Here is a 42,123-nt window from a genome sequence, read left to right as displayed (position 1 = left end):
TGGTCACCGTGGTCATCTACAACGGACTGGGCATCTGGAACGGCTTCCTGCTGCCCCTGGTGCTGACCCAGAGCCCCGAGCAGCGCACCATCCCGCTCGCCCTGGCCGCCTTCCAAGGCCAGTTCGGCGTCAACATCCCGGCCATCGCGGCCTCGGTCGTGCTGACCACCGTCCCGATCGTCCTGCTCTACGCCATCGGCCGCCGGCAGCTACTCAGTGGACTGACGGCCGGTTTCGGCAAGTAGTTTCCGGGAGGACTCGCGGACGACCAGCTCGGTCGCCAGCTCCACCCGGGGAGTCTCGATGGGCTCGCCGCGCGACAGTCGCAAGACCGTCCGTGCGGCGAGCCCGCCCATGTCGGCCAGAGGCTGCCGTACGGTGGTCAGCGGCGGCGAGGACCAGCGGGCCTCCGGCAGGTCGTCGAAGCCGACCACGCTCAGGTCATCGGGCACCCGGATGCCCTTGAGCCGGGCCGCCTCATAAACGCCCAGCGCCATCTGGTCGCTCGACGCGAAGATGGCGGTCGGCGGGTCCTCCCGGTCGAGCAGCCGCTCGGCCGCCGCGAAGCCGCCCTCATGACTGAAGTCGCCCGGCTCGATCAGCCGCCGGTCGACCCGCAGACCGGCCGACTCGAGCGCCGCGCGGTAGCCGTCGAGACGGGCCCGGCTGCACAGCAGATTTCGCGGGCCCTCGATGAGCCCGATGCGCCGGTGGCCCAGCGAGATCAGGTGCTCGGTGGCGCTGCGGCCGCCCGACCAGTTGGTGGCCCCTATGGTCGGCACATCCGAGGCGGCACCGCCGGCCGGATCGATGATCACCATCGGCACGTTGAGCCGGTGCAGCTCGGTGTAGACCGGGCCCGCCCCGTCCGAGATCACCAGGATGACGCCGTCGGACTGACGCGACCGCAAATTCTGCAGCCACTGGCGGGTCGACGCGGTGCGCCGGTGAACGGCGGAGATCACCGTGCCGACGCCGGCCGAGTGGCAGACCTCCTCGACGCCGCGGATCAGCTCGACCGCCCACGGACTGTCAAGATCGTGGAAAACCAGGTCGATGAGCCCCGCGCGGAGCGGCTGGCGAGAGTTTCGAGGGCGGTAGTCGTGCTCTCGGAGCAGGTGCTCGATGCGGTCCCGGGTCTCCGGGGAGACATCCGTACGGCCATTGAGCACCCGCGACACCGTGGGCACGGAGACCCCGGCCGCCTCGGCAATGGTCGCGATAGTGACTCGCCTACCCGTCACGGCCATCGTCTCTCCTCCGCTGCCCCACGATCACACCGAAACTTTCGTCTCGGAGTTCCGGAAGTATTACACATCTCGCGGTCGATAAGGCCACGTGCACACGTCTGATCTCGGCGGCAGCCGGGTAAGGGCCCTCACATGCCTCTCATCGCCGGTCGTTACCGCTTGGGCGAGCTCCTGGGCGCAGGCGGGATGGGCAAGGTCTGGCTCGCCCGCGACGAAGTCCTGCAGCGCGACGTCGCGGTCAAGGAAGTGCTGATCCCCCACGACGTGCAAGCCCACGATCGCAATGTGGTCCACCGCCGTACGCTCCGCGAGGCGCGCGCCGCGGCCCGGCTCGGCCACCCCAACGTGGTGCAGGTCTTCGACGTGCTCGACGTGGACGGCCGGGCCTGGATCGTCATGGCCTACGTGCCGTCCCGGTCCCTGCACGAGGTGCTCAAGTCGTCCGGCCCGCTGGAACCGCGCCGGGTCGCCCGCATCGGCCTGGACCTGCTGGCCGCCCTGCGCGCCGCCCACGCGGCCGGCGTCGACCACCGCGACGTGAAACCGGCCAACGTCCTGCTGGCCGACGACGGCCGGGTGCTGCTCACCGACTTCGGCATCGCCACCATCGAGGGCGACAGCCAGATCAGCACGTCCGACGTCCTGATCGGTTCCCCCGAATACATGTCGCCCGAGCGGGCCCGGCACGGCACGGCCGGTATGAAGTCGGACCTGTGGTCACTGGGCGCCACGCTCTACGCGGCCGTCGAGGGCCACTCACCCTTCCACCGGACGTCGGCGCTGGCCACCCTGACCGCGCTCGCCGCCGACGAACCCGACCCGCCGACCCAGGCCGGCCCGCTGGAGCCGGTACTCCGCGGCTTGCTCCGCAAGGATCCCCAGGACCGGATCAACGCAACCGAGACCGAACACCTACTCCGCGAAGCAGCCTCCGGCGCCTACGGCCACGCCCTGGTCCCCGAGGCCGCCACCACCGAATCCCTACCCGCCACCCCCAAACCCACAGACCAACTTCCCGTACGCGACACCCCCGCCCCCGCCGCTCCGGCCGCCGCTGCCCCCGCACCTGCAGTCGCCGCACCTGCAGTCGCCGCACCTGCAGCTGCTGCGCCCGCATCCGCTGCTCCCGCGCCCGCCGCACAAGCAGCCGAGGCACCCGCGTCCGCTGCTCCCGTGCTCGCCGCACAAGCAGCCGAGGCACCCGGGTCCGCTGCACCAGCAGTAGCCGAAGCACCCGCATCCGCCGCGCCCGCCGCCGAGGCACCCGCTACCGCCGCTGCGGCGTCCACATCCGCTGAACCAGCCGCCGCGGTGTCCACGTCCGCCGCGCCCGCCGCTACGGCGCCGACGTCTGCTGCGCCAGCCCCCGTTGCGCCTTCCGCCCCCACACCTGCCGCTGCGCGTGCCGCCGCCACACCTGCCGCTGCTGCGCCTGCCGCCGCGCCTGCCCCGGCCGCGCCTGCCCCGGCCGCGCCTGCCGCCGCCCCGCCCGGCGGCGTTGCGGCTGCTGCCTCTGCCGGCAGACGAACGCCCGTCGCCGATCGAGCCGCGCCGATCGAGCCGCCGCCCCCGTTCGTGCCCCCGCAGCGTTCGCCGTCCCCCGGCGAAGCCCCGCCGCGTCCCCGAGGCCGGGCGATTCCCGCCGCGCCCGACACGGAACAGCGGCCGGCCGCATCCCCGGCCCGGCGGTGGCTCCTTATCGCCGCCGCTGTGGTCGCCCTGATCGGAGGCGCGGTCTTCTGGGGCGTGACCAGATCCGGGTCGGACGGCGAGCCGGACACCAACGCCGGCGCCCCGGCCGCCTCGGCGCCCGGTGAGCCGTCGTCCGACCCGGGGCAGGCGTCGTCCGGATCGTCCACGTCTCCCGAAACCTCAGCTGCCGCCACCGCCACGTCGCCGGCGGCGCCTCCTCCCACCGGCGACGACGACGGCGGCGGCACGGGATCCGGCGCCGGTCTCCCCGGGCTGCCCGACGGGTGGCGCGACTACCGGGACAGGACCGGCTTCGCCGTCTACGTCCCCGAAGGGTGGACCCGCTCCCGCGAGGGTTCCATCGTGTACTTCCGCGACAGCAGCACCAATCGCGTCCTCGGCATCGACCAGACCAAGAAACCGGTCGCCAACCCTGTGGCCGACTGGCAGGGCAAGTCCGAGTACCGCGTCTCCCGCGGCGACTTCCCGTCCTACCGCGAGATCCACATCCGCGAGACCGACTACTTCCGCAAGGCCGCCGACTGGGAGTTCACGTTCACCCGCAACGGCGTCCGCCAGCACGTCAACAACCGCGGTGTCATCACCTCCGACAAACAGGCCTACGGCTTCTATTGGCAGACCCGCGATGCGGACTGGTCCCGTTACCGCGACGACCTGCAACTGGTCTTCGACAGCTTCCGCCCCGCCTCCTGACCACCGCTGCCGAGAGGTGGCCCCCGCCCGCTCCGCGCATCATCCTTTTCCTCCTTGCCGGACCTTCGCCAACCGTGGACAGAGGCGACGCTACCGCTCTTTCGAGGCGGCGGAATCCGTTGTCCACAGCCGAGAAAGGTGGCGGCCGGGGTTATCCACAGGCGCCTCCGCGGCGGCCGATGAGTGGCAGACTTCGGCCCCTCATCGGATGTTCTGCGAGGTGATTGCCGTGCGGTTACCCCGGTTCGTGGTGGCCGGTATCTTGCTGGCCGGCTCGGTCCTGCTGCTGACGAAACTGTTCGCCGCCGAGGCGCCCGGCGCGGTCGCGTTCGGCGTCTTCACGCCGCTGTGGCTGGCGTTGTCCGTCGTCAACGCGGGCATCGGCGTTTTCTCGGCCGGCTACCGGCCGGGTGAGGAGGCCATGGTTTTGCTGCCGGTGTTCGGTGTGCCGGCCCTGGCCGCCGGGGTCGCGTGGTGGATCTGGCCGGATGGGCCGCCACTCGGTGACGTCCGGCTTCTCTGGTTCATCGTGGCCGGCGTGGCCCTCTGGGCCGTGATCGCCCTGCTGGCCGGATTGCTGATCCCGCATGCCACCAAAGAGACAGCGCTGCGCACAGCCGTGGCGGTCTTCCTCCCGGTCTGGCTGGCCCTGCAAGTCGTCAACCTGCTGATCGGAGTCTTCGTCGAGGACTATTCGGTGGGCGAGGAGCTCGTCGTCCTCCTGTTCACTTTCGCCGTCCCCGCAGCAGCGCCCATCGTGGCGTCCCGGATCGTGCAGAGGGGCTGAGAGTGCCGCCGGGGTCGTGCGGAGCGGCGGGTGGAGGCAGCCTGCGGTCCGTCGACAGCGATCCGACGTTGAGGGCCGTGCGAGCACGGCGAGCTGGGTGCGGCAGGTCGACGTGCCTCTGTGAACCGACCGGAGTGGAGGCTTGAAAGGCAGTGCGAGGTGCATGGCTGCCAAGGGCTGTCAGAAGACGACCAGATCGGCGGTGCGGATGCGGAAGGGGAACGGCTCTTTGGTGGTCAGGATCTGGCCGCTACCGGCTGAGGTGCGCTCGAGGTAGCGGTTGCCCTGCAGGCGGAAGAGTCGCACGCTGATTTCCCTGTGTTCGGCCGACTCGGGCTGGGTGAGGAGGAACCAGGGGATGCCCGCGGCGGCGTAGTGCTCGATCCGGCTCGGGGTTCCGGCGTAGTCGGTGCCAGGACGGCTGATCTCGCCGACCAGCACCGTGTCGGCTGCTTCGGCGCAGGCGGCCAGCCGATCAACTCGAGCGACCACCAGATCCGGCACGAGCAGCCGATCGGGGCCGAGTCGCAGCAGCACCGCCCCGTGCGCGCCCAGGCCCGCCTTGCGAGCCGACGTGCGAAGCGCCCGCACCAGCAGGTGGGCGACGCTCTGGTGCGGCACCGTCGGCACCGGGCTCGGCATCACTTGCCCGTCAGTGGTCCCGAGCCGATAACCCACCTCGCCGGGAGCCAACAGGGCCGTCTCCGCCCACGGCTCACCGCGGCGCTGCTGATCGTTGTCCGTCACACGCCAAGTGTCAAGCGACTAGGTGACGTATGTCAACGGCTGTGCATCGGAGGGTGGTCGCAGACGCCGATGTTCAGTGCGGTCGGTGGGCGTCGAGGCGCGGCAAGCGGCGAGCGGCGAGCATTGGGCGGCGAGCGGCGGCGAGCGGAACGGGAGAAAGTCCGTGGGCCGCCGGACGAAACGTTCGTCCGACGGCCCACGGATTTCAAAGACACCGATCAGCACAAAGGTCGCGCGATAGAACTCACTTCCTTACAGTGTTCCCATCAGTCCGAAGGCTGCGTGCCCAACCTCTGGCTCGTTGGGGCCGCGATGGCCTTCAGGCAGACCGATGTGTCAGCCCCGGCCGCGGCCCGGGCCGTCGTTGCCGCCACGGCCGCCACGGCCGTCGTTGCCACGGCCACGGCCGTCGTTGTCACGACCGTCGCGACGGTCGTGGTCCCAGTCGCGGCCGTGGTGGTGGCGACGGTCCCGGTCCCGCATCCAGTCGTTGCGGTGCGAGCCCGGCCGGTAGAACCGGAACTGACCCGGCCGACCCGGACGGAACTGGCCCGCCCACACGGGGCGGAACTGGGTCGGGAAGCCACGGACGACCTGGAACGGCCGGTTGAAGCCGAGCGAGCCCCAGTTGTCGTAGTCGACGACCTCGAGGGCCCACGCGCCCCGACGCGCGCCGACGCGCGTGATGGTGCAGTCGTGGTCGTCCCAGGCGCCGGCCCGCTCACCGTACTGGCCGGCCAGCTCGCAGGCGCCCAGCGTCCGGTAGAAGCCGACGATCTGGCTCTCGCCCCGCCACACGTTCTGGCTGGCCGTGGTCTTGCTCTCCGGGGCGGCGGGCGCGGCCGGGGCGGCCTGGGCCGGGCCCATGCCGACGGTCAGGGCGGTGAGTACGCCGAACCCTCCCAGGGTTACGGCGCGGGTGAGCTTATTCATTGCAATTCCTCCCGTACTGGGTTGTATGGCGTCTTACGGGATGGAAAACCCAATAAACCCCACATCGGAAGTCGTCCTGACGGCTACCCTCTTCGCCGGTTCGACCGTCGGCGGGGCCACCGTTCGGCCGAGGTCCTCCGTGGTCCGCCCCCGTCGAGAGCCGCGATGAAGGCGGATCGCCGCAGGTCAGGCGTTTGCGGGAGCTCAGGACGCGAGACAGGGTTCGGAAAACCGATGCTCCGCCGGAGCGGAATGACAGCGCCGTGGTGCTGGGGGCTCATCCGCCGGTGCACGTCCGCGGGCTCGGGACGGTGCGGTGTAGGAGAGCGCCGCCGGGCCGCTGAACCCCCAGAAGAACAACTCCTGGCCCGGACATCCGAGGGCGCCCGGCCAGGACGCGATCCGGTCTCGGATGGCGACCGCTGTGCCGTCGGCCAGAGACCGCATGTACGCGGCCCGCGCGGAGCGGCGTCAAATGACGACGGGATCGCGAGGGAGGCGAGGCCGAGCAGCGGGTGAGCGGGGCGCGGCGCGGTCGAGCAGCGGGCTGGGCGGCGGGGGAGCGGGGCACGGCGAGATCAAGCGGTGGGCTGGGGTGGCCTTCGCGGGTGCGGTCGGCGGGGAAGTGCCGGCTGGGGAGACCTCTCGGTTCCTGGCCAAGGTGGAGGTCGGGCTGCCGGGATTCGGGCGGGCCTGCACGGGGTCTTGGTCGCGCCGCGCTGGGTGATCAGTGCGAAGGCCTGCTTCGAGCGATCGGCTCCGCCTGCTACGGCGACGACCGTGACCGTCGGGCGGCTGGATCTGAGCGATCCAGCCGGGTTCCGGGTCCCAGCCGTACGCGTCGTGGCGCATCCCAGCGGGGACCTCGCCCTCGTCGAGCCGGCCGCCGACGTCACCGGGGTCACTCCGGTTCCGGTCGCCGGTGCGCCGGTGGACGAGCAGGCCATCTCGGTGCTCGGCTTCGGCCGCACCGGTGACGAATGGGTGCCGCGCCGGCTGCATCTCGGCTCGTTCACGGTGGCCGGCCCGGGCGACGGCGTCTTCGCCATCGCCGGCGCCGGACCTGACCAGGTCGGTCCCTTCCCGGGTGACGCGGGCGGCCCCGGGTGTCCAGTGAGGTTGCAGCGGCGCCGCCGACCAGGACTGGCAGATCAACCCGCGCGCCAACGCCCATGTCCGAGATCCGCAACGACCGCAGCGGGCACCGCCTGGCGCTTCCGGGCGGCCGGACCGCGGACGGCACGTTCGTGCTGCAGTGGAACTGCAGCGCCAACGCCGACCAGGACTGGCGGACCGGCGCCAAGAGTTGAGCAGGTGGGCGGGGGTGACGCAACCGCCCACCCGAACGTCAGAGGAGCGCCGCGGTGGGGATCGCCAGCGGGAACGGTTCGTCGGACTTGAGTGTCTCGCCCGGCTCGGCCACCGCGGCCTCCTCGTAGTCGTTGTCCTGGCGTCGGAGCAGCCGCAGAGTGACTGACTCGTAGGTCTTCATGTCGGGCTCGACCAGGAGATACCAGTCGACCTTGGCGGCGGCGTAGAGCTGCCTCTTGAGGACTCGGTCGACGGGTGCGGTACTCGGCGAAAGAATTTCGCCGACCAGCACCACCTCGGACGCGTCGCACACGCTGCCTTGGCGGCTCATGCGCCCGACGATCAGGTCGGGAATGAGAATCTGATTCGAGGCCAGCCGGATGTTCGACTCGTGGAAGGCGCGCAGGCCGGCCGACATCGCGGGGTCATACAGGAGTCGCATGAGCTGGAAATTGATGTCCTGATGCGCTCTGTCCGGTGCTGGGCTCACCAGCAGCCCCCCGTTTACCAGCTCGATCCGGCTCTTGGTCTCGCCGAGCGCCAGGTACTCCGTCTCCGTCCACGGATCGGGACGATCGAGCTTCGCCTCCGTCATGGGCAAAGTGTCGCATGGGCTCATGCGATAGATCGTCACATGCCTAGATGTCACCCGTCAAGTCGTCACCGAGCCACGGCGAGGGAGGGTGTGCGCGCGGCCTCAGCCAGATGGGTGGCGATGGCGTCGTGGTCGGTGGCGATCAGCCCGGCCGTCAGGCGCAGGTGGGGCGCGGTCGGGGTGACGGTGAAGGCCGTGCCGGCCGCGGCGGCTATGCCGTTGCTGGCCAGCGAAATGAGAGCGGCCTGCTCGTCGATGACCGGGAGCCACACGTTGAGGCCGTCGCCGGGCGGCAGAGCCAGGCCGAGCCGGCGCAGGGCCGACACCACCAGATGGCGGCGGCGGGCGTACTCGACCTTGGCGGTGCGAACCGCGGCGATCGACGCCGGGTCGGTCAGGAGCGTCAGCAGCAGGTGCTGGAGCAGGCGGCTGGTCCAGCCCTGACCCAGCAGGCGGCGTTCGAGGATGGGGTCGAGGACCGCGGCGGGGGCGGAGACGGCGGCCAGGCGCAGGTCGGGGCCGTGCGACTTGGAGAAGCTCCGGACGTGGATCGTCTGCCGCGGCAGGTGGGCCCCCAGGGAGTGCAACGGGGCCGAGGAGACGTCGCCCGCCGAGTCGTCCTCCACGGCGTACACCTGGGGGGTCTGGGCCAGCACGGCCGCCAGCGACGTGGCTCGGCCGGGTGACCACGACGCGCCGGTGGGGTTGAGGGCTCGGGGCTGGAGGAAGACGGCGGTGGGGCGCTGGGCCAGGGCCGACTGCAGCGCGGCGGGGAGCATGCCCTCGGCGTCGGTGCCGGCCGGGACGGGCTGGACGCCCAGGGACTCGAGCAGGTCGAGCAGCGGCGGGAAGCACGGGTTCTCGACCACCGCCCGGTCGCCGATCCGGAGCAGGTGGGACGCCACGTGGTCGATCGCGTCCATCGCGCCGTCGAAGACGGCCAGGCGGTCGGCGGCGTAGGGCCAGTTGTCCCGCAGAAGTGCCGCCAGCTCGGGAAGCACCGGCTCGTCGAGATAGCTGGTGGGCGCGGGGGAGAGGCCGGCCAGCGCGGGCAGAGCCGGGAGCAACAGCGGATCGGGTACGCCGGTGGACAGATCCAACGCGAAACCGGAGCGGCCGCGCAGGGCCGCGCGGTAGCGGCCCGGCCCGTCGGCTCGCGACGACGCGACGACCGTGCCGCGACGTCCGTCGGTCCGGATGGTGCCGGAGCGGCGCAGGAGCTGCCAGGCTGCGCTGACCGTGGTGGGTGACATGTGCAGCTCGGCGGCCACCCGGCGGACGGGCGGAAGCTTGCTGCCCGCGGGCAGCGCGCCGTCGCCGACCGCGCGGCCCACGGCCTCGGCCAGGCCGCGGGCGGACACATCGACGAGTCGTGAGCTGACCTCCGAGAGCACTTTGTGACAGTACGTTTCAAGCATTGTTCGGTCCAGAGGTGGTACGTAATCTCTGGCCATGAATCGAATCGCGCACTGGATCGGCGGCGCGGAGCGCCCCGGCTCCTCGGGCCGGGTCGGCCCCGTCTTCAACCCCGCCACCGGCGAGCAGACCGCCGAGGTCGACCTCGCCTCGGCCGACGAGGTCGCCCAGGCCGTCGCCGTCGCCCAGGAGGCCGCCCGGGCCTGGCGGTCGGCGTCGCTGGCCAAGCGGTCCACGGTGCTGTTCAAGTTCCGCGAGCTGCTCGCCGCGCAGTCCGGCGACCTCGCCGCGGTCATCACCAGCGAGCACGGCAAGGTCCTGTCCGACGCGGCCGGCGAGGTGGCCCGCGGCCTGGAGAACGCCGAGTTCGCCACCGGCATCCCGCACCTGATGAAGGGCTCGTTCTCGGAGCAGGCGGCGACCGGGGTCGACGTCTATTCGATCAAGCAGCCGCTCGGTGTCGTCGCCGGCATCACCCCGTTCAACTTCCCGGCGATGGTGCCGCTGTGGATGTGCACCACGGCGATCGCGGCCGGCAACGCCTTCGTCCTCAAGCCGAGCGAGAAGGACCCGTCGGCGGCGCTGTTCCTGGCCCGGCTGTGGAAGGACGCCGGTCTGCCCGAGGGCGTCTTCACGGTCGTCAACGGCGACAAGGAGGCGGTCGACGCGATCCTCACCCACCCCGGCATCGCCGCGGTCAGCTTCGTCGGCTCGACCCCGATCGCCAAGTACATCTACGAGACCGGCACCGCGCACGGCAAGCGTGTGCAGGCCCTCGGTGGCGCCAAGAACCACATGCTGGTGCTGCCCGACGCCGAACTCGACGCGGCCGCCGACGCCGCGGTCAACGCCGCCTACGGCTCGGCCGGCGAGCGCTGCATGGCCGTCTCGGTGGTCGTGGCCGTCGGCGACATCGCCGGCCCGCTGGTCGACGCGATCGCCGCCCGCCTGCCCAAGCTGCGGATCGGTGACGGCACCGACCCCGAGTCGCAGATGGGACCGCTGATCACCGCTCAGCATCGGGAGAAGGTGGCCGGCTACATCGCCCGGGGTGCCGAGGAGGGCGCGACCGTGGTGGCCGACGGCCGGGAGGCCGAGGTTCCGGGCGACGGCTACTTCCTCGGCGTCACGCTGCTCGACAACGTCAAGCCCGACATGGACGTCTACGCGGACGAGATCTTCGGCCCGGTGCTCGCGGTGGTGCGGGCCGAGACGTACGCGGAAGGGCTGGCCCTGATCAACGACAACGAGTACGGCAACGGGACCGCCATCTTCACCCGCGACGGCGGCGCCGCCCGGCAGTTCCAGTTCGACGTCGACGCGGGCATGGTCGGCGTCAACGTGCCGATCCCGGTGCCGGTGGCCTATTACTCCTTCGGCGGCTGGAAGGCGTCGCTGTTCGGCGACACCCACATGTACGGCCCGGACGGCATCCACTTCTTCACCCGCTCCAAGGTCGTCACCTCCCGCTGGCCCGACCCGGGCACGTCATCGGTGGACCTCGGCTTCCCGACGAACCGATGAGCGGCCAAGAACCGATGAGCGGCCAAAAACCGATGAGCGGCCAAGAGCCGATGAGCGGCCAGGAGCCGATGACGGCGGCCGAGGTGAGGGCGGACGACCGCGCCCACGTCTTCCACTCCTGGTCGGCCCAGGGGGCCCTCAACCCCGTGCCGATCGCCGGGGCGAGCGGCAGCTACTTCTGGGATTACGAAAATACGAAATATCTGGACTTCTCGTCGCAGCTGGTCAACGTCAACATCGGACACCAGCACCCGAGACTCGTCGCGGCCATCCAGGAGCAGGCGGCCAGGCTCTGCACGATCCAACCCGCATTCGCCAACGACAAGCGCGGCGAGGCGGCCCGCCTGATCGCCGAGCTCGCCCCGCCCGACCTCAACAAGGTCTTCTTCACCAACGGCGGGGCCGAGGCCAACGAGAACGCCATCCGCCTGGCCCGCGGTCACACCGGCCGGCAGAAGGTGCTGTCGGCCTACCGCAGCTATCACGGCGGCACGACGACCGCGATCGCGGCGACCGGCGACCCGCGCCGCTGGGCCAACGAGAACACCGCCGTCGGCCTGGTGCATTTCTGGGGCCCGTACCCCTACCGGTCGCCGTTCTATTCCGAGACCCCCGAGCAGGAGACCGAGCGGGCCCTGCGGCACCTGCGAGACACGATCGTCTTCGAGGGGGCCACCACGATCGCCGCCGTGCTGATCGAGACCGTGGTCGGCACCAACGGCATCCTGGTGCCGCCGCCGGGCTATCTGCAGGGCGTGCGGGAGATCTGCGACGCGTACGGGATCGTCTTCATCGCCGACGAGGTGATGGCCGGCTTCGGGCGGTGCGGTGAGTGGTTCGCGGTCGACCGGTGGGGTGTCGCGCCCGATCTGATCACCTTTGCCAAGGGCGTCAACTCGGGTTACCTGCCGCTCGGCGGCGTGATCATCTCCGACGAGATCGCCGAGACGTTCCGGGAGCGGCCGTTCCCGGGCGGCCTGACCTATTCGGGTCACCCGCTGGCCTGCGCCTCGGCCGTCGCCTCGATCGAGATCTTCAAGGACGAGGGGATCGTCGAGCACGCCCGGGCGATCGGCGACGACGTGATCGCGCCCGGCCTGGCCGAGCTGGCCGAGAAGCATCCCAGCGTCGGCGAGGTCCGGGGGCTCGGCGTCTTCTGGGCGATCGAGCTCGTCCGGGACCGGCGGACCCGCGAGCCGTTGGTGCCGTTCAACGCCGCGGGTGCCGCCGCCGGGCCGATGACCGAGCTGGCCGCGGCGTGCAAGGAGCGTGGCCTGTGGCCGTTCACCCATTTCAACCGGGTACATGTCGCGCCGCCCTGCACGGTCACGGCCGACGAGGTGCGGGAAGGGTTGTCGATCCTCGACGCGGCGCTCTCGGTGGCCGACCGGTATTACGCGGGTTGACACAGGATTACGTGGCCCGAACGCCGGTCGGGCCCCGATTCCGTTTCGGCTTTGGAAATTAGTTTCGGATTCCCTTGTCTTCAGTCCTTCGCGTGTGTCAAGGTCTCGCAGTCGTTCGTGTGGGAGCTGTCACCAGCCCGCTACGGGAGGTCGTATTTCGTGAGTGCCGCGTTGCCTGTTCTGCGCAATTTCGTCGGTGGTGACTACGCCGGCACCGTGGACGGGGCCACCTCCGAGGTGATCGACCCCAGCACCGGTGAGGCCTATGCGCTCGCGCCGGTCTCCGCCGAGCAGGATGTGAACGCGGCGATGACCGCGGCCGACGCCGGCTTCGAGGCCTGGCGCGACGCCACCCCGGCCGAGCGCCAGCGGGCGATGCTGCGGATCGCCGACGCGATCGAGGCGCGCGCCGACGAGATCATCGAGGCCGAGTGCCGCAACACCGGCAAGCCGGTCGAGGCGACCCGGGCCGAGGAGATGGGACCGCTCCTGGACGAGCTGCGCTTCTTCGCGGGCGCGGCGCGCATCCTGGAGGGCAAGTCGGCCGGGGAGTATCTGCGCGACCACACGTCCTATGTGCGGCGCGAGCCGATCGGCGTGTGCGCGCAGATCACCCCGTGGAACTATCCGATGGTCATGGCGGTGTGGAAGTTCGCGCCGGCCATCGCGGCCGGCAACTCGGTCGTACTCAAGCCGTCCGACACCACCCCGGTGTCGACCCTGCTGCTGGCCGAGATCGCCGCCGAGTTCCTGCCCCCGGGCGTGCTCAACGTGGTCTGCGGCAACCGGGACACCGGCCGGGCGCTGGTCGCCCACCCGGCGCCGCAGCTCGTCTCGATCACCGGGTCGACCCGGGCCGGCATGGAGGTGGCGGTCTCGGCCGCCGCCGACCTCAAGCGGGCGCATCTCGAGCTGGGCGGCAAGGCGCCGGTCATCGTGTTCGACGACGCCGACATCGCCGCCACCGCGCAGGCGATCGCCGGGGCCGGCTATTTCAACGCCGGGCAGGACTGCACCGCGGCCACCCGGGTGCTCGTGCACGGCCGCGTCGCCGCCGACTTCACCGACGCCCTGGCCGAGGCGGCCCGGGGCACCAAGGTCGGCTCGCCGCAGGACACGGACGCGTTCTTCGGCCCGGTCAACAACGCCGGTCAGCTCGCCCGCGTGCAGGGCTTCCTCGACCGTACGCCCGAGCACGCGAGCATCGTGGCCGGCGGCAAGCGGATCGGCGAGCGCGGCTACTTCCTCGAGCCGACCGTCGTGTCCGGTCTGCGGCAGCGCGACGAGATGGTCCAGGACGAGGTGTTCGGCCCGGTCATCACCGTGCAGCGGTTCGACGACGAGGGCGAGGCGGTCCGCTGGGCCAACGACGTCCGGTTCGGATTGAGCGCGAGCGTCTGGACCCAGAACCACGGCCGCGCGATGCGGGTCTCCCGGCGGCTCGACTTCGGCGCCGTCTGGATCAATACTCATCTGCCGTTCGTGTCGGAGATGCCGCACGGCGGCTTCGGCCACTCCGGCTACGGCAAGGACCTGTCCATGTACGGGTTCGAGGAGTACACCCGCATCAAGCACGTCATGAGCTACCTCGGCAGTTGATAGACACCCCACCGCGAAGAGGACAGCCCCGATGACCACCCCCCAGCACAGCGCGGTACGCGCCCGGACGTCACCGGCGGCCGGCGCGCCGGCGATCGAGTTCGTCGGCGTGAACAAGAACTACCTGTCGCACGGCGAGACGGTGCCCGCCGTCAAGCGCACCGACCTCGCGATCGCCCAGGGGGAGTTCTTCTCGCTGCTGGGCCCGTCCGGCTGCGGCAAGACCACCACCATGCGGATGATCGCCGGCTTCGAGGAGCCCACCGCCGGCAAGGTCTATCTGGACGGTGAGGACGTCACCGGGGTCTCGGCCAACAAGCGCGACGTCAACATGGTCTTCCAGTCGTACGCGCTCTTCCCCCACCTCAACACGCACCAGAACGTCGCCTTCGGCCTGGAGCGCAAGAAGGTCGCCAAGAGCGAGATCAACCGCCGGGTCGGCGAGATCCTCGAGATCGTGTCGCTGACCGGCATGGAGAAGCGCTCGCCCAAGGAGATGTCGGGCGGCCAGCAGCAGCGGGTCGCCCTGGCCCGGGCCCTGGTCAACCGCCCGCGGGCCCTGCTGCTGGACGAGCCGCTGGGCGCGCTCGACCTCAAGCTGCGCCAGCAGATGCAGATCGAGCTCAAGCGCATCCAGCGCGAGGTCGGCATCACCTTCGTCTACGTCACCCACGACCAGGGCGAGGCGCTGACGATGTCGGACCGGATCGCGGTGATGAACGCCGGCGTCATCGAGCAGCTCGGCTCGCCTCGCCAGATCTACGAGCGCCCGGCGTCGCGGTTCGTGGCCGGCTTCATCGGCACGTCGAACATCGTGGAGGGTCACGTCGACCGGGTCGAGGGCGGGCTGGCCCTGCTCAGCTACACCACTCAGGACCGGGTCGTCGTCCCGGCCGGGTCGCCGGTGCGGCAGGGCGACAAGCTCGAGGTGTCGATCCGTCCGGAAAAGATCGACTTGCACCGCGGCGTCCCGCCCGTGCAGTCGACCGGTGGCAGCGTCCTGTCCGGGACAGTGACCGAGGTCGTTTATCACGGAACCTCAACGAATTACACCGTGGCGACAGCGGCAGGCGCGGATTTCACAGTCTTCGATCAAAATGCTTCGAACGCCGACGATCTTGCGGATCGCGGTGACCGGGTGTATCTCACCTGGGCCCCCCAGCACTCATACCTGATCGGAGACTGAGATGTCTGCGTCGAATATGTCCGACCCCACCCTGCTTCGCGGCCTCACCCAGCGCCGCTTCGGCCGTCGCGACGCGCTCCGGCTCTCCGGCCTGGCCGGCATGGGCGCCGCCCTCGCCGCCTGCGGCGTGCAGGGCCAGGGCACGCAGGCTCCGGCCAGCGCCGAGCCCGACGCCGTGGCCAAGTTCTGGGCCGGCAAGACCAAGACCGGCACGCTCAACTTCGCCGGCTGGCCGCTCTACATGGACCCGAAGAAGCCCGAGCTCAAGAAGTTCACCGCCAAGACCGGCATCAAGGTGAACTACCAGGAAGTCATCCAGGAGATGGGCCCCTGGTTCGCCAAGGTGCAGCCGCAGCTGTCGGCCGGCCAGTCCATCGGGTTCGACCTGATGGTCATCACCAACAGCTTCCAGTTCACGCAGTTCCGTGACTCGGGCTTCCTGGCCCCGCTCGACCACTCGAAGCTGCCGAACTTCGCCAAGAACGCCGGCGCCGCGTACAAGAAGGAAGCCTTCGACCCGGGCAACGCGTACAGCATCCCGTGGGCCTCGGGCATGACCGGCATCGCCTACGACGAGAGCAAGACCGGCCCGATCACCGGGCTGGCCGACCTGTGGAACAACCCGAAGCTCAAGGGCAAGGTCGGCATGTTCTCCGACATCCAGGAGCTTGGCAACTTCGGGCTCCTCAAGGCTGGTGTCAACCCGGCCGAGTCCACCGAGGACGACTGGGAGAAGGCGGCCACCGAGCTCAAGAAGCAGAAGGCCGACGGCTACGTCCGCAACTACTACGACCAGGGCTACATCGACGCCCTGGGCACGGGTGAGGTCTGGGCGACCCAGGCCTGGTCGGGCGACGTCTTCCAGAAGAACCTGTCGGACAACCGGAACTTCAAGTTCATCATTCCGGAAGAGGGCGGCACGATCTGGACCGACAACTTCACGATCCCGATCACCGCCAAGAGCCCGGTCGACGCCATCATGGCGATGGACTTCTTCTACGAGGTCGCGAACGCCTCGACGCTGGCCGAGTACATCAACTACGTGTGCCCGGTGCCGGCCGCCCAGGCCGACATGCGGTCGCGGGCCGCCAAGCTCACCGGTGACGACAAGGAGGCGCTGCTCGCGGTGGCGGACAGCAAGCTCGTCTTCCCCACCGCCGCCGAGTACGCCAAGCTGCACTACTACGTCGCGTTCGAGGCCACGAGCGAGCAGCAGAAGTTCCAGAAGACCTTCGAGCCGATCGTGCTGGGATGATATGAACCGCGTCAAACGACAGATCGCTCCCTACCTGCTGGTTCTCCCCGGCGGGATCTGGTTGCTGATCTTCTTCGCGGTGCCGATGGTCGCGATGTTGTCGCTCTCCCTCCAGGAGGGCGACATCGTCCACGGCTATCAGTTCACCGGGCACTGGCAGACGTACACGGAAGCGATTTCGGCCTATCAGACCCAGATCTACCGGTCGCTGATCTACGGCGCCATCACGACCATCGTGCTGATCGCCATGGCGTTCCCGATCGCGTTCTGGATCGCCTTCTACGGCGGGCGCCGGAAGTCGACGTACCTCTTCCTGGTCCTGCTGCCGTTCTTCGTCTCGTTCGTACTGCGCACGATCTCGTGGCGGCAGATCCTGACCGACGAGGGTCCGCTGCTGTCCCCGTTACGCGACGCCGGTCTGATCGGCCAGTCGTTCCACATCCTCGGCACACCGTTCGCGGTGATCGGCGGGCTGGTCTACAACTTCCTGCCCTTCATGGTGCTGCCGATCTATGTGGCGCTGGAGCGCATCGACCCGCGCGTGGTCGAGGCGGCCCGTGACCTCTACGCCAACCCGATCACCACGTTCCGGCGGGTGATCTTCCCGCTGGCCCTGCCCGGCGTGTTCGCCGGCGTGCTGATGACGTTCGTGCCGGCCAGCTCCGACTTCGTCAACTCCGAGGTGCTGGGCAGTTCCGACACGACGATGATCGGGCAGGTCATCCAGGCCCAGTTCCTCGACAACTCCGACTATCCGACGGCCTCGGCACTCTCCTTCGTGCTGATGCTGGTGCTGTTGATCGGCGTCTTCACGTACGCCCGGATCCTCGGCACCGAGGACGTCATGAAGGTGGCCGCGCGATGACGGCGTCGACCCTGCAGCGGCCGCAATCCTCCGGCACGGACGATGCGGCGCAGCTCAAGCCCAAGCGCCGCATCACCGGCGGCGGCCTGCTCCACGCGTACACCTGGCTGATCATCGGCTGGCTGATCGTGCCGATCGCGGTCATGATCGCGTTCGGCTTCAACGACACACCGGGCCGCTACAACCAGACCTGGGACGGCTTCACCTTCAAGTGGTACGGGCGGCTGTTCGAGTACTCGGACCTGACCAGTGCCCTGATCACGTCGCTCGTCATCGCGGTCGTGTCGGCCCTGCTGGCCGGCGCCCTCGGTACGGGTATCGGTTACGCGCTGGGCCGCTACCGTTTCACCGGGTCCGGCTCGCTCAACCTGATCATGTTCGCCACGATGTCCTCGCCCGAGCTGATCATGGGTGCGTCGCTGCTCAGCCTGTTCGTCTCGGCCGGAGCCGGCCTGGGGCCGGTCACGATCACGATCGCGCACGTGATGTTCTCGATCTCGTTCGTGGCCGTCGTCGTCCGGGCCCGGGTGATGACCCTGGACCGCTCGATCGAGGAGGCCGCGTCCGACCTGGGCGCGACCGGCTGGGTCACGTTCTGGAAGGTCACCTTCCCGATCATCCTGCCGGCCGTGTTCTCCGGCGTGCTGCTGGCGTTCGCGCTCTCGATCGACGACTTCATCGTCACCGCGTTCACGGCGGGCACCACCAAGACGTTCCCGCTGTGGATCTGGGGAGCCACCCGCGTCGGCATCCCGCCGCAGGTCAACGTCATGGGCACGCTCATCTTCGCGATCGGCGTCCTGGGCGCCGTGATCGCCAACATCCGTTCATCGCGACAGGGTAAGCGGGCTTGATATCTGGTGGCATCTCCGACGGATGCTCTGCAGGACGCACTCACTGAGCCCTACTGGCTCTCCCAGGCCGGGGCTCCGGCCCCCGCCGACCCGCTGGACGGCGCCGGCACCGCGGATCTCGCGGTCGTCGGCGCCGGCTACAGCGGGTTGTGGACCGCCCTGATGGCCAAGGAACGTGACCCGGCCCGCGACGTGGTGGTGATCGAGGCGGGCACCGCCGGCTGGGCGGCCTCGGGTCGCAACGGCGGGTTCTGCGCCGCCTCGCTCACCCACGGCCACGACAACGGCATGAGCCGCTTCCCGGGCGAGATGCCCGTGCTGGAGCGCCTCGGCCAGGCCAATCTCGACGAGATCGGCGCGACGGTCGCGCGCTACGGCATCGACTGCGATTTCTCCCGTACGGGTGAGCTGCACGTCGCCACGGCCGATTGGCAGCTGGGTGAGCTGCGCCGGGGCGAGGGCTTCCTCGATCGCGAGCAGATCCGGGCCGAGGTCGACTCACCCACGTACGTCGGTGGGGTCTGGGACCGGGACGGGTGCGCGATGGTCGACCCGGCGCGTCTGGTCTGGGGCCTGCGCGAGGCCTGCCTGTCACTCGGGGTGCGCGTCTACGAGCAGTCGCCGGTCGAGCGCATCACGTCCCAGGGCGCCGGGCTGCGGCTGCACACCGGGCGCGGGCGGATCGACGCGGGACGGGTCGCGCTGGCCACCGGGGCGCACGGCCGGCTGCTGCGCCGGCTCGGACACTTCGTGGTTCCCGTGTACGACTACGTGCTCATGACCGAGCCGTTGTCACCGTCGCAACTGGCCTCGATCGGCTGGCGGCACCGGCAGGGCATCGGCGACGCCGGCAACCAGTTCCACTACTACCGGTTGAGCGCGGACAACCGGATCCTGTGGGGTGGCTACGACGCCGTCTACTACAACGGCGGGCGGATCGTCCCCGAGTACGACCAGCGCCAGGCCACCTTCCAGGTGCTGGCCGAGCACTTCTTCGAGACCTTCCCGCAGCTCGAGGGCCTTCGCTTCACCCACCAGTGGGGCGGCGTGATCGACACCTGCAGCCGGTTCAGCAGCTTCTTCGGCACCGCCCACGGTGGCAAGCTGGCCTACGCGGTCGGCTACACCGGACTCGGCGTGGGCGCGACCCGGTTCGGCGCGAACGTGATGCTCGACCTTCTCTCCGGTGAGCGCACCGAACGCACCTCGCTCAAGATGGTGCGCAGCAAGCCGATCCCGTTCCCGCCCGAGCCGGTGCGCTCCGGCGTCATCCAGCTCACCCGCTGGTCGATCGCCAACGCGGACCGTGACCAGGGCCGGCGCAACCTGTGGCTGCGCACGCTCGACAAGGTCGGTCTGGGCTTCGATTCGTGAAGCTCACGCAACACGGAAATAGTTGTCTGGGCTCTTGTGTCCCACGGAATCAGTGGAATGATCGGGTCCTGAAGCCTGAAGGAGTTGAGTTATGCCCTCGTCGGCCGAGTTGCACAAGCGCCGGTCCGCCGTCGTCGCGCGCGGGGTCAGCAGCACCATCCCGTCCTACGTGAGCACGGCCGCCGGCGGCACGATGACCGATGTGGACGGCCGCGAGTGGATCGACTTCGCCGCCGGCATCGCCGTGGCCAACGTCGGCAACGCCGCGCCCCGGGTCGTCGAGGCGGTGAAGGCCCAGGTCGAGCGGTTCACCCACACCTGCTTCATGGTCGCGCCGTACGAGCAGTACGTGGCGGTCTGCGAGGAGCTGGCGGTGCTCACGCCCGGCAGCTTCGAGAAGCGGTCGGCGCTGTTCAACTCGGGCGCCGAGGCGGTCGAGAACGCGGTGAAGATCGCCCGGCACGCCACCGGGCGCCCGGCGATCGTCGTGTTCGACCACGCCTACCACGGCCGCACCAACCTGACGATGGCGCTGACCGCCAAGGTGATGCCCTACAAGCAGGGCTTCGGCCCGTTCGCCGGCGAGATCTACCGCTTCCCGATGTCCTATCCGCTGCGCGACGGCCGCGGCGGGGCCGAGGCGGCGGCGTACGCGCTGGGTCAGATCGAGAAGACGGTCGGCGCGAGCAACGTCGCGGCCGTGCTGATCGAGCCGATCCAGGGTGAGGGCGGGTTCATCGTGCCCGCCGAGGGCTTCCTGCCGGCGATCGCGGCGTGGAGCAAGGCGGCCGGCGCGGTGTTCATCGCCGACGAGATCCAGACCGGCTTCTGCCGCACCGGATCGTGGTTCGCCTGCGAGCACGAGGGCATCGAGCCGGATCTGATCACGACGGCCAAGGGCATCGCCGGCGGCCTGCCGCTGGCCGCGGTGACCGGCCGGGCCGAGATCATGGACGCCGTCCACCCCGGTGGACTCGGCGGGACGTACGGCGGGAATCCGATCGCCTGCGCCGCCGCGCTCGCCTCGATCGAGACGATGCGCGAGCTCGACCTGGCCGCGGCCGCCCGCCGCATCGAGTCGGTCGCCCGGCCCCGGCTCGAGGCGCTGGCCGCCAAGCACCCGTCGATCGGCGAGGTGCGCGGCCGCGGCGCGATGCTGGCCGTCGAGGTCGTGATACCCGGCGAGGACGGTGCGGCCGGCCCGGCCCCCGACCCCGTCCTGACCGCCGCGGTGGCCAAGGCGGCGCACGAGCTGGGCCTGCTGCTGCTCACCTGCGGCACCTACGGCAACGTGATCCGCCTGCTGCCGCCGCTGGTCATCTCCGACGAGGAGCTCGACCGCGGCCTCAGCCTCCTCGAACAAGCCTTCGCCACAACCCTCTGATCGTTGGAGCCCCCCTTGAGCGACCTCCAGTCACCCGACTACCAGAAGCTGGCCGGCGACGCCCGCGACCACCTGTGGATGCACTTCACCCGGCTGTCGTCCTACCAGAAGGCCGACATCCCGATGATCGTGCGCGGCGACGGCTGCTACGTCTGGGACTCCGCCGGCCGCCGCTACCTCGACGGGCTGTCGGCGCTGTTCGTCGTGCAGACCGGCCACGGCCGGCAGGAACTGGCCGAGGCCGCCGCCAAGCAGGCCGGCGAGCTGGCCTACTTCCCGCTCTGGTCCTACGCCCACCCCAAGGCGGTCGAGCTGGCCGACCGGCTGGCCGACCTGACCCCCGGCGACCTCAACCGGGTCTTCTTCACCACCGGCGGCTCCGAGGCCGTCGAGTCGGCCTGGAAGCTCGCCCGCTCCTACTTCAAGCGGACCGGCAAGCCCACCAAGACCAAGGTGATCTCCCGCTCGATCGCCTACCACGGCACCTCGATGGGCGCCCTGTCGATCACCGGCATCCCGGCCATCAAGGCCGACTTCGAGCCGCTGGTGCCCTCGACCCTGCGCGTGCCCAACACCAACTACTACCGCCGCCCCGACGAGTCGCAGTCGCTCGAGGAGTTCGGCCTGTGGGCGGCCGACCGCATCGCCGAGGCCATCGAGTTCGAGGGCCCCGAGACGGTCGCCGCGGTCTTCCTGGAGCCGGTGCAGAACTCCGGCGGCTGCTTCCCGCCGCCGCCCGGCTACTTCCAGCGGGTCCGCGAGATCTGCGACAAGTACGACGTCCTGATGGTCTCCGACGACGTCATCTGCGGCTTCGGCCGGCTGGGTGAGTATTTCGGCGGCAACAAGTACGGCTACACCCCCGACATCATCACCGTCGCCAAGGGCTTGACCAGCGGATACGTCCCGCTGGGGGCGATGATCGCGTCGGACCGCCTGGCCGAGCCGTTCCTCGAGGGCACCAACTGGTTCGCCCACGGCATCACCTACGGCGGCCACCCGGTCGGCTCGGCGGTGGCGCTGGCCAACCTGGACATCATGGAGCGGGAGAACCTCAACCAGCACGTCCGTGACAACAGCGACCTGTTCCGCTCCTACTTGGAGCGCCTGTCCGACCTGCCGATCGTCGGCGACGTGCGCGGCGACGGCTACTTCTTCGGCCTGGAACTGGTCAAGGACAAGGCCACCAAGGAGACGTTCAACGAGGACGAGTCCGAGCGCCTGCTGCGCGGCTTCCTCTCCGGCGCTCTGTTCGAAGCGGGCCTCTACTGCCGCGCCGACGACCGGGGCGACCCGGTCATCCAGCTGGCGCCGCCGCTGATCGCGGGCGAGGCCGAGTTCGCCGAGATCGAGCAGATCCTGCGCTCGGTGCTGACCGAGGCCTCGAAACAGCTCTGAGAAGCCACGGACGCCCGGCCCTCCGCCCAGGGAGTGCCGGGCGTCCGTCTGCCCTCAGAACAACGTCAGCGGCCCGACCGGCTCGGGTTCCGGCAGCGCCGGCAGACCGGGCACCAGGGCGGCCACCTCGGCGTGGAAGCGGCGGGCCAGGGCGGGAGCGTCGGTGTTGTCGGGGGTGTGGATGAAGACCGTGGGGGAGCGGCCCTCACCGAGCCAGCCGGCCACCACCGGGAGCCAGCGCTGCCAGCCCTCGACGGTGCGGGCCGGGTCGTCGCGGCCCAGGTAGCGGATGATCGGGTGATCGGTGAGCGCCTGGGGGCGTACCGGAAGCCTGGGTTTCCTGGTCCACGCGTCGCGCTCGGCGTCGCTGGTCGGTGGGGACGCGAACATGACGCTCGTGTCGAAGGGGACCAGCTCGGCCCCGGCCGACGTGAGCAGCCGATCGAGCTCGCGCGGATCCTCGCCGAAGGCCGGGTGGCGCACCTCGACGGCATAGCGGTGACCCGCCGGCCGGTGGCGCAGGAAATCGCCGAGCGCGGGGAGATCGGGCGGGCCGAACGAGGGCGGCAGCTGGATCCACAGCGTGTGCACGCGGGGGCCGAGCGGCTGGATCGTGTCGAGGAAGGCTCTCAGCTCGGCTTCGCCGCCGCGCAGCCGCCGGTCGTGGGTGACGACGCGCGGGAGCTTCAGGATGAATCGGAAGTCCTCCGGCGTCTGGCGGGCCCAGCCGGCCACGGTGTCCCGCGACGGCGTCGCGTAGAACGTCGTGTTGCCCTCGACGGCGTTGCACCAGCCCGCGTACGCCTCGAGATTGTCCTGCCCGGGGCCGACCACCCGGCCCTGCCACGCCTTGTGCGTCCACATGGCACAACCGACATGCAGCCTCGTCACAGGAGCGAATTTACCCTCCGGCCAGGTTTAGCGACACGATCGGATTACCCGACGGCGAATGCCCCATTTGTTATCTGATCGGGATGATCAACTCATTCCGCAAGACGTCATGACGAAAGGGGTTTCTAAGATGAACCGCGTTGCTCGGCTTCTCGCCGTTGCCGGCCTCGGGCTCGGTACCGCTCTCGCGATCGGTGCCGGTCCGGCTCAGGCCGCCCCCGCCACCGCGCAGGGCTCCCAGACCGTGACCGGCGGCCACTACGGCTACGACGACGACGAGGTCGTGGGCTACTTCCGCTCGTGGAGTGCCTGTGAGCGCGTCGGTCGCATGGGCGAGTGGCGTGACCGCTGGGACGACTACGACTGCGACCGGGTCGGCTTCGGCCACAGCCGTCGTGGTTACGTCCTGACGGTCGAGGACTGGAACGACGGCTACGACAACGACAACTGGTACGGCGGCTGGTACAACAGCTACCGCGGTGGCGACTTCGGCTGGTACCGCGGCGGCAACACGATCATCTTCCGCCGCTAGTCAGTTCCGGGCCCGGGCCACACTCCCTTCGGGGGGTGTGGTCCGTGGCCTGTCGGGGAACTGCGGGGCTCGTGACCACCGACGATCGCCCCGCCCCCCTCATCCGGCCACCCCGTCTGCGGACGGAGAAGGCCGAGCGCGGCGCGTCGCGGCTCGAGCTGTTCTTCGACCTGGCCTACGTGCTGGTCATCGACCAGCTCGCCACCGGATTCGCCGACCACCTCGACCTGACCGGCACCGCGACCTTCGTCGGGCTGCTCATCGTGACCTGGTGGTCGTGGGTGACGACCACGCTCTACGCCAACCGGTTCGACACCAACGACGTCCTCTACCGCCTGGCCAAGCTGGCCGCCACGGGCGCGGTCGTCGGCATGGCGGCCGCGGCGCTGGGCGCCACCAGCGACGAGGGCACCGAGTTCGCCCTCTGCTATCTGGCCACCCGGGTGCTGCTGCTCCTGCTTTACGTACGGGCCTGGCGCCACGTGCCGGAGGCCCGGCACACGATCGGCATCTACATCGGTGGCGCGGTGGCGGCCACTGCGCTGTGGACCGCCTCCCTGCCCGTGCACGGCACCGCCCGCTACGTGTTGTGGGCCGCCGGCATCCTGGTCGAGGCGGCCGCGCCCATCGTGGCGACGCGGCTCGGTGACAAGACTCCGCTGCACCTCGACCACCTGCCCGACCGGTTCGCGCTGTTCGTGATCCTGGTCCTGGGTGAGTCGGTGCGCTCGATCGCGGTGGGCGTCCACGAGGAGCACTGGGTGGCGGCCTCGGTCGTGTCGGCGGCGATCGCGTTCACGGCTGTCGCGGCGCTGTGGTGGATCTATTTCGACCTGGGTGGCGCGGCCGGCAAACGGGAGCTCGTCGAGGAGGGTGAGAACTCGGAGACCGGGGTGGCCGACGCCTACATCTACGGCCACCTGCCGCTGGTGGTCGGGCTGGCTGTGGCCGCGGTCGGCATCGAGCAGTTCGTCGCGCACCCGTCCGGCGACCTGGGCGACACCGCCCGCTGGGCCCTGCACGGCGGCACCGCGCTCTATCTGGCCGGCGTGGCCGTGGTCATGATGGGCACCTCCGGGCGCTGGCTCTCGGCCTGGCCGTGGCCGGTCGCCGTCATCCCGCTGGTCGCGCTGGCCGGCATCCCGGAGTTCCTGCCCCCGATGGCGTCGGTCATCCTGGTGACGCTGATCCTGGTGGCCACCGTGCTGGCCGGCATGCGTGCCCAGCGCCGCGGTGCCCTGCGGACGACCGAGGCCTGATCACCGCACGGCGAGGACGATCCGGCCGAACACCTCACCGGCGTCCATCCGCCGGTGCGCGTCGGCCGCCGCGTCGAGGGGCAGCACGTCGTGCACGACGGTGCGCAGCTCCCCGCGGGCGGCGGCGTCGAACTGCTCCGCCCGCACGCGATTACGCTCGTCGGCCGCCACGGTGTCGAGGCTGAAGGTCCCGTACGAGAGAGAGCGCTGGAAGGACCGCAGCAGCACCGCGCCGAAGTCGGCGGGCGGGAAGCCGCCGACGACACCGACCGACACCATCCGCCCGTTGTCGGCCAGCCGGTCGAAGAACGAGGGCAGCTCCGGCCCGCCCACGATGTCGTAGATGACGTCGAACCGGGCGTCACCGGCGCCGGCGCTGTCACCGCCGCTGTCGCCGTCGCTGTCGCCGGCGCTCGCGCCGGACCGGTCCAGGACGTCGGTCGCGCCCAGTTGCCGCAGGAGCCGGCCGCGCTCGGGCGACGAGGTCGTCACGGCGACGGTGCCGGCGCCGCCGAGCACGGCCAGCTGCACCGCCAGCAGGCCGATGCTCCCGGCCGCACCCCGCACCAGGACGGACTCGCCCTTCGCGAAGTGGGCGTGGGCCAGACCGAAGTGGGCCACCGGTCCCGAGCAGCCCAGTGCCACGGCGTCGACCGGCGACAGTCCGGCCGGCAGCGCGGTCACGTCCTCCAGGCGGGCCACCGCGCGCTCCGCGTAGGCGCCGCCGACCCCGGTGAACGCCCAGACGGCCCGCCCGACCCACGAGGCGTCGACCCCGTCGCCGACGGCGGTGACCCGCCCGGCCACCTCGCTGCCCGGGATGAGGCCCTCGCGGAAACCGAACCCGCCGATCGTGCCGCGCCGGATGACCGCGTCGACCCCACCGACCCCGACCGCCTCGGTCTCGATCAGCAGCCGCCCCGGGGAAAGCTCGGGCCCGGGCACGTCGATCACGACCATCCCGGCCGGATCGCCGAACGTCTGAATACTCACTGCTTTCATGCTCACGACGGTAGTGGACGCCCCCGTCCACTTGGCTAAAGTGAGAGCCTATGGCCGACGAATTGCCTCAGATGCTGCGGGCCGACGCCCGGGACAACCGCGACCGCGTCCTGGAGTCGGCGCGGGCGCTCTTCTCGGAGCGCGGGCTGGGCGTGCCCATGCGTGAGATCGCCCGCCGGGCGCAGGTCGGCCCGGCGACGCTGTATCGCCGCTTCCCGACCAAACAGGCGCTCATCGACGCCGCGTTCACCGACGAGCTGCGCGCCTGCAGCACCATCGTCCGCGACGGCTGCGCCGACCCCGACCCGTGGCGCGGCCTGCGCTCGGTCGTCCTCGACATCACCGAGCTGAACGCCCGCAACCAGGGCTTCGTCGACGCCTTCGTGACGTCGTACCCGGACGCCGCCGACTTCACCGCCCACCGGGCCGGCATGCTGCGCGCGCTGGCCGGTCTGTGCCGGCGGGCCCAGGACGCCGGCGCCCTGCGGCCCGACTTCGTCGTCGACGACCTGATCCTCATCCTGATGGCCGGCCGCGGACTGCCGGCCGAGCCGCCCGAGCTGCGCCTGGCCGCCGCCCGCCGCTTCGCGGCCCTGGCCCTCGAGGCCTTCCGAGCCTCCGCCACCGCGAGTCCCCTGCCCCCACCGGCCCGCGCCCGTCTGTGAGACGACCGCTCCGGTCGGCCCGAGCCCCATCGGGGCATTGACACTCTTTCGACCTATGGGCAAATGCGCACCAGTGGTCCATCATGGCGCGGTGCCCCGACACAATGGGACAAAACGATCTTGGCGACGGGTCCGGTTGCTGGGTGTCGCGTCCGGACTTCTGCTCGCCGGGCTGTTGTGGTTCCTGCAGCGCGGCCACCCGGACGTGCTGACGAGGTCGGATCAGCTGGCCAGCGTCGGCAGTTTCTTCCTCGGTGCCGCGGCGCTCGTGGTGGCCGTGATCGCCCTTGTCGGCGGGGGAGGCGGAGGTGGTGACACCGATCCGGAAGCCGGGCTCGGCCGGGCCGCCGACGATCTCGCGACCGCGCAGCGGGAACAGTGGACGACCGAGGCCGGGTTCCGCCGCCTGCTGAGCCCCCGGCCGCTACGGCTGGCCTGGACGTCTCAGGAGATCTCCGGTTCCCTCGCCGTGGACGGCCCGCCCGCCGCCGATCTGGTGAGGGCCTTCTTCGACCGGCCCGCGAACCGGCTTGTCGTGGTGGGGCGGCCGGGTTCGGGCAAGTCCGTCCTGCTCCTGCTGTTCACCCTCGGGGTCCTGGAGATGCGCCGGCCCGACGCACCCGTCCCGGTGCTGCTGTCCGCGACCGGCTGGGATCCGGCCGAGCCGTTACGCACCTGGCTCAGCCGCCGCGTGCTGGAGGACCATCCCTTCCTGCGTGATCAGGACAGCTACGGCTCCGATGTGGTCCAGCGGCTCGTCGAGCGCAACCGGATTCTGGTGGTCCTCGACGGACTCGACGAGATGGCCGACGAGCGCACGGCAGCCGCGCTGGACGCCATCGAGGAGGCGCTGGCCTTCGACCTGCCGATCGTGATCGCCTGCCGCCGGGCCGAGTTCGACCTCGCCCGCCGGACGGCGGGGCCACTCAGCGGCACCGTGGTGATCGAGCTGACCGACATCGAGTCGGGCGACGCGGCGGGGTTCCTGACCGGACGGGACACCCCCGACGACCCGCGGTGGCAGCGAGTCGTCGACCGGCTGTCCACCGACCCGGGCGGAGAACTGGCCTCGGTACTGTCCACGCCGCTGGCCATCTGGCTGGCCCGCACGGTCTATCGGCCGCCGGCTGGGGACGACCCGTCCGATCTGCTGCGGTTCACCGGCGCGGCCGAGATCGAACGCCACCTGCTCGACCGCTTCCTCGCGATCGTCTACCGCCCGGAGCAGCGGGCGCCGGGGCTGAAGCGCTACGGCCACGACCGTGCCCGGCGCTGGCTGGCCGAGCTGGCCCGCACGACGCCGGTTGACATGCGCTGGTGGGAGTTCGCGCGGGCGACCCGGCCGGTGCTGCTCGCCGTGACCATCGTGTTGCTGGTCAGCGCGGCAGCGTTGGCGAGTGGCCTCCTCGGGCTGCCGGTGGGTTTCGACTACGAGGTGGCGGCGACCAACGCGTTCGTCGCCGCGCTCCCGATCGGACTGATCACCGGGATCGCGACCGCTCGGACCGTGCACGCGACTCGCCCGAGCCGAGGCGTCCGGGCACTGATCGCCCGAGGTCTGCGCGACGGAGGCCTGGCCGGTCTGGTGCTGGCGGCGGCCCAGATCGTGTTCGACGACGAGCCGTACGTGGGCGTCTGGGCCTATGGCCGGTACCTCATCGGTGAGTTCCTCGTCGGCGCGTTCATCGGCCTCATCGCCAGCGTCGTGACGAACGGCCTCGGCGCCTCGGCGGTGCCGCGCCGCGTGACCTTTCGCGCCGCGACGATCCGTTCGGCGCTCGGGCACGGATTGGTCATGGGGCTGACCATCGCGCTCCCCATCGCCCTGGTGTTCGGGCTCCTGCAGCTGACCGAGGCCTACGAGCCGGTGCCGGTCCTGGTCTTCAGTCTCGGCGTAGCCGCGACCGGCACCGTGGTGATCGGCCTGCCGGTGGGAGTGGGACGCTGGATCAGCGCTCCGATCTCGGAACGGGCTTCGCGGTCGCCCCTCTCGACGCTCCGGGAGGACCGGCGGGCACTGATCTCGACCGTGATGATCTCGGCGCTGCCGGTCGGTGTCGCTGTGGGGGTTCTTTTCGCGGCCCTCGGCAAATGGTCCACGACCGCCGTGGTGGCGGCTTGCTGGACAACTCTGGCCGTCGCCGTGGTGGTCGCGGCCGGATCCGGGTCGCTCTGGATCTCGTACACCATCTCCCGGTCGTGGCGTGCGCTGCTGGGCCGGCTGCCCTGGCGACTGATGCGCTTTCTTTCCGACGCCCACGAACGCGGCGTGCTGCGTCAGGCCGGCCCGGCCCACCAGTTCCGGCACGATCTGCTGCAACGGCACCTCGTCGCGCCGTCGCCGGAGCGGACGCAACCCGTCGCGAGGCCGGCCCGCCCGCCTCGATGGCGGCGGACGCGGACGGCGGTCGCCACCGGCCTGGCGGCTCTCCTGATGGTGGCCGGAGCGGTGGTCACCACCGTGCCCGGCATCCGGGAGGCGATCGCCGCCCGAGCCGAGGCGGAAGCCCAGGCGGAAGCCCAGGCGAGGGAGAACGAGCGCTACGAGATCTACGGCCGGCTCGGGCTGATCGCCGACTCGCTGGGGCCCGGCGAACAGGACACCGCGCTGCGGTTGCGCATCGCCGCCTACGCGATCGACCCGTCGGAGGTCCCGGCGGACTCCGTGCTCACCACCGGCTCGATGATCCATGCTCGGCCGGGCGCGCTCGCCTCAGTGACCGCACGTAAATACACGGACCTGCCCGGTCCCGGCGGGTTCGCCTTCGCCACCTATGCCCGGCGGGGACTGTTCCGCATCGCCGGCACGAAGGTGAGCCGGGCCGAGAGTCCCTTCCTGGACCACATCGTCGCCTCCGCTCCGAACGGCCGCGTCGTCGCGGTGACCGAGGACAACGTGGCGACCGTCTGGGATTTCTCGCCGAAACAGCCGGTCAGCGCGGTGCTCGAGCACGTACCGGCTAAGACCGACGTCCGGGTCGACGACCGGGGACGGTGGGCTCTGGTCCGCGGCGACACCGGCCTCCGGTTGTGGGACATCGCCGGTCGGCCTCCGCGCCCGGTGCCGTTGCGCCTCGAGGCCGGCCCTGACCTGTCGGTGATGCAGCCGGTCTGGAGTCCGGACGGGCGGTGGTTCTCCTACCTCGACCCGGGCGGCCGGGCGATCCTGGCCGATCTGACGGCGGACCCGCCCCGCGCGACCGTCCTCCCGGCGAGCGTGCGCCGCAGCCACCTCCAGTTCAGCCGGTCCGGCCACCGTGCCCTCGCGACCTCATCGCTGAGCGGAGCCGGTTCGGTGTGGGATCTGACCACCACACCGCCGCGCCGGAGGGGATCGGTGGGCCGGTCCGGGCGGCTCAGCTCCGATGGGAACTGGGTGATGGCCGGCGGCAGGGTCTGGGACCTACGAGGCTCGCGACCGGTCAAGCTGTCACTGGCCGATGCGGAGAGGCCGGTCAGCATCAGTCCGGACAGCCGCTGGCTGGTTGTCGACCGCGCGGGAGTCACCCAGCTGCGACGTCTCGGCCGGCCCGCCGGTCCCCGCCTCACCGTCGGCCGGGGCAGCTATCGGGTCGCGTTCAGCGATGACGGGCACCGGTTCGCCGCCTTGCTCGCCAACCACCGTGGCGTTTCCTGGGATCTGGCGGCGAAACCACCGCGGATCAGCACCTTCGGCCCGGTCGGCCGGACCGGGATCGACCCTCTCGACATCAGCCGGGACGGCCGCTGGGCGATCGCTGGAGCGCCCGACGGCATCACCGAAGCGGTGTGGCGCCTCGACCGAACCGGTCCCGGTCCGGTGGCCTACGCGGACTTCGGCAGCGACCTTCGTCTGGGCACGGACAGCAAGACGCTGATCGCCGCCAACTACTGGATGACTGTGGTGTGGGACCTCGGCGCCCTGTCCCGGTCACCGATGGTCCGATCGCCGCTCGAGGAAGGGCTCACCCTTGCCTGCGAGCGGGCCGGACGCGGCCTGAACCAGGCGGAATGGGCACGCTACCTGCCCACGATCGAGTACGAGCAGACGTGCGTCACCTGAGCGGCGTCTGATCGAATCGGGCCCGAGTGATCGGGCGGGCAGGGGGTGGCGGGCGTCAGAGTGGTGTCGGAGGAGGGGTCATGATCTCGGCACTCAATCGGCTGGTCGACCTGGTGGAGCGGCGGCTCGGCGCGGACGTGGACGTGGCGGCGGTGGCTCGGGCGGTGGGCAGCAGTGAGTATCACCTGCGGCGGATGTTCTCGTCTCTGGCCGGGATGCCGCTGTCGGAGTATGTGCGGCGGCGGCGGATGACCGTGGCGGCCGGGGACGTCGTCCGGGGTGGGGGTGACCTGCTCGGGATCGCGGTGCGGTACGGGTACGGGTCGGCCGAGGCTTTCGGGCGGGCGTTCAAGGCTGTGCACGGCGCCGGGCCGGCCGATGTGCGCCGGGACGGCGGGCCCCTCCGGGCACAACCACAGCTCAGGTTCCGCCTGACTGTCGAAGGGAGCGAACCCATGGAGACCCGCATCGCGGACCGGCCCTCGTTCCGGCTCGCGGGGCACGCGACCCGTGTCCCGCTGATCCATGAAGGAGTGAACCCGCACATCCAGCAGCACGTGGCGGCCATACCCGCCCAGGAGCATCAGCGGTTGAAGGCGCTCGGCGACCTCGAGCCGGCCGGTCTGCTCGCCGTCAGCGACGGCACCGAACCCGACGCCGCCGAGGGCACCGAACTCACCTACCTGCACGGGGTCGCGGTCGGTGCGGCCACCACCGTCCCCGGCGACCTCGACGTCATCGAGGTGCCGGCCGGGACGTGGGCGGTCTTCCGCAGCAGCGGGCCCTACCCGCAGTCGTTGCAGGTGACGTGGGCCGCCACGGCCACCGAATGGTTTCCCTCGAACCCGTGGCGGCTGCGCCCGGGGCCGTCGATCGTGGCGATCCTCGAGCGGGCGGACGACTTCAGCACGGCCACCAGTGAGCTGTGGTTGCCGGTCGAGCCTCAGTAGCGCAAGGTGTCGCTCGGTGGGCGGCCGTAGGCGCTCCGGTAGTCGGCGGCGAAGTGGCTCAGGCTGAGGTAGCCCCAGCGCCGGGCGATCGAGGCCACCGTGTCGCCGGTGGTCGGGTCGGCGTCGAGCAGGTCGCGGTGCGCCCGGCTCAACCGGACCCGGCGCAGGTAGGCCATCGGCGTGGTGTCCAGATGACGCCGGAAGGCCGCCTGCAGGGCGCGCGGGCCGACCCGCGCGGCTTCGGCGATCCAGGCCGCGGTGATCGGGTCGCCGGCGTGCGAGTCGATGTACGACACGGCCCGGCGCACCGCGGCCGGCGGCACCGGACCGATGGCCGGTCGTTCGGGCGCCGTCATCGCGGAATTGGGGAAGGTGACCAAGGCCGCCGTCGCGGCCAGTTCGGCGGCGGCGATGATGGCCAGCGGTTGGTCGAGCGGCTCGGGCGGGCCGGTGAGGAGCTGGTGCACATAGGTCAAGGTGTCCCGCCAGTATCGGCCCAGTGCGGCGGACACCGGGGTCATCGCCTCGAACCGGAAGTCGGCCCAGGGCAGGCCGGTCCGGGCCACGGCCATGCCGGTGACCAGGGCCGGGTCGAGGTGCAGGCTGACCATGTCGAAGTCCCGGCAGATGTTGGTCAGCGCGCGCCCGGGCAGGTGCACGAGCACATCGCCGGGGCCGGTGCGGGTGAGGCCGTGGCTGTGCTCGGTCTCGACCCGGCCGCCGGTCAGAGCGGTGAAGATCAGGCTGTCCGACGGCTCGAACCGCACCGAAACATCCATTGTGTACAGCACCCGGACGGCCGTGATGGGGCCGGCCGCGACGGCCTCCTGCCGGTAGGTGAACGGATGCCCGGCCCGCAGCATCCGGAACTGCCCGCCGTCGTAGAGCCGGTGGAGCACGTCGTGGGCGACCTCGGCCTCGTGGGTCGCGAACTCGAATCGGGAAACCGGATTCGGTGCGTCTTGCTCTGGCCGCATTACGCCTCGTTCGACCCGGAACGGAACCGACTATCGGAAAAACGCATGTGCATCCCGTTCCCGTCGAGTCGCCGGCCCAAGCGCGCCACCGGTGAAAGCGCCATCAGTATGGGTGACAACAGCATGCCGGACGCCATGACCACCAGGGCCAGGCGCAGCCCCCACCGGTCAGCCAGGATTCCACCGAGCAGCGAGCCGACGGGTGTGAGTCCCATGCCGGCGAAGGTGATGGTCGCGGCGACCCGGCCCTGCAGCGGGTGCGGCGTGACGGACTGGCGAACCGTCATGACGGCCACGTTGACCAGCTGACCGAAGACCCCGAAAACCAGGTTGATCGTGATCAGGGCGGTCACCGTGGACGCCGAGCCGCCGTGCAGGGCGGGCGCGAGCAGCAGGACGCCGTCGGAGATGAGGGCCGCGCCGACGATGGCCGGGCCATATCCCGTACGGCGGGGAAGGCGCACCGCCAGCAGCGAGCCGACCAGGGCGCCGGGGCCGGTCGCGGCCAGGGCCAGCCCGATCCCCGCGGCCGACAGGCCCAGCGCGCGCGGCAGGAAGAGCAGGTAGACGGTCATCGTCGCGGCGAAGAAGAAGTTGAATGCGGCGGAGGCGAAGCAGATCGGGCGCAGCACCGGGTGCCGGATCACGAAGGCCACGCCGTCCCGGATGCGGCGCGGACCGCTGGTGGAGGCGAAGCGCTGCCGGATGCGGACCAGGGAGAGGGCCGACACGACGAAGACGCCGGCGGCGGAAGTGGCGGCGAGCGGAGCCGAGAGCGCGGACACCAGGAAGCCGCCGAGCGCGGGCCCGGCCATCTGCGCGGCGGAGCGGCTGCCCTCCACGGCGCTGGTCGCGCGCAGGAGGTGGTCGCGGTCGACCAGCCGTACGAGAAAGCTCTGATAAGCCACGTCGAAGAGCACGGACAACGAGCCGACGGCGAAGCTGATGACGAGCAGGGCGGGCAGTCCGAGGCCACCGATCAGCGCGGCCACACCGGCGACGCCCAGGGCGAGAGCGCGGCCGAGGTCGGCCAGGACCATGACCGTACGGGGTTGCCATCGATCCACCCAGGCGCCGGCGAGCAGGGCGAGCAGCAGCAGGGGCGCCTGCCCCACGGCGCGCAGGAGGCCGAGCTGCGAGGCGCCGACGTCCAGCGTCAGGACGGCGAGCAGCGGCAGGATCACCAGGCTGGTGTGCTCGCCCAGTTGGGAGGCCGTCTGACCGGCCCAGAAGCGACGAAAACCGGAATTGGGCACGCGGATCCCTCGAGTCGAGGTGGGCGACGTGCCGCACGATGCGAGGGCAGCACGCGATGACAGGTGTCAGCGCGTGCGGTGGTGACCGGGCATCTCTCAACTCCAGCTTCGGCGAGGGTGGGAGGCAGCGTATACCGGCGCGGCGTCCCCGGTCGTCACGATTTCCGGTCCAGCTCCTCGAAGAGGGCCGCCGCCCGGGCCGCGCTGCGGGCGGCCCGGCGCCCGGTGCCGGCCAGGGCCAGGATCGTGATGGTCAGGCCGAGGGCCACGGTCAGCCACCACACGCCGCGGCCGGCTTCGGTGAACGCCGGGCCGCCGCCGATCAGGGCCGACGCCACGATCGTTCCGGAGATCGCGACGCCCAGGGCCGTCCCGGTCTGACGGGCGGCCGAGGGCAGCGAGGTGGCCAGCGCGGCCATCGATCGGGGCATGCCGGCCAGCGCGGTGGTGGTGATCGGCGCGATGACCGTGCCGAGGAAGATCCCGAAGAGCGAGTAGGTCGCGAGCAGGGCCGGTAGCGGGGTGGCCGGACCCAGCCCCAGCGACGCGGCGCCACCCGCGGCCAGGGCGCCCCCGGCGACGACCAGCGGCAGCCGGGGACCGCGGGCGGCGACCAGCCGGCCGGTCAGCGGCGAGACGATGGCGACCGCGATCCCGACCGGGAGCAGGCTCAGGCCGGCGGTCAGCGGGGACAGGCCGCGCACGGTCTGCAGGTATTGCGTGGTGACGAACAGGAAGGCGCCGAAACCACACAGGCCGGCCAGCGAGATCGAGAGGGCCGCGCTGAACGGCAGGCTGCGGAACAGGCGCAGCTCCAGCAGCGGGTCGGCGCGGCGCGGCTCGTACGCGAGGAGGCCCACCAGCGCCAGCACGGCCACCGCGAGCAGGCCGAGGATGACCGGGGAGGTCCAGCCGAACTTGCGGGACTCGATGATCGCGTAGACGGTGCCGGCCAGGACCACGACCACCAGGACCTGGCCGACCGGGTCGAACCGGCGGGCCCGCGGGGCCCGGGACTCGGGGATGAACCGGGCGGCGCCGAGCATCGCGACCGCCACGATCGGCAGGTTGACCCAGAAGATCGCGTGCCAGCCGAAGGTGCCGACCAGCGCGCCGCCGACGATCGGGCCCAGCGCCTGCGACAGGCCGGTCATCGCGCTGAACACGCCGAGGGCCCGGGCCCGCTCGGCCGGGCCGGGAAAGGTGGTGCCGACGATCGCCGCGGCCACCGGGTTGAGCATGGTGCCACCGACGGCCTGGAGCACCCGCGCGGCGATCAGCCAGCCGATGCTCGGGGCCAGGCCGCACAGCAGGGACCCGAGCCCGAAGGTGGCCAGGCCGAGCTGGAACACCCGTCGCCGGCCCCACCGGTCGGCGGCGGAACCGGCCATCACCAGGAACCCGGCCAGCACCAGCACGTACGCGTCGACCGTCCACTGCAGACCGGACACCGAGGCGTCCAGATCCCGGCCGATCGCCGGCAACGCCACATTGACGACGGCGATGTCCATGACCACGATGACCACGGCGGCGCAGCAGACGGCCAGCACCACGCGCGGCCGGCCGGACCCGGTCGGCACCCCCACGGGACCAAGCTAGCGGGCCGGGGCGGGGTGCTTCTCCAGGGTGTCGCGCAGGGTGGTGGCCCGCAGGGCCGCGTTGATGCCGAGCCAGCGGATCGGCTCGGGCTCCCACCGGCGGGAGCGGTGGCCGACCCAGGGCAGCGTGGTGCGGACGGTGTCGTGACCGGCGATCAGGTCGGCCAGGGTGCGGCCGGCCAGGTTGGCCGCGGCGACCCCGTCCCCGACGTAGCCGCCGGCCCAGGCCAGGCCGTCCTCGAGGCCGACCGAGGGCATCCAGTCGCGCGGGATGCCCAGCGGGCCGCCCCAGCGGTAGGCGATCTCGGGCCGGATGCCGAACATGTCGGTGAGCGTGTGGCTCAGGCTGTCGAAGACCTCGGGAACCTGGTCGTACGAGGGCTCGATGCGCGACCCGAAGTGATAGGGGGCGCCCCGCCCGCCGAAGGCGAGCCGGTCGTCGGCCGTGCGCTGACCATAGATGATCATGTGGCGCTCGTCGGTGAAGGTCTCCCGGCGGGCCAGGCCGATGCGCTCCCAGTCGGCGGCCGGCAGCGGCTCGGTGGCGATCATCAAGGAGTAGACCGGGGCCAGCGCGCGGCGGTGACCGGCCAGCTGAGCCGTGTAGCCCTCGAGCGCGCGCACCACCGTGCCGGCTGTCACCGTGCCGTGGTCGGTGGTGACCGAGCCGCGCTCGAGGCGCAGGACGCGGGTGCCCTCGAAGACATCGACCCCCCGTCGCACGACGGTGGCGGCCAGACCGCGGACGAGCCGGGCCGGGTGCAGGGCCGCGCAATCGGGGCTGTAGACGCCGCCCAGCACGTCGGTCGCGTTGCAGATGGCCTTCGCCTCGGCCGCGGCCAGGAAGCCGGGAGCCAACCGGGCCCGGCGCAGCTGAGCGGGGGAGCGGGCCAGCGAGATGGTGCCGCCCTTGGCGTAGTGGCAGTCGATGCCCTCGGCGGCGGCGGCCCGGCCGACCTCGTCCACCGCGCCGGCCAGCTCGGCGTGCATCGCCCGCGCCCGGTCGGCGCCGTGGCGCCGGGCCAGCTTGGCCTCGCCGACCGGGAACAGGCCGGACGCCCAGCCGCCGTTGCGCCCCGAGGCACCGAAGCCGCAGTACTCGGCCTCGAGCACGACGACCGACAGCTGCGGCGCGACCTGGGAGAGGTAATACGCCGTCCACAATCCGGTGTAGCCGCCCCCGGCGATCGCCACGTCGTACGACCGGTCACCGGGAAGCGGTGGCCGCGGCGTGACCGGGTCGAGGGTGCTCAGCCAGAAGGACGGGATCATCGAGTTCCCCACGCGTAGGTCTGCTTCGCCAGCTTCAGGTACATGAAGGTCTCGCAGGCGAGCACGCCCTTGATCACCCGGACCTTCTCGTTGAGCAGGTCGAGCAGGTGCTCGTCGTCGGTGCAGACCAGCTCGACCAGCAGGTCGAAGCCGCCGGCGCAGATGACCACGTAGTCGACCTCGGGGATCTGGGCGATCTCGTCGGCGATGGCGCGCAGGTCGCCGTTCACCTTGAGGCCGACCATCGCCTGCCGGGCGAAGCCGAGCGTGAGCGGGTCGGTCACCGCCACGATCTGCATCAGGCCGCCGTCGAGCAGGCGCTGCACGCGCTGGCGCACCGCCGCCTCGGAGAGCCCGATGGTCTTGGCCAGCGTCGCGTAGGACATCCGCCCGTCGCGCTGCAGGTGCTCGATGATCTGCTTGTTGATGTCGTCCAGTGCCAGGTCCGCCGTCACGCCGCGATTCTGCCTTTCACGCTGATGGACGGCAATGGAATCACTCGTCCGGTTCGCGCTGATCAAGGGAATCCGTTCTGCGGGCGGCGACCCCCATCGCGCCGCGTAGATGCGTTTATCGCAGAGTTGATCGCTCTTGACAAGCTTTTCCGTGGCGTCGACGCTCTGCACGCACGGTTTCAGTTATCGAGCGTCTCAAATGCCCGAAAGGTACGGTCCTCATGCGCATCCTCGCCGTCGGAGCGGGCGGTGTCGGATCGGCCGCCGCCGTCATCGCGGCCCGCCGCACCTTCTTCGATCTGTTCGTCGTCGCCGACTACGACCTCGGGCGGGCGGACAAAGCCGTGGCGGCGACCGGCGACGCCCGGTTCGTCGCCGCCAAGATCGACGCGACGAACCAGGACAACGTGACCGAGCTCTGTCGTGAGCACGGCATCACCCACGTCTTCAACGCGGTCGACCCGCGCTTCGTCATGCCGGTCTTCGAGGGCGCGGCCGCGGCCGGCGCCCACTACCTCGACATGGCGATGTCGCTGTCCCACCCGCACCCCACCGACCCCTTCCGGCAGACCGGCGTGAAGCTGGGCGACGAGCAGTTCGCGGTGGCCGGCGAGTGGGCGGCCGACAACCGGCTGGCCCTGGTCGGCATCGGGGTGGAGCCGGGGCTGTCCGACATCTTCGCCAAGTACGCCGCCGAGCACCTGTTCGACCGGATCGACGAGATCGGCGTCCGGGACGGGGCGAACCTGGTTGTCGAGGGTTACGACTTCGCGCCGTCGTTCTCGGTGTGGACGACCATCGAGGAGTGTCTCAACCCGCCGGTCATCTACGAGAAGGACCGCGGCTGGTACACGACCGAGCCGTTCGCCGAGCCCGAGGTGTTCGACTTCCCGGGCGGCATCGGGCCGGTCGAGTGCGTGCACGTCGAGCACGAGGAGGTGCTGCTGATCCCGCGCTGGGTCGACGCCGGCAAGGTCACCTTCAAGTACGGCCTGGGCACCGAGTTCATCGACGTCCTGAAGACGCTGCGCAAGCTGGGCCTGGACAAGACGTCGCCGGTGACCGTGAAAGGCACGGAGGTGTCGCCCCGGGACGTCGTGGCGGCGGTGCTGCCCGACCCGGCCACGCTGGGCGACCGGATGACCGGCAAGACCTGCGCGGGTACGTGGGTGAAGGGCACCGGCCAGGACGGCGAGCCGCGCGAGGTCTACCTGTATCACCTGGTCGACAACGAATGGTCGATGCGCGAGTACGGCGCCCAGGCCGTGGTCTGGCAGACCGCGGTGAACCCGGTCGTCGCGCTCGAACTGCTGGCGACCGGCGTCTGGTCGGGCGCGGGGGTTCTGGGGCCCGAGGCCTTCGACCCCGTGCCGTTCCTCGAGCTGCTCACGGCGTACGGAAGCCCCTGGGAACTCCAGGAGCGCTGAGGTGTCGGGCCGCGTGCGCCTGTGAACAGCGATGACCGGCAATCGCCGCCGGTGAGATGGGCCTCGATTTTCCGACGGCAGCGGGGTTTGCTGACGGCGGGAAATCGCGGGCCATCTCACCGGTTACCAGGCGATTGCCACGCGGCGCGGAGCGACGCCGTCTACAGAGCGTGCATCACGTGCTTGAGCCGGGTGTAGTCCTCCAGGCCGTAGACGGAGAGGTCCTTGCCGTGGCCGGAGTGCTTGAAACCGCCGTGCGGCATCTCGGCCACCAGCGGGATGTGGCAGTTGACCCACACGCAGCCGAAGTCGAGGCGCTGCGTCATCCGCATGGCGCGGCCGTGATCCTTGGTCCAGACCGAGGAGGCCAGACCGTACTCGACGCCGTTGGCCCAGGCGACTGCCTCGTCCTCGTCGGTGAACTGCTGGACCGTGATGACCGGGCCGAACACCTCGTCCTGGATCAGCTCGTCGGTCTGGCGCAGGCCCGAGACGACCGTGGGGGAGTAGAAGTAGCCCCGGTCGCCGACCCGCGCGCCACCGGCGTCGAGCGACGCGTGGTCGGGCAGGCGGTCGACGAAGCCGGACACCTTGTCGAGCTGGCCGGCACTGTTGAGCGGGCCGTAGAGCACGTCCTCGTCGTCGGCCGCGCCGGTCTTGGTGCCCCGGGCCGCCTCGCTCAGCGCGGCCACGAAGTCGGAGTAGACCCGCGGCGAGGCCAGCACCCGGGTGGCGGCGGTGCAGTCCTGGCCCGCGTTGAAGTAGCCGGCCTCGGCGATCGAGGCGGCCGCGGCGGCGATGTCGGCGTCGTCGAAGACCACCACCGGCGCCTTGCCGCCCAGCTCGAGGTGGGTGCGCTTGAGGTCGGCCGAGGCGGCCGAGGCCACCTCCATGCCCGCCCGGACCGAGCCGGTGATCGACACCATCTGCGGGGTCTTGTGGGTGACCAGGGCCCGGCCGGTGTCCCGGTCGCCGACGACCACGTTGAACACACCGGCGGGCAGGAACTCGGCCGCGATCTCGGCCAGCATGACCGTGGTGACCGGGGTGGTGTCGGACGGCTTGAGGACCACCGTGTTGCCGGCCGCGAGGGCCGGTGCGATCTTCCAGACCGCCATCATGAGCGGGTAGTTCCACGGCGTGACCTGCGCGCACACGCCGATCGGCTCGCGCCGCACATAGCTCTCGAAGCCCTGCATGTATTGACCGGCCGAGCGGCCCTCGAGCAGCCGGGCGGCCCCCGCGAAGAACCGGATCTGGTCGATCGCCGGCGGCAGCTCCTCACTGGCGGTCAGGCCCAGCGGCTTGCCGGTGTTCTGCGATTCCGCCTTGACCAGCTCGCCGGCCCGCGCCTCGACCGCGTCGGCGAACTTCAGCAGGGCCTGCTGCCGCTCGCTGGGCGTGGTGTTGCGCCAGCTCTCGAACGCCGTGGAGGCCGCCGCCATCGCCTTGTCGACGTCGGGCTTGCCGGAAACCGGGGCGGAGGCGAACACCTCGCCGGTGGCCGGGTCGAGCAGGTCCTCGTAGCGTCCCTCGGCGGGCGCGGCCGGGGCGCCACCGATGAAGTTGTGCAGCACTTTCTTGGCGGTCACGCGATCTCCAGACGCAGGATCTCCATTGTTTGGCAGCCATCCTCCCACTGATTCCGTAGCTGACAAGAGGGTTGAACGACGTCTTCCGTTTTCCGGCTCAGTCCCGGGCGGGCTCGGCCGAAGCGGAGAGAGTGGGGCCGACAGCGGGCGTGACCGGTGCGGACGGCCGGCTGAGCGACGCCGTCCGCCTGCGGCGCCTGCGCGACACCGGGATGCTCGGCGGGACGCCGTACCCGTCTCTCGACCGCCTGGCCCGGGCCGCCGCCCACCAGCTGCGGACCTCCTCGGCCCTCGTGTCCCTGGTCGGAGCCGATCGGCGGGTGCTCGCCGGGCAGTCCGGCCCGGTCCCCGAGCGCACGCCCTGCCCGGTCGTGGTGGACACCGACGCACCGTTGCTGGTCTGCGACGCCCGCTGTGACGAGCGGGTGGCCGGGTACCCCGCCGGCCTTGTCGCGTACGCGGGCTTCCCGGTCCGCAGCCACGACGGCTACCCGCTGGGCACGTTCGGCGTGGTCGACGACCGGCCCCGCGACTGGGAACCGCGCGAGCTGCTGCTGATCGAGGACCTGGCCGCCGCGGCCGGAACCGAGATCGACCTGCGGGCCCGTGAGCACGAGCTGACGGCCACTGTCCTCCGGCTGCACGACATGCTCGAGAACGCGCCTGACGCGCACATGTCGGTCGACGCCTACGGCGTGGTGACCGGCTGGAACAAGGCGGCCGAGCGCATGTTCGGCCACCGCGCGACCGAGGCCGTCGGGCGCCCGGTGGCCGATCTGATCATTCCCGAGCGTTTCGTGGCCGCGCACGCGGCCGGGATCGCCCGCATGCACACCGGCGGCGTCTCGACCCTGGTCGGCGAGCGGGTCGAACTGGTCGCCCGCAACCGGTACGGCGCCGAGCTGCCGGTCGAGATGAGCCTGCTGCGGACCGCCGGCGGCTACCACGCCTTCCTGCACGCCATCACCGACCGGCAGGCCCGCATCCCCGACTGACCATGATCGTTAGTTCCGGTTGATACCCGCAGCCCAGGAGTCCCAGATGAACGCACTTCTCCGTCTCGCCACCGCCGGCGCGGCCCTCGCCGCCGTCGTCGGGGCCGCCGCCCCGGCCTCCGCGGCGGTGACCTACGACCCCCGGACGATGAAGGGCTACGTCGGCCGGGGCGACGTGCTCAAGGCCTTCGGCTGGACGGACGCGACGCTCGCGGCGAAGGCGTCCGGGCTGGTCTTCGACCACGACTTCTGGACCAACGACACCTACACGGTCGCCTGCGGCAAGAAGGCGTTCCCGGTGGTGCACTACCGCGAGTTCGGGCGCTACGAGCTGCGTGACGCGACCGTGCAGAACAACGCGCGCGGAGCCGCGGGCTACGCGGGCAAAGTGGCCGGGTTCTGGCTGACCGGCCCCCGCTTCGGCATCTCGGGCACCACAGTGCCGCCCGCGGCCGGCCAGCCCTGCCCCAGCACGACCCAAGGCACGACTATCACCTCGGCCAAGCTGGTGTCGTCGGTGAAGGGGTGGGCGCTCGCCATCACCTCGGGCGACGACAACCGCCGCCTGCTGACCAAGCAGACGCCCAACCCCGGGTGACCGTCAGCGGAACTGCGGGACGAGCTCCTCGGCCAGGCGGTGCAGGGGAGCGTGGTCGTAGGCGACCCGCGGGATGTAGAAGATGACGTAGTCGGCTCCCGCGTCGACGACCTGCTGGACCCGGGCGATCGTGTCGGCCGTGGACTCGGCGAGGTCGATCTCGATCGTCGTCGACTTGGTGATGGCGTCGAAGTCACGTCCCAGCCGGTCACAGTGCTCGCGGAGCACGGCCAGCTTGTGCGCGACCACCTCGGGGTTGCCGCCGCCGACGTTGCAGCCGTCGGCGTACTGCGCGACCAGCTTGAGCGTCACCTTCTCGCCG

At 70.8% G+C, this 42,123-nt stretch carries 35 protein-coding genes and 2 pseudogenes (1 of these 37 cut by a window edge); 23 read left to right on the top strand and 14 right to left on the bottom strand.

Translation table 11 applies throughout. The features are described from left to right. A pseudogene (locus NAG42_RS12130) lies at positions 1-245 on the top strand (carbohydrate ABC transporter permease); the annotation flags it as partial. On the opposite strand, the gene NAG42_RS12125 reads toward NAG42_RS12130, so the two are convergent. Then, positions 210-1,250 carry a LacI family DNA-binding transcriptional regulator gene (locus tag NAG42_RS12125; RefSeq protein ID WP_250030315.1) on the bottom strand — a complete coding sequence of 347 codons (1,041 nt, stop codon included), beginning with the start codon at positions 1,248-1,250 and terminating at the stop codon, positions 210-212. The pseudogene NAG42_RS12130 and the gene NAG42_RS12125 sit on opposite strands and share 36 nt — an antisense overlap. 132 nt (positions 1,251-1,382) lie before the next feature. Between NAG42_RS12125 and NAG42_RS12120 the strand changes: the two genes are divergently transcribed. Both NAG42_RS12120 and NAG42_RS12115 read left to right on the top strand, forming a co-directional pair. Further along, entirely contained in the window at positions 1,383-3,656 is a 2,274-nt protein-coding gene (locus NAG42_RS12120) for a serine/threonine-protein kinase (RefSeq protein WP_250030314.1), read from the top strand. A 229-nt stretch (positions 3,657-3,885) separates the two neighbouring features. Beyond that, positions 3,886-4,443, top strand: coding sequence for a hypothetical protein (locus tag NAG42_RS12115; RefSeq protein WP_250030313.1), 558 nt, complete (start codon positions 3,886-3,888; stop codon positions 4,441-4,443). Positions 4,444-4,623: 180 nt separating this feature from the next. Here NAG42_RS12115 and NAG42_RS12110 read toward each other — a convergent pair whose 3' ends face one another. Both NAG42_RS12110 and NAG42_RS12105 read right to left on the bottom strand, forming a co-directional pair. Then, positions 4,624-5,190: a Uma2 family endonuclease gene (locus NAG42_RS12110; RefSeq protein ID WP_250030312.1), complete on the bottom strand. Its 567-nt coding sequence runs from the start codon at positions 5,188-5,190 to the stop codon at positions 4,624-4,626. A 336-nt stretch (positions 5,191-5,526) separates the two neighbouring features. Then, positions 5,527-6,123 carry a hypothetical protein gene (locus NAG42_RS12105; RefSeq protein WP_250030311.1) on the bottom strand — a complete coding sequence of 199 codons (597 nt, stop codon included), beginning with the start codon at positions 6,121-6,123 and terminating at the stop codon, positions 5,527-5,529. Positions 6,124-6,708: 585 nt separating this feature from the next. On the opposite strand from NAG42_RS12105, the pseudogene NAG42_RS45305 reads away from it, so the two are divergent. Further along, positions 6,709-7,215: pseudogene (locus tag NAG42_RS45305) on the top strand (trypsin-like serine protease); the annotation flags it as partial. An 80-nt stretch (positions 7,216-7,295) separates the two neighbouring features. Then, positions 7,296-7,433 carry an RICIN domain-containing protein gene (locus tag NAG42_RS12100; RefSeq protein ID WP_250030310.1) on the top strand — a complete coding sequence of 46 codons (138 nt, stop codon included), beginning with the start codon at positions 7,296-7,298 and terminating at the stop codon, positions 7,431-7,433. A gap of 38 nt (positions 7,434-7,471) precedes the next feature. Here NAG42_RS12100 and NAG42_RS12095 read toward each other — a convergent pair whose 3' ends face one another. Together NAG42_RS12095 and NAG42_RS12090 are read right to left on the bottom strand one after the other, a co-directional pair. Further along, positions 7,472-8,068, bottom strand: coding sequence for a Uma2 family endonuclease (locus NAG42_RS12095; protein WP_250030309.1), 597 nt, complete (start codon positions 8,066-8,068; stop codon positions 7,472-7,474). Between the two features lie 26 nt (positions 8,069-8,094). Then, positions 8,095-9,423: an aminotransferase class I/II-fold pyridoxal phosphate-dependent enzyme gene (locus NAG42_RS12090; RefSeq protein ID WP_250030308.1), complete on the bottom strand. Its 1,329-nt coding sequence runs from the start codon at positions 9,421-9,423 to the stop codon at positions 8,095-8,097. Positions 9,424-9,481: 58 nt separating this feature from the next. Here NAG42_RS12090 and NAG42_RS12085 point away from each other — a divergent pair, with 58 nt between their 5' ends. The 10 genes from NAG42_RS12085 to NAG42_RS12040 all read left to right on the top strand — a co-directional run bounded on the left by NAG42_RS12085 (position 9,482) and on the right by NAG42_RS12040 (position 22,290). Then, positions 9,482-10,969 (top strand): CoA-acylating methylmalonate-semialdehyde dehydrogenase, encoded by a 1,488-nt coding sequence (locus NAG42_RS12085; RefSeq protein ID WP_250030307.1) that lies wholly within the window; start codon positions 9,482-9,484, stop codon positions 10,967-10,969. 50 nt (positions 10,970-11,019) lie between these two features. After that, a complete protein-coding gene (locus tag NAG42_RS12080; protein WP_438872392.1) occupies positions 11,020-12,375 on the top strand; it encodes an aspartate aminotransferase family protein in 1,356 nt (451 codons plus the stop codon). Positions 12,376-12,534: 159 nt separating this feature from the next. Further along, positions 12,535-13,974 carry a gamma-aminobutyraldehyde dehydrogenase gene (locus NAG42_RS12075; protein WP_250030306.1) on the top strand — a complete coding sequence of 480 codons (1,440 nt, stop codon included), beginning with the start codon at positions 12,535-12,537 and terminating at the stop codon, positions 13,972-13,974. A gap of 31 nt (positions 13,975-14,005) precedes the next feature. Further along, entirely contained in the window at positions 14,006-15,160 is a 1,155-nt protein-coding gene (locus NAG42_RS12070) for an ABC transporter ATP-binding protein (protein WP_250030305.1), read from the top strand. Between the two features lies 1 nt (position 15,161). After that, positions 15,162-16,415, top strand: a complete 1,254-nt coding sequence (locus NAG42_RS12065) for a polyamine ABC transporter substrate-binding protein (RefSeq protein WP_250030304.1) — start codon at positions 15,162-15,164, stop codon at positions 16,413-16,415. A 1-nt stretch (position 16,416) separates the two neighbouring features. Beyond that, on the top strand, positions 16,417-17,280 hold the full coding sequence (locus NAG42_RS12060) for an ABC transporter permease (RefSeq protein ID WP_250030303.1): 864 nt from the start codon (positions 16,417-16,419) through the stop codon (positions 17,278-17,280). Beyond that, on the top strand, positions 17,277-18,134 hold the full coding sequence (locus NAG42_RS12055) for an ABC transporter permease (RefSeq protein WP_250030302.1): 858 nt from the start codon (positions 17,277-17,279) through the stop codon (positions 18,132-18,134). The genes NAG42_RS12060 and NAG42_RS12055 overlap by 4 nt, the downstream gene beginning before the upstream one ends. 6 nt (positions 18,135-18,140) lie before the next feature. Then, positions 18,141-19,508 (top strand): NAD(P)/FAD-dependent oxidoreductase, encoded by a 1,368-nt coding sequence (locus NAG42_RS12050; protein ID WP_250030301.1) that lies wholly within the window; start codon positions 18,141-18,143, stop codon positions 19,506-19,508. A 91-nt stretch (positions 19,509-19,599) separates the two neighbouring features. Next, positions 19,600-20,892, top strand: coding sequence for a 4-aminobutyrate--2-oxoglutarate transaminase (gene gabT, locus NAG42_RS12045; RefSeq protein ID WP_250030300.1), 1,293 nt, complete (start codon positions 19,600-19,602; stop codon positions 20,890-20,892). A gap of 15 nt (positions 20,893-20,907) precedes the next feature. Further along, positions 20,908-22,290, top strand: coding sequence for an aspartate aminotransferase family protein (locus NAG42_RS12040; protein WP_284045147.1), 1,383 nt, complete (start codon positions 20,908-20,910; stop codon positions 22,288-22,290). 54 nt (positions 22,291-22,344) lie between these two features. Here the strand turns inward: NAG42_RS12040 and NAG42_RS12035 are convergent, their stop codons facing one another. Then, positions 22,345-23,181: a DUF72 domain-containing protein gene (locus NAG42_RS12035; RefSeq protein WP_498370591.1), complete on the bottom strand. Its 837-nt coding sequence runs from the start codon at positions 23,179-23,181 to the stop codon at positions 22,345-22,347. A gap of 130 nt (positions 23,182-23,311) precedes the next feature. On the opposite strand from NAG42_RS12035, the gene NAG42_RS12030 reads away from it, so the two are divergent. Together NAG42_RS12030 and NAG42_RS12025 are read left to right on the top strand one after the other, a co-directional pair. Beyond that, positions 23,312-23,713 (top strand): hypothetical protein, encoded by a 402-nt coding sequence (locus NAG42_RS12030; RefSeq protein ID WP_250030299.1) that lies wholly within the window; start codon positions 23,312-23,314, stop codon positions 23,711-23,713. 71 nt (positions 23,714-23,784) lie between these two features. Beyond that, a complete protein-coding gene (locus NAG42_RS12025; RefSeq protein WP_250030298.1) occupies positions 23,785-24,972 on the top strand; it encodes a low temperature requirement protein A in 1,188 nt (395 codons plus the stop codon). On the opposite strand, the gene NAG42_RS12020 is transcribed toward NAG42_RS12025, so the two are convergent. Continuing rightward, entirely contained in the window at positions 24,973-25,974 is a 1,002-nt protein-coding gene (locus tag NAG42_RS12020; RefSeq protein WP_250030297.1) for a zinc-binding dehydrogenase, read from the bottom strand. Between the two features lie 50 nt (positions 25,975-26,024). Here NAG42_RS12020 and NAG42_RS12015 point away from each other — a divergent pair, with 50 nt between their 5' ends. The 3 genes from NAG42_RS12015 to NAG42_RS12005 all read left to right on the top strand — a co-directional run bounded on the left by NAG42_RS12015 (position 26,025) and on the right by NAG42_RS12005 (position 31,631). Beyond that, positions 26,025-26,639, top strand: a complete 615-nt coding sequence (locus NAG42_RS12015) for a TetR/AcrR family transcriptional regulator (RefSeq protein ID WP_250030296.1) — start codon at positions 26,025-26,027, stop codon at positions 26,637-26,639. Between the two features lie 91 nt (positions 26,640-26,730). After that, positions 26,731-30,681, top strand: coding sequence for an NACHT and WD40 repeat domain-containing protein (locus tag NAG42_RS12010; RefSeq protein ID WP_250030295.1), 3,951 nt, complete (start codon positions 26,731-26,733; stop codon positions 30,679-30,681). An 80-nt stretch (positions 30,682-30,761) separates the two neighbouring features. Then, positions 30,762-31,631 (top strand): AraC family transcriptional regulator, encoded by an 870-nt coding sequence (locus NAG42_RS12005; RefSeq protein WP_250030294.1) that lies wholly within the window; start codon positions 30,762-30,764, stop codon positions 31,629-31,631. On the opposite strand, the gene NAG42_RS12000 is transcribed toward NAG42_RS12005, so the two are convergent. The 5 genes from NAG42_RS12000 to NAG42_RS11980 all read right to left on the bottom strand — a co-directional run bounded on the left by NAG42_RS12000 (position 31,625) and on the right by NAG42_RS11980 (position 37,189). Beyond that, positions 31,625-32,608: an AraC family transcriptional regulator gene (locus tag NAG42_RS12000; RefSeq protein ID WP_250030293.1), complete on the bottom strand. Its 984-nt coding sequence runs from the start codon at positions 32,606-32,608 to the stop codon at positions 31,625-31,627. The two genes, NAG42_RS12005 and NAG42_RS12000, sit on opposite strands and share 7 nt — an antisense overlap. Continuing rightward, positions 32,608-33,864, bottom strand: coding sequence for an MFS transporter (locus tag NAG42_RS11995; RefSeq protein ID WP_250030292.1), 1,257 nt, complete (start codon positions 33,862-33,864; stop codon positions 32,608-32,610). Before NAG42_RS11995 ends, NAG42_RS12000 begins: the two co-directional genes overlap by 1 nt. A gap of 155 nt (positions 33,865-34,019) precedes the next feature. Next, positions 34,020-35,450, bottom strand: a complete 1,431-nt coding sequence (locus NAG42_RS11990; protein ID WP_250030291.1) for an MFS transporter — start codon at positions 35,448-35,450, stop codon at positions 34,020-34,022. A gap of 9 nt (positions 35,451-35,459) precedes the next feature. Continuing rightward, positions 35,460-36,734 (bottom strand): NAD(P)/FAD-dependent oxidoreductase, encoded by a 1,275-nt coding sequence (locus NAG42_RS11985; RefSeq protein ID WP_250030331.1) that lies wholly within the window; start codon positions 36,732-36,734, stop codon positions 35,460-35,462. Then, entirely contained in the window at positions 36,731-37,189 is a 459-nt protein-coding gene (locus tag NAG42_RS11980; RefSeq protein ID WP_250030290.1) for an Lrp/AsnC family transcriptional regulator, read from the bottom strand. The genes NAG42_RS11985 and NAG42_RS11980 overlap by 4 nt, the downstream gene beginning before the upstream one ends. A 221-nt stretch (positions 37,190-37,410) precedes the next feature. Between NAG42_RS11980 and NAG42_RS11975 the strand changes: the two genes are divergently transcribed. Further along, positions 37,411-38,616: a saccharopine dehydrogenase family protein gene (locus tag NAG42_RS11975; protein ID WP_250030289.1), complete on the top strand. Its 1,206-nt coding sequence runs from the start codon at positions 37,411-37,413 to the stop codon at positions 38,614-38,616. A 161-nt stretch (positions 38,617-38,777) separates the two neighbouring features. On the opposite strand, the gene NAG42_RS11970 is transcribed toward NAG42_RS11975, so the two are convergent. After that, positions 38,778-40,208, bottom strand: a complete 1,431-nt coding sequence (locus NAG42_RS11970) for a gamma-aminobutyraldehyde dehydrogenase (RefSeq protein ID WP_250030288.1) — start codon at positions 40,206-40,208, stop codon at positions 38,778-38,780. Positions 40,209-40,339: 131 nt separating this feature from the next. Between NAG42_RS11970 and NAG42_RS11965 the strand changes: the two genes are divergently transcribed. After that, complete coding sequence (locus NAG42_RS11965) at positions 40,340-41,203, top strand: PAS domain S-box protein (RefSeq protein WP_250030287.1); 864 nt, start codon at positions 40,340-40,342, stop codon at positions 41,201-41,203. A gap of 46 nt (positions 41,204-41,249) precedes the next feature. Then, positions 41,250-41,801, top strand: a complete 552-nt coding sequence (locus NAG42_RS11960; protein WP_250030286.1) for a hypothetical protein — start codon at positions 41,250-41,252, stop codon at positions 41,799-41,801. A 3-nt stretch (positions 41,802-41,804) separates the two neighbouring features. On the opposite strand, the gene NAG42_RS11955 is transcribed toward NAG42_RS11960, so the two are convergent. Continuing rightward, on the bottom strand, positions 41,805-42,123 hold the 3' portion of the coding sequence (locus tag NAG42_RS11955; RefSeq protein WP_250030285.1) for an LLM class F420-dependent oxidoreductase. The gene runs 551 nt beyond the window's last position; 319 of the gene's 870 nt are visible here — the last part of the coding sequence; the start codon falls outside the window, past its right edge; it ends in the stop codon at positions 41,805-41,807.

It is taken from the genome of Paractinoplanes maris, assembly GCF_023544465.1.
Taxonomy (GTDB): domain Bacteria; phylum Actinomycetota; class Actinomycetes; order Mycobacteriales; family Micromonosporaceae; genus Actinoplanes; species Actinoplanes maris.
The sequence above is the reverse complement of the archived record's forward strand: the minus strand, read 5'-3'. Positions and strand labels throughout refer to the sequence as shown.

Excerpts from the sequence above, each read along its gene's own strand:
- NAG42_RS12005 (WP_250030294.1), top strand. The coding sequence starts at position 30,762 with ATGATCTCGGCACTCAATCGGCTGGTCGACCTGGTGGAGCGGCGGCTC.
- NAG42_RS12120 (WP_250030314.1), top strand. The coding sequence starts at position 1,383 with ATGCCTCTCATCGCCGGTCGTTACCGCTTGGGCGAGCTCCTGGGCGCA.
- NAG42_RS12055 (WP_250030302.1), top strand. The coding sequence starts at position 17,277 with ATGACGGCGTCGACCCTGCAGCGGCCGCAATCCTCCGGCACGGACGAT.
- NAG42_RS11975 (WP_250030289.1), top strand. The coding sequence starts at position 37,411 with ATGCGCATCCTCGCCGTCGGAGCGGGCGGTGTCGGATCGGCCGCCGCC.
- NAG42_RS11960 (WP_250030286.1), top strand. The coding sequence starts at position 41,250 with ATGAACGCACTTCTCCGTCTCGCCACCGCCGGCGCGGCCCTCGCCGCC.
- NAG42_RS12060 (WP_250030303.1), top strand. The coding sequence starts at position 16,417 with ATGAACCGCGTCAAACGACAGATCGCTCCCTACCTGCTGGTTCTCCCC.
- NAG42_RS12030 (WP_250030299.1), top strand. The coding sequence starts at position 23,312 with ATGAACCGCGTTGCTCGGCTTCTCGCCGTTGCCGGCCTCGGGCTCGGT.
- NAG42_RS12085 (WP_250030307.1), top strand. The coding sequence starts at position 9,482 with ATGAATCGAATCGCGCACTGGATCGGCGGCGCGGAGCGCCCCGGCTCC.
- NAG42_RS12020 (WP_250030297.1), bottom strand. The coding sequence starts at position 25,974 with ATGAAAGCAGTGAGTATTCAGACGTTCGGCGATCCGGCCGGGATGGTC.
- NAG42_RS12015 (WP_250030296.1), top strand. The coding sequence starts at position 26,025 with ATGGCCGACGAATTGCCTCAGATGCTGCGGGCCGACGCCCGGGACAAC.
- NAG42_RS12065 (WP_250030304.1), top strand. The coding sequence starts at position 15,162 with ATGTCTGCGTCGAATATGTCCGACCCCACCCTGCTTCGCGGCCTCACC.
- NAG42_RS12000 (WP_250030293.1), bottom strand. The coding sequence starts at position 32,608 with ATGCGGCCAGAGCAAGACGCACCGAATCCGGTTTCCCGATTCGAGTTC.
- NAG42_RS12100 (WP_250030310.1), top strand. The coding sequence starts at position 7,296 with ATGTCCGAGATCCGCAACGACCGCAGCGGGCACCGCCTGGCGCTTCCG.
- gabT (WP_250030300.1), top strand. The coding sequence starts at position 19,600 with ATGCCCTCGTCGGCCGAGTTGCACAAGCGCCGGTCCGCCGTCGTCGCG.
- NAG42_RS11985 (WP_250030331.1), bottom strand. The coding sequence starts at position 36,734 with ATGATCCCGTCCTTCTGGCTGAGCACCCTCGACCCGGTCACGCCGCGG.
- NAG42_RS12080 (WP_438872392.1), top strand. The coding sequence starts at position 11,020 with ATGAGCGGCCAGGAGCCGATGACGGCGGCCGAGGTGAGGGCGGACGAC.
- NAG42_RS12105 (WP_250030311.1), bottom strand. The coding sequence starts at position 6,123 with ATGAATAAGCTCACCCGCGCCGTAACCCTGGGAGGGTTCGGCGTACTC.
- NAG42_RS12125 (WP_250030315.1), bottom strand. The coding sequence starts at position 1,250 with ATGGCCGTGACGGGTAGGCGAGTCACTATCGCGACCATTGCCGAGGCG.
- NAG42_RS12070 (WP_250030305.1), top strand. The coding sequence starts at position 14,006 with ATGACCACCCCCCAGCACAGCGCGGTACGCGCCCGGACGTCACCGGCG.